Below are 46,895 nucleotides of genomic sequence, written 5' to 3' on the forward strand. Positions count from 1 at the left end.
CCCGCCCGGCTCCCCCCCCCGCGGCGGGGCCGCGGGGGCGCGGGCCCCCCCGCCCCCGCGCCCCTGCGCCGTTCACGCCCCGGCCGTCGGCCGGCCGGCCGTCGACCGTCGGCAGTCAGCCGGTCAGCCGCCGGTCGGGGCGAGGATCAGCTGGCCGGCGCCCGCGTCGTACTCGTACAGCTCGCCGTAGCGGCCCCAGTCGACGGCGACGTCCAGCTGCCGCTGCGCGTCCTCGGCCGAGAAGCCGCGCCGCAGCAGGTCCAGGAAGAAGCCGTCGCGCAGCCGGTGCCCGTCGGTGGCGGCCAGCGCCTGGGCGATGGCCCGCACCAGCGGCGCGTTGGCCAGGGCCAGCCGGGCGAAGAGCTGCTTGCTGGTGAGGATGTCGGCGGCGGCGAACTCCCGTCCGGCGTCGGTGACCACCATCCGGGCGTTGCCGGTACGGGCCAGCCCCAGCAGCACCGCCGCGTCGACCAGCGGCAGCAGGTCGTCGATCTCGAAGTTCAGCTCGTCGGAGATCTCCGCGAGACCGTCCTCACCGCCCCTGGCCACCAGGATCTCCAGCAGCCCCGCCATCCCGCCGACGCTGACGGCGGGCAGCGGCACGGTGATCGGCGTCGGCGCCGCGGGCTGCCTGGCCTCCGGGGCGCCGGGCGCCGCCTCCGTCGTGGCCACCGCCGCGTCCTCACGTCCGGTCAGGATGCCGTAGACGGTGTCCACCAGCGCCTCGAACTCGGGGGTGCGCCGGTCCCGCGGCCGGGGCAGGTCCACCGCCAGTTCGGCGCGGATCCGGCCGGGGTTGGAGGCCAGCACCAGGATCCGGTCCGCGAGCAGCACCGCCTCCTCGATGTTGTGGGTGACGATCAGGATCGCCTTCACCGGCGCGTCCCGGCCCTCCCACAGGCCGACCAGCTCGCCGCGCAGGTTCTCCGCCGTCAGCACGTCCAGCGCCGAGAAGGGTTCGTCCATCAGCAGCGCGTCCGGCTCGACCACCAGCGCGCGGGCGAAGCCGACGCGCTGGCGCATTCCGCCGGACAACTCCTTGGGATAGGCGCCCTCGAAGCCGTCCAGGCCGATCAGGTCGATCGCGCGCAGCGCCCGCTCCCGGCGCTCCTCGGCCGGCACCCCGCGGGCCTCCAGGCTCAGCTCCACGTTCTGCTGCACCGTCAGCCAGGGCAGCAGCGCGAAGGACTGGAACACCATGGCCACCCCCGGGCTGGCCCCGGACAGCGGGGTGCCCCGGTAGCTGACGGTGCCCTGGGACGGCGAGATCAGCCCGGCGACGCAGCGCAGCAGCGTCGACTTGCCCGAACCCGACTTGCCCAGCAGGGCGACGATCTCCCCCTCGTCCAGCTGGAAGCTGACTCCCTCCAGCACCGGCAGCGCGCGCCCGTCGGGAGTGGTGAAGGTCTTGGTGACGTCCTCGGCCGCGACGATCGTGGCCGGGGCGGAGGGGCCCGGAGTGAGGGTCATGCTGCGCCTGCCTGGGGGTCGGGACGGTCGTCGTCGGGGCGGGGATCGCATCGGGGCGGTCAGATGGAGGCGGTCACCTCGGGAAGCGGGTCACCTCGAGGCGGATCACATGGACGCGGGTCACATGGAAAACCTGGTCTCGGCCAGCCGGTAGAGCCGGCGCCACAGCAGCCGGTTGAGCCCGACCACGTAGAAGCTCATCACGATGACGCCGACCAGGATCTTGGGGAAGTTACCGGTGCCGGTCGCCTCGGCGATGTAGGCGCCGAGGCCGGTCGCGGTCAGGTGGTGGCTGCCGTAGTCGACCACCTCCGCCACGATCGAGGCGTTCCAGGCGCCGCCCGCCGCGGTGATCCCGCCGGTCACGTAGTAGGGGAAGATCGCGGGCAGGATGAAGGCCCGCCAGCGCAGCCGGCCGCCGACCCGGAAGCCGGTCATCGCCTCGCGCAGGTCGCTGGGGATCGCCGAGGCCCCGGCGATCACGTTGAACAGGATGTACCACTGCGCGCCGAGGGCCATCAGCAGGATGGCACCGATGTTCAGCGAGATGCCCAGGTCCAGGAAGACCACGATGGCCAGCGGGAACAGCAGGTTCGCCGGGAAGCTGGCCAGCACCTGGACCACCGGCTGGGCGAACCGGGTGACCTTCGGGTTCATCCCGATCCAGACGCCGACCGGCACCCACACCAGCGTCGCCGCCACCAGCAGCACCACCACCCGGCCGAAGGTCGCCGCGCCCAGCGCCAGTGCGTGGCCGAACTCGGCGAGGCCGACGCTCGACTGGATGTACTTCAGGGCCTGCCAGGCGCCGAAGACCACCACGGTGGCGACCACGCCCGCGAAGAACACGTCCCCGGTGCGCTCGCGCAGCTGCGGGCGCGAGAGCGGGTGCTCGGCCAGGCCGAAGGGGCGGGTGATCCGGTCCAGGCCGCGCCCCACCGGCCGCAGCGGACGGCCGATCAGCTGCGGGACGGAGGAGCGCCGGAGCAGGTCGAGCACCAGTGAGCGGGGCCGTTCGGCGGCCTCCGACTCCTCCACCCGGAACCGCTCCGACCAGGCCGTCATCGGCCGCCAGAACAGCACGTTCACGCCGATCACCATCAGCACCATGACCAGGATGGCGATGCCCACCTCGCCCAGGTCGCCCTTGCCGATCGCCGCGGCGGCGTAGGAGCCGATGCCGGGCAGCGCGTAGTGCTGGTTGAGCACGCTGATGGACTCGGACGCGGCGAGGAAGAACCAGGCGCCGCCGAAGCTCATCATGCCGTTCCAGACCAGCGGGATCATGCCGCTGGGCACGTCCAGCCGCCAGAAGCGCTGCCACTTGGTCAGCCGCATGATCCGGGCGGCCTCGTCCAGCTCGCGGGGCTGGGAGATCAGCGAGTAGTAGAAGGCGAAGGTCATGTTCCAGGCCATCGCGGTGAAGATGGCGAAGATCGAGGCGCACTCCAGGCCGAGGGTCGACCCGGGGAACAGGTTGATGAACGCGGTCACCGTGACCGACAGGAAGCCCAGGACCGGGACCGACTGCAGGATGTCCAGCACCGGCAGCAGCACCGACGCCGCCCGCTTCAGCCGTGCCGCCGCCGTGGCGTAGACGAAGGTGAAGAGCACCGAGGCGACCAGCGCCGCGAACATCCGCAGCAGCGAGCGGACCGCGTAGTAGGGGAGGTTCGACGGGTCCGTGGAGACCGTGGCGGGTGCCGTGCTGGGCAGGAACGGCGCGTTCAGCGAGGGGCCGAGGCGCAGCAGTCCGTAGAGCAGTGCGATCAGTGCGGCCGCCACCAGCACGTCCACCCAGCGCAGCCCCGGCCGTCGCCACACCCCGCGCGAGGGGAACCCGCCCTCACTGGCCACCGCATGCCCACCTTCCGCGCGTGCCGCGCCGGCTCACCGCCGTACTGTCACGGCACAGCCAACCAAAGTCGCCAGCTCAGCCTGCCGCGACACCCCGCCACGGTGCGAGTGGTACTGAATGGCCTACTCCCCAACACCGGGCGAATCCCTGTGGTCAGGTCAGGTCAGCTGCGGGATCACCTGGTCGCGGAACAGCTGCAGGCTCTCCCAGCCCGCGTCGATCGGCATCCCGCCACAGAGCGGGTGCAGCAGCAGCGTGCCGCCGCTGAGGTCGGACTCCTCGCGGGCGATGGTGAGGCACTCGGCCGGAGTGAGGCAGGCGTAGATGCCCTCGGCCCGGAGCTGTTCCGGTGTGGTCGCGGCCGAGGCGACGGCCGACGAGATGTCGGCGGTCTGCCAGGAGGCGTAGGTCCTCGCCTCGTGCAGGAAGTGCTGTCCGTACCGGGCCCAGGCGCGGTCCGGGTCCTCGGTGCAGTGGATCATCCGGGTGCGCTGCGGCGGGAGCATGGCGAAGCCGCCCTCGAAGCCCGCCTCCGCCGCCAGCTCGTCGTAGTAGGTGACCAGTTCCGGCAGCCAGGCGGCGGTGAAGAAGGGCAGCCGCAGCCGCACCGCGCGGCGTACCGCGACCCGGGACGAGCCGCCGACCATCAGGCTGGGGTGCGGCTGGGACAACGGCGGCGGGGTGACCCGCGCCGTCGTGCCCCGGTAGCTGAACGGCTCGCCGGTCCAGGCCTTGAGCAGTGTCTCCAGCACCTCGTCCTGCAGCCTGCCGCGCTGCTTCCAGTCCTTGCCGAGCCCGGTGTACTCCTCGGGACGGTAGCCCAGCCCGGCGACCAGGGTCAGCCGGCCGCCGCTGAGGTGGTCCAGCACCGACACGTCCTCGGCCAGCCGCAGCGGGTCGTAGAGCGGGGTGAGGATGGCGCAGACGATCACCGCGATCCGCTCGGTGGCGCCGAACACGGCCGCCGCGGTGCTCAGCGGGGACGGGCTCCAGCCGTCGTCCGCGCCGTGGTGCTCCTCCAGTGTGATCAGGTCGAAGCCGTTCCGGTCGGCGTAGGCGGCCATCTCCACGCTCGCCCGGTACCGGGCGGATATCCCGGCCGGCTCCAGTCCGGGTGTCACCTGGTTGAACCGCAGTGTCGTCACCGCCATGGTCCCGCACCTCCGCAGACGTATATATGACGCATCGTCAGATAGTCGCTCCAGGGTACGGCGGAACCGCTGCGGTCACCCCGCCTCGGAGGCCCGTAGTTTGTCGCCGCCGCCGAGGAGGAGCCGGTCGGCGTTGTCGTGGCAGACGCCGCGCAGCCAGTCGTCGCCGAGGTCGAGCCGGGCCAGGGCGTCCAGGGCATGGGCGTAGCTGTAGGGGATGTTGGGGAAGTCGCTGCCGAACAGGATCCGGTCGCCGCGGTCGAGCAGACGCCGGCGCTGGGCGCGCGGGAACGGCGCGTCCCGCTCGCTGAAGTCGGTGAAGGCCATGGTGGTGTCCAGGTGCACCCCTGGGTAGCGGTCCGCGAGGTCGAGGAAGTCGGAGTACTCCGGCATTCCCATGTGCGCGACCACCAGCCGCAGTCGCGGGTGCCGGGCCAACAGCGCGGCGATCGGCTCCGGTCCGGTGTGCTTGCCGGGAACCGGTCCCGACCCGCAGTGGGTGACCACCGGGACGCCTGCGTCCGCCAGTTGGCCCCAGACCTGGTCCAGCAGCGGATCGTTGGGATCGTAACCGCCGACCTGCACATGGGACTTGAACACCCGGGCGCCGCCCTCGACCGCCGCCCGCACATAACCGGCGGCCTCCGGCTCGGGGAAGAAGGTGGCGGTGTGCAGGCAGTCCGGGGTGCGGGCGGCGAAGTCGGCGGCCCAGGCGTTCAGCCAGGCGGCCATGCCGGGCTTGTGCGGATACAGCATCGAGGTGAAGGCGCGGACCCCCAGCGACCGCAGGACCGCGACCCGGACGTCCTCGTCGTGCCGGTAGGCGATCGGCCAGGGCCGTCCGACCAGCGGCCCGGCGGAGTCGAAGTACGCCCAGACCTTCGCCAGCACCTGGTCCGGCATGAAGTGCGTATGCACGTCGATCAGCCCGGGCAGCCCCAGCCCCTGCCAGAACCCGCGCACCGCCGAGTCCTCCCCAACCCGCCCGGCCCCGCCCTGCTCAGCCGAGCCCTGCCCGGCCCCGCGCTGCTCGGCCCCGCCGTGCTCAGCGCCGCTCTGCCCGGCCCCGCCCTGCTCAGCCGAGCCCTGCTCGGCCCCGCGCTCCACCACGCCCACCACTCCCGATCTCCGCGCCGCACTCTCGCCCCGCCGATCGTGCCACAGCACCCCCGCCCCGCAGGGGGAGCCGGCCGCAGGCCGCACCCGCGCTGGTTGCCGCTAGGCTCTCGTCGGGACCAGCGCGGCGGGAGGGGCACGATGGGTACGGACCACGTCGGGACCGAGTGGGAGCGCCTCGGCGTGGACACCAGCAAGCCGAGCATCGCGCGGGTGTACGACGCGATCCTCGGCGGCAAGGACAACTTCGCCGTCGACCGTGCCGTCGCCGCCAAGCGGTTGGAGCTGATCCCGGACGGTGGCCAGGGCGCGCGCCTCACCCGTGCCTTCCTCGCGCGTGGGGTACGGGAGTTGGCGCGGCAGGGGATCACCCAGTTCCTCGACATCGGCTCCGGCCTGCCGACCGTCCAGAACACCCACCAGGTGGCCCGGGAGGTGTTCCCCGAGGCCCGCACGGTCTACGTCGACAACGACCCGATCGTGCTGGCGCACGGCCGGGCGCTGCTGGCGGACAAGCCGCACACCAAGGTCGTCCTCGGCGACATCCGCGATCCCGAGGCGCTGCTCGGCGACCCCGTGGTCAAGGGCTTCCTCGACTGGACCCGACCGATCGGGCTGCTGCTGCTCGGCATCGTGCACCATCTCGCCGACGCCGAGGACCCGGTCGGCGTGGTCCGAGCGTACGTGGACCGGCTGCCGGTCGGCAGCGGCCTGCTGCTCAGCCACTTCTGCAACGCCAGCCCGGAGGCCCGCGCGCTGGAGCAGGCCTTCCAACTCACCCTCGGCAGCGGCCGGATGCGCAGCCGGAAGGAGATCGAGCAGTACTTCGCCGGTACCGAACTGCTCGACCCCGGCGTCGTCCCGGTGATCAGCTGGCGCCCGGACGACGCGGACGGCGGCGCCGACGGCGCCCCCGCCCGGCCGGAACCGAACACCCCCAGCACCCTCCTCGTCTTCGGCGGCCTCGGCCAGGTTCGCTAGGCCGTTCGGGCGGGCTGGGCGTGCAGGGTGCCGTCGACGACGGTGACGGCGGTACCGGTGAGGTGCACCCGGTCGCCGTGTACGGAGGTGCGGACCAGGCCGCTGCGTGCGGACGCCTGGAGGCCGGTGAGGCCGTCGCGGCCCAGCCGCGCGGACCAGTACGGGGCGAGGGCGGTGTGGGCGCTGCCGGTGACCGGGTCCTCGGGGATGCCGCTGGCCGGTGCGAAGAAGCGGGAGACGAAGTCGTACCCCGGGCCGCTCCCGGTCGCGGGCGCCGTGACGATGATCCCGCGCAGGCCCTCGCGGCGGGTCAGGGCGGCCACCGCGTCCATGTCGGGGGTCACCGCCCGCACGGCTGCCTCGTCGGGCAGGACGGCCAGCAGGTCGCCGAGCGCGCCGGTGCCGAAGGTGGCCTCGGGCTTGACGGACAGCGCCTCGGACAGCCCTTCCGGCGCCGGGATCTCGGCGAGGGGCGCGGCCGGAAAGTCCAGGGTGATGCCGCCGTCCTCGTCGGCGTGCGTCACCAGGACACCGTGACGGTTACTCAGGAACCGTACGGCGCCCAGGAGTCCGTGCTCGGTACGCAGCACGTGCGCGGTGGCCAGGGTGGCGTGGCCGCAGAGGCTGGCCTCGACGGCCGGGGTGAACCAGCGGATGGCCCAGTCAGCCTCCGCTCCGTCCTCCGGTCCGTCCTCCGGTCCGTCCTCCGGTCCGTTCTGGCCTCCGGCGGGCAGCGGGAGGGCGAACGCGGTCTCCGGGTGGTTCATCTCGGCTGCGACCTGGAGCATCCAGGCGTCCTGCGGCCACTCCCCGGCGGGCAGGAGACACACGGCGGCGGGGTTCCCGGCGAACGGACGGTCGGTGAAGGCGTCGACGATCTGAATGCGCATGCCACGACGGTAGCGATGCCGATCACGGTCCCGCCAAGGCCAATCCGGAACGGGTGGACCGACTTCGGTTCCGGACGGCCGAGCCGGCCCCGGCCGCCCGGTGCGATACGGACGAGGCCCTTCACTTCTGTGCCGCGGATGCCCACACTGGCGGCCGACGCCGGACGGTGGGAAGGGGCAGTCATGCTGTCGCTGCAGGAGATGTCGGACCGCCTGGAGATCCAGGACCTGCTGGTCCGCTACGCCCACGCGGTGGACACCCGCGACTGGAAACTGTTCCGTGAGCTGTTCACCGAGGACGCGATGGTCGACTACTCGGCGTTCGGTGGTCCGCGCGGCACCGTGGACGAGGTCTGCGCGTTCCTGGACTCGGTGCTGCCGATGTTCGCCGCGACCCAGCACCTGGTCGCCAACTGCGCGATCGACCTGGACGGGGACCGCGCCACCGCCCGCACCATGTGCCACAACCCGATGGCCCTGGCCGCCCCGGAGAGCCAGGACCAGAGCCAGGAGACGGCCGGCCTGCTGGTCTGCGGTCTCTGGTACGTGGACTCGCTGGTGCGCACCGCCGACGGCTGGAAGCTGCGCGAGCGCTCCGAGGACAAGGCCTTCGGCGTGCTGCTCCGCCCCGCCGCCGAGTAGCACCCGACCGGCCGTCACCGCGGTCACTGCGGTCACCGCGGTCACCACAGTTGTCACCCGCCACAGCCCAGCCGCCGGATGCCGGCGGCTGGGCCGGACGTGTTGGCCGACCGCCCTTGACGCCCCTGCGGGTGATCGCTACGGTTCCACGCAAGCCAAATAAAGAAGCTTAACTAAGTAACTATCGCATTACGCCGACCCCGCCCCGGGCCCGCGTAGTGGAGCATCTGGTCCCAGTTCCATCACTTCTGGCACACCCCCTTGACGAGACCACTCCTTCCCGGGAGTCTGCACTTCACCAATAGTTAGGAAGCTTTCCTATCTACTGGACCAAGCTCCGGGATGCGCGGCCTCAGGGAATGCACGGCCTGCCCGACGGATAGCCCCGCGCTCGGCAGGTGGCGAGACAACGATCGACTCCCAGCGAAGGGCAGAAGCGGCATGAAGACAGGCCTGTTCCCACGGAGAGCCAGAGCTCTCGCCGTGACCGCGGTCGCCACGGCGGTGCTGATGGTCACCGCCGCCTGCAGCAGTTCGGGCGCCCCTGGCGGCGGCAGCACCGGCTCCGGCAAGCGCGGCGGCGTGCTGACCATCTCCAACGAGAGCGGCGGGTTGTGGACCTGCTCGTTCAACCCCTTCAACAACTCCGTCAACTACCTGTCCACCGGCAACGTCTACGAGCCCCTGGTGTTCGTCAACGCGCTGCAGAACGACAAGACCACGCCCTGGCTGGCCACCAAGTGGGACTGGAGCAACAACAACAAGACCATGACCTTCACCATCAGGGACGGGGTGAAGTGGAGCGACGGGACCCCGATGACCGCCGCTGACGTGCTGTTCACCTTCAACCTGGTGAAGAAGTTCCCCGCGCTGGACATCAACTCGATCTGGCAGGTCCTCGACTCGGTCCAACAGGTCGGCAGCAACCAGATCGTGGTGAACTTCAAGTCGGCCGCCGTGCCGTACTTCTACTACATCGCCGACCAGCTCCCGATCGTGCCCGAGCACATCTGGGCCGGCATCAAGGACCCGGTCACCTTCAAGGACGACACGCCGATCGGCACCGGCGCGTACGTCGTCAACCCCTGTACCGCGCAGAACATCACGTACACCGCGAACCCGAACTACTGGCAGCCCGGTCTGCCCAAGGTCACCACGGTCAGGTACCCCGCGTTCACCGACAACGCCCCGGCGAACAACTACCTGGCGACCGGCCAGGCGCAGTGGGGAAGCCAGTTCATCCCCAACATCGACAAGTTCTACACGCAGAAGAGCAAGGACAACCACACCTGGTCGCCGCCGATCACCCAGGTGTCGCTCTTCCTCAACGAGAAGGTCGCGCCGCTGGACAATCCGGTGGTCCGCCAGGCCCTCGCCTACGCGACGGACCGTCAGCAGGCCGCCACCATCGGCGAAGGCGGCCAGGAGCCGGCCGGCCACCAGCTCGGCGTGGTCGAGGAGACCTACCCGGACTGGGTCGACCCGTCGGCCAAGGCCACCGACGACTACAGCTACAACCCGGCCAAGGCCGACCAGCTGCTGGAGAGCGTCGGCGCCACCAAGGGCTCGGACGGGATCTACGTGCTCAACGGCAAGAAGCTCAGCTTCACCGTGATCAACCAGGGCGGATACAGCGACTGGGTGGCCGCGCTGCAGGTCGTCGCCCAGGGCATGAAGGCCGCCGGCATCCAGCTGACCGTCGACAACCTGTCGAACGACGACTGGACCAACAAGCTGTTCAACGGCAAGTTCGACATCGGCTACTACGGCGAGACCGGCGGCCCGTCGCCGTACTACGAGCTGCGGCAGTGGATGTACTCCGCCAACAGCGCGCCGATCGGCCAGCCCGCGTCCACCAACTACGAGCGCTACAACAACCCGGCCGCGGACGACCTGTTCAACGAGTACGCGACCACGGCGGACCCGACCCAGCAGAAGGCCATCGTCGCCAAGCTGGAGCAGCTGATGCTCAAGGACGTCCCGGTGATCCCGGTCACCGAGTCTGTCGCCTGGTACCAGTACAACACCAAGAACTTCACCGGCTGGGTCGACCAGCAGAACCCCTACGCCGTGCCCGCCGCGTTCTCGTACCCGGACATGGGCCAGGTCCTGCTGCACCTGCAGAACAAGTAGCCAGCCAGCTGCATCTGACGCCGACGAGAACAGAGAGGTCCGCAGGGTGAGATTCCTCCTCCGCCGCCTGGGGTTCTTCGTGCTCACCCTGTGGGCCGCCCTCACCATCAACTTCGCCATCCCGCACCTGCTGCCGGGCAGCCCGGTCACCGCGATGATGGCCCGCTACCACGGCCGGCTGAACGGTGCCGCGCTGCAGGCCGTCGAGTCCGCGCTGGGCATCGACACCCACCAGAGCCTGTTCGGCCAGTACCTCAGCTACCTGAAGAACTGCGCCACCTTCAACTTCGGTACCTCGGTGGCGAACTTCCCGACCCCGGTCACCACCATCGTGGGCACCGCCATCCCCTGGACCCTGGGCCTGGTCGGGGTCACCACGGTACTGGCCTTCCTGATCGGCACCGCGATCGGCTCGATCGCCGCATGGAAGCGCGGCGGCAAGCTGGACAGCGTGCTGCCGCCGCTGTTCGTGGTCGGCACCGGGCTGCCCTACTTCTGGGTGGCGATCATGCTGATCATGGTGTTCGGCGAGGTCAACCCCTGGCTGCCGACCGCCTTCGGCAGCGACAACACCGTCACCACCGGCTGGAACTCGGACTTCATCGGCTCCGTGCTGCAGCACGCGATCCTGCCGGCCGCCGCCATCCTGGTGACCTCCATCGGCACCTGGGTGCTGACCATGCGCAACACCATGGTCACCACCCTGGCCGAGGACTACGTCCGGATGGCCCGGGCCAAGGGCCTGCCGGGCCGCCGGATCATGGTCGACTACGCGGCCCGCAACAGCATCCTGCCGAACTTGACCGGGTTCGCCATGTCGCTGGGTTTCGTGGTCAGCGGCGCGGTGCTGGTCGAGTACGTCTTCTCCTACCCGGGCGTCGGCTACCAGCTGGTCCAGGCCGTGGACAACGAGGACTTCCCGGTCATGCAGTGCCTGTTCCTGGTCATCACGGTGGCCGTGCTGCTGTCGGTGCTGCTCGCCGACATCATCACCGCGCTGCTCGACCCCCGTACCCGGTCCGCCCGGTGAGGAAGACCCCGAGGAATCGACCCAGGAAGCCACTCCCATGACCAATCTGCTCAGGGCGATCCGGCACAACGGCAAGGCCGCCGCCGGACTGTTCATCCTGCTTCTCTTCCTGCTCATGGCCCTGGTGCCGGGCCTGATCGCCCCCGGCGACCCGGCCCGGATCACCCCCGACACCTCGCTGGGCATCTCCGGGCAGCACATCCTCGGCACCACCGCCTTCGGCCAGGACATCTGGGTCCAGGTGGTGCACGGCGCCCGGCCCGCGCTGCTGATCGCCGTCGTCTCCGGCCTGTTCGCCACCGTGCTGTCGGTGCTGATCGGGGTCAGCGCCGCCTACCTGGGCGGCGTCTGGGACGACGTGCTCAACCTCTTCACCGACGTGGTGCTGGTGATCCCCACCCTGCCGCTGGTGGTGGTCATCGCCGGCTACTTCGCGCACCACAGCATCAGCGTCATGATCATCGCGCTGGTGGTCACCGGCTGGTCCTACGGTGCACGGCAGTTGCGGTCCCAGGCGCTGTCGCTGCGGAACCGGGACTTCCTGGAGGCCGCCAAGGTCCGCGGCGAACGCCGCTCCTACATCATCGTGTTCGAGCTGCTGCCCAACATGACCTCGCTGATCGTCGCCAACTTCCTCGGCGCGGCGCTCTACTCCATCCTCACCGCCTCCGGCCTGGAGTTCCTCGGGCTGGGCGACGTCAACACCTACGACTGGGGCACCATGCTCTACTGGGCGCAGAACCAGTCCGCGCTGCAGACCGGCGGCTACGTCTGGGCCGCCGTCCCGGGCCTGTGCATCGCCCTGCTCGGCACCGCGTTCGCTCTGCTCAACAACGCCTTCGACGAGATCAGCAACCCGGCCCTGCGCCCCGTCAGGAGGCTCCGTGTCGCCGCTTGATGTCACCGACCTCGGCTACGAGCCGGACCGGGACCCGCTGTTGCAGGTCAGCGAGCTGACGGTGGAGTACGCCACCGCGCGCGGCTCGGCGCTGGCCGTCGACAGGGTCAGCTTCACCCTGCGGCGCGGCGAGTTCCTCGGCATCGTCGGGGAGTCCGGCTGCGGCAAGTCCACGCTGCTGTTCGGCATCGCGCAACTGCTCAGCGCGCCGGCCGGGATCACCGGCGGCAGCGCGGTCTTCAAGGGCCGCAACCTGGTCGGCCTGACGGAACGTCAACTCCAGTCGGTGCGCTGGTCGCAGATCTCGGTGGTGATGCAGAGCGCGATGAACGCGCTGAACCCGGTGAAGACCATCGGGGCCCAGTTTCGTGACGTGCTCAGGGCCCACCACTACGCCGCCGACCACGCCGCGCGTTCACGCGAGGTGATGGAGCTGGTCGGTGTCGACCCGGTGCACCTGAACAGCTACCCGCACCAGCTCTCCGGCGGGATGCGGCAGCGCTCGATGATCGCCATGGCGCTGCTGTTCTCCCCGGACCTGATCATCATGGACGAGCCGACCAGCGCCCTGGACGTGGTCGCGCAGCGGTCGCTGATGGTGCAGATCAAGGAGCTGCAGCGGGAGCTGGGCTTCGCGATCATCTTCGTCACCCACGACATGTCCCTGGTCAGCCACTTCTCGGACCGCCTGATCGTGATGTACGGCGGGCAGATCGCCGAACTCGGCGCCACCCGTACGGTGTTCGACACCCCAAGGCACCCCTACAGCGCCGGTCTGCTGGACGCCTTCCCGTCCATCCGCGGGCCCCGGCTGCCGCTGCTCGGCATCCCCGGCACCCCGCCGGACCTGTCCGACCCGCCGCCGGGCTGCCGCTTCGCCGCGCGCTGCCCGCAGGTGATGCCGGCCTGCACCGAGAGCGGGCCGGAGCTCTACTCCGTCGACCAGGTGCTGGTCCGCTGCCTGCTGCACGCGCCCGGCCAGGTCAGCCACCAGGAGGTCCCGGCATGAACGCGCAGCCCACCACCGCCCCGGGTGCCGAGGAACCGCTGCTGCGGACCGCTGCGCTGACCCGGCACTTCCAGATCGGCGGGATCTTCTCCAAGCGCACCCTGCACGCCGTCGACGACGCCGACCTGACGATCGGTCGCGGCGAGATCGTCGCCCTCGCGGGGGAGAGCGGCAGCGGCAAGTCGACCATCGCCCGGCTGCTGGCCATGGTCTACACGCCGACCTCCGGGGAGATCTTCTTCGAGGGCCGCCCGCTGTCCCGGCTGCGGTCCCGCAAGGACCAGCTCGCGTACCGCAGCCAGGCGCCGATGGTGTTCCAGGACCCGTTCAGCTCCATCAACCCGGTCTACCGGATCTCGCACGGCATCCTGCGCAGCCTGGTGCTGCACCGCCCGGAGCTGGACGCGGCGCAGCGCACCGCCGAGGCCGAACGGCTGCTGACCGTGGTCGGCCTGACCCCGGCCGCCGCCTACATGAACAAGTACCCCTACGAGATGAGCGGCGGTCAGCGCCAGCGCGTGGGCTTCGCCCAGGCGCTGGCCTCCAACCCGAAGCTGATCATCGCCGACGAGCCGGTGTCCATGCTGGACGTCTCGATCCGGATCGGCCTGCTCAACCTGATGACGGAACTGCGCGACCAGGCCGGGGTCTCCTTCCTCTACATCACCCACGACCTGGCCAGCGCCCGCTACGCCGCCGACCGGCTGGTGGTGATGTACGCCGGGACCATCGTCGAGCACGGGCCGATCGAGGACATCCTGGCCCGCCCCAAGCACCCGTACACCCAGCTGCTGCTGGCCACCGTGCCGGATCCGCGCGCCCCGCTGGCCGACCTGGCCGGCGCGGACCGGGGGGAGCCGCCGAAAGTCGTCGACCCGCGCCCCGGCTGCCGGTTCCGGGCCCGCTGCCCGGTCGCCGTGGACGAGTGCGCCACGGTCACCCCGCTGCTGCGCGACCTGGGCCCCCGGCACCTGGCGGCCTGCCACGTCACCCAGCCGGACACCGCCCCGGGCACCACCGCCCCACCCCAGCGGGAGCACGCGTGAGCCGCCCCCCGACGCCTGAGCTACCCGCCGTACTCGCCATCGACGGCGGCAACAGCAAGACCGACCTGGTGCTGGTCGGTTCGGACGGCAGCGTCCTCGCCAGCGTCCGGGGCCCGGGGTCGACCGCCCCCGACAGCGCGTCGCTGGCCCCGCTGGTCGCCGAGGTCGCCCGGAAGGCCGGCCTGCCGGGCAGCGAGGGCGCGGCTGACGCGCCCGCCGGTGCCGTCGGTACCGCCGGCACTCCCGGCCGGGGCGGGTTCGGTCCGGTGGCCCGGCACATCTCCGCCTGCCTGGCGAACGTGGACCTGCCGGAGGAGGAGGCCGCCCTCTCGGCGGAACTCGCCGAACGCGGCTGGTCGCACAGCTCGCAGGTGCTCAACGACACCTTCGCGCTGCTGCGCTCGGGGACCCAGCGCCCCTGGGGCGTGGCCATGGTCTGCGGGGCCGGGATGAACTGCGCCGGAGTCGCCCCGGACGGGCGCACCGCCCGCTTCCTGGCGCTGGGCCACTACACCGGCGACTGGGGCGGCGGGCGCTGGCTCGGCGACGAGATCCTCTACGCGGCGATCCGGGCCGAGGACGGCCGAGGCCCGGAGACCGCGCTGCGCCGCGAGGTTCCGGCCTACTTCGGCGAGGCCAGCATGCACGACGTCTGCGTGGCCGTGCACAAGGGCGTGCTGGCCGAGCAGGACGTGATCACGCTCAGCCGGGTGCTGTTCCAGCAGGCCGAGGCGGGCGACCCGGTCTCGCTGGCGCTGGTCGACCGGCAGGCCGAGGAGGTGTTCCTGATGGCCCGTTCGATCCTGGACCGGCTCGACCTCACCGGCACCGACGTGGAGGTGGTCCTCGGCGGCGGCATCCTGGCCAGCCGGCACCCACTGCTCACCCAGTCGGTGGAGGCCCGCCTGAAGGAGCACGCCCCCTCGGCTCTGCCCTGCTACGCCGACGTCCCCCCGGTCGCCGGCGCAGCCCTCCTCGGCCTCGACCACCTCGCCGCCCCACCCGAAGCCCTGACCCGCCTACGCGCCTCCTTCTGACCGAGCCGCCACCCTGAGCCGGTGCCGCCCTCGGGGCGCGGGACCCGATCGCCGCGCCCCGGGGCGCCTGCCCAGGGCGTTGGCTCAGACGTGCGCCGGCTGAACATGCGGTGGATGGAACGTCAAGAGATCGTCAGGTTTGCCCCATAGTTCACCGTTTTTCAGTTTCGCGGAGCCGGCGCCGGTTCGGGCGGCGCGAGGCTGGCGGGTATGGCCACCACCGCGATCACCGCACCGCTCGGCGCCGCCGTGCGCATGGACTCTCCGCGCCCCCGCTACGCACGTCCCGCGCTGATACTGATCGTCTCGGTGGCCGGTCTGCTCTATGCCTGGGACATTCAGCACAGCCAGTACCACCCCTTCTACGCGGACGCCGTGCGCAGCATGTCCGGGAGCTGGAAGGCATTCCTGTACGGGTCGTTCGACCCGGGCAGCACCATCACCCTGGACAAGCTCCCCGGCTTCCTCTGGCCGCAGGCGCTGTCCGCGCGGCTCTTCGGCTTCCACGCCTGGGCGCTGACGCTGCCCCAGGTGGTCGAGGGGGTCCTCAGCGTGCTGGTGCTGCACCGGGCGGTGCGGCGCTGGGCCGGGGTGGAGGCCGGGCTGATCGCCGCGGCGCTGTTCACGCTGACGCCGGTGGTCGCCGGGCTGTTCCGTACCTCGGTGGAGGACCCCGCCTTCACGCTGTTGCTGCTGCTCGCCGCCGATGCCACCACCCGGGCCGCCCGCACCGCCGCCTGCCGCCCGCTGCTGCTGGCCGGGTTCTGGGTCGGCCTGGCCTTCCAGGCCAAGATGCTGGAGGCCTTCGCGGTGCTGCCCGCACTGGCGCTGGCCTACCTGGTCGCCGCCCCCGCGCCGCTGCGCCGCAGGCTGCTGCGGCTGGGCTGCGCCGGGGCGCTCACCCTGGTGGTGTCCGCGTCCTGGATGCTGCTGATCACGCTGACCCCCGCGCAGGACCGTCCGTACGTCGACGGGACCACCGACAACTCGGCGGTGAGCATGGTCGTGGGCTACAACTTCCTGAACCGCTTCGCCGCGGTCGGGGTGAACGCGGCCGACACCGGCAGCGTCTCCGCCGTGCGCGGTGGCCCGCAGTCGGGGCGGCCCGAGTCCCCGGCGCGGCTGGTGAGTGCGGCGCAGCCCGGCTCGACGACCACGCCGGTTGACGGGTCGCCGCGTCCGGCGGGGCCGGCGGGTGGGGGTGAGGACGGCTGGGGCAAGCTGCTGGCCGGGCCGCTCGCCTCGCAGACCGGCTGGTTCTACCCGCTCGGCCTGCTCTCCCTCGGTTTCGGCCTGTACGCCCGCCGCAAGGCACCCCGCACCGACCCGCTGCGGGCCGGGCTGCTGCTCTGGGGCGCCTGGCTCGGCGTCTTCTTCCTGGTGCTCAGCGCCGGCAGCGTCGGCGGCCACAGCTACTACATGGGCGTGATCGCCGCCCCCCTCGCCGCGCTCGGCGGCTTCGGGCTGGTCCAGCTCTGGCGCGCGTACCGCGACGGGGCGCGCGGGGCCTGGCCACTGCCGGTCACCGTGGCGGTCGGCGCGGGGTGGGCTGCGCTGCTGGCCCGGAACTACCCCCACTTCCTGTCGCCGCTGGCCCCGGCCGTACTGCTGCTGGCGCTGGTCGCGCTGCTGCTGCTCACGGTGCCGCTGCTGCTTCCGCTGCGGTCGCCGAACATCTCGGCGGCGGGCCGGGCCGGGCTGTTGCTCGGGGTGGCGGCGCTGCTGCTCGGGCCCGCGCTGTGGACCGCGACCGTGCTCGACCCGGCGTACGGGCACTCGGGCATGGGTACGGTCGGTCCCGCCGCCCGGCCCCAGCACCGACCGCAGAGCGGGTCACCCTACGGCCAGTACCTGGCGGCGGGGGAGTCGCCCGGCCGCGCGGCGGGGCTGTCCTGGCCGCAGGCCACCGGCACGCTGACGCCGGCCCAGCAGGCACTGGTCGCCTACACCAGGGCGCACCAGGGCAGGGCCCGCTATGTCTTCGCCACCACCAGCTGGAGCCTGGCCTCCCCGTACATCCTGGCCACCGACGCCGCCGTGCTGCCGATCGGCGGCTTCACCGGCCAGGCCCCCGCGCCCGCGCTGGGCACCCTGCGACGCGAGATCGCCGACGGCACCCTGCGCTACGTCCTGCTGGCTGACCGGACGTCAGCAGGCGGGCCGGGCCGTCCGTCCGGCCGTCCCGGCGCCGGAGCCGGCACGACGCCGAACGGTGCGCCGAAGAGTGGCACAGACACCGGGACGGACACCGTGATGTCCGACCCCGTCGATCCCGCCGGGGGAGGTACGGTGGCTGCGCGGACCGTGTTGTGGATCTCCCGCAGCTGCTCCGCCGTGCCGCCGGGCGACTACGGGGGCGGGGTGACCGGGGCGCAGCTCTACCGCTGCGGAGCGCGGACCGGCTGACTGCGTACGGGCGCGGCTGTCGAAAGGGGCGGGACGGATGCCGGAGGCACGATCGAGGCAGGCCGGACAGGTGCGGCTGGCCGATCCGACCGGTAAGTGGGTGCTCGGCACCGCCGTCCTGGGTTCCGCCATGGCCCTGCTCGACGGGACGGCGGTGAACGTCGCGCTGCCGCACATCGGCAAGGACCTCAACGCCTCGCTGGCCGCGCTGCAGTGGGTCGTCAACGCCTATCTGCTGACCCTCGCCGGGCTGATCCTGCTCGGCGGGGCGCTGGGCGACCGCTACGGTCGCCGCCGGGTCTTCGTGATCGGTGTCACCTGGTTCGCGCTGGCCTCCGCGGTCTGCGGGCTGGCCCCCAACATCGAGGTGCTGATCGCCGCCAGGGCGTTGCAGGGCGTCGGCGGGGCGCTGCTCACCCCCGGGTCGCTGTCGCTGCTGCAGGCGGTGTTCCGGCCGGAGGACCGGGCCAGGGCGGTCGGCCTCTGGTCCGGCCTGGGCGGGGTGTCCGGGGCGCTGGGTCCGCTGCTCGGCGGCTGGCTGGTGGGCGGACCCGGCTGGCGCTGGGTGTTCCTGATCAACCTTCCGCTGGCGGTGATCGCGGTGGCGGTCGCGCTGCGGCACGTGCCGGAGAACCGGGACGAGACCGCGACCGGCCGCTTCGACATGCTCGGCGCCGGGCTGGCGGCGCTGACCCTGGGCGCCCTGACCGCCGCGCTCACCAGCGGCCACGGGCTGGCGCCGTGGGCCGGGGCGCTCGCCCTGGTGGGCGGCGTGGCCTTCTACCTGACGGAGCGTCGCGCCCACACGCCGATACTGCCGCTGGATCTGTTCTCGGCCCGGGTCTTCGGCATGGTGAACCTGGCCACCGTGTTGATCTACGGCGGGCTCAGCGGGATCCTCTTCTTCCTGGTGCTGCAGCTGCAGATCACCGCCGGGTTCAGTCCGCTGATGGCGGGCCTCGGGACGATGCCGCTCACCGTGCTGATGTTGCTGCTGTCCAGCAGGGCGGCCCAGCTGGGGGAGCGGATCGGCCCCAGGATCCCGCTCACCGTCGGCCCGCTGCTGGCGGCGGCCGGGCTGCTGCTGATGCTGCGGATCGGACCGGGCGCCTCCTACCTGGTGGACGTGCTGCCGGCCTCGGTGCTGCTCGGTCTGGGGATGACGCTGCTGGTGGCGCCGCTGACCGCGACCGCGCTGAACGCGGTGGAGACCCGCAGGGCCGGTCTGGCCAGCGGGGTGAACAACGCCGCCGCGCGAACCGGCAGCCTGCTGGTGGTGGCGGCGCTGCCGGCGCTGGTGGGCCTGTCGGGCGAGGAGTACCGGTCCGGCGCGGCGGTGAACTCGGCCTTCCACCGCGCGGTGTGGGTCTGCGCCGGGCTGATGACCGCGGCGGGGGTGCTGTCCTGGTTCACCATGCCGGGCGCGGCGGCTCCGGTGGCGGGCGCCCCGCGCCGCGGCGCGCTGCCGTCCATCGACCAGCCCTGCCGCGGCACTGACTGCGCGGAGTCCGTGGACACCGAGGGCTCCGAGGCGGCCTGAGGACCGCTGTCACCAGCCTGGATACGCTGTCACCAGCCTGGGTACCAGGCCAGGGCATGCGCCTCGGCCAGCGTGTCCCGCACCTGGGTGCGGTAGCGCAGGGCCTGTGCCGGATCGTTCTCGCTGAGCGCCGCCGCGGCGAGCGCGGCCGCCGAGGTGGCCCAGGCGAGCAGCCGGATCGCGTCCTGCCGGGTGGCATCGCTCAGTGTGGTGTCGGGAAGGTCGGCCGCGTGTCGGGCCAGCAGCGTGGAGAGGACCCGTAGATGGGTGCGGGTGGTCTCGGGGCTGGGAAGCGGATCTGGCGCATGACGGCCCACGGTGGTTCCCCCGATAGTGGAGAGATACGTCACATCCATCGTCCCGCACATGCCAAGAGCATGTGCAGGGATTTAGGGAGAAAGTGTGTCCGGGAACCATCCTCTCCTGACAAGGGTCCACCCCTCGGATCACATCCGGTAGACCGCGATCGCGTTCCCGCCGAAGACGGCCTCGCGTTCGCTCGGCGCGAGGCACTCGGTCAACTCCCGGGCCGTGCGCACGATCCGCGCGTAGTCGGCGGCCAGGGTGACGACCGGCCAGTCCGAACCGAACAGCAGCCGCTGCGGGCCGAAGGTCTCCAGCGCGGTGTCCGCGTAGGGGCGCAGGTCGGCGCTGGTCCAGGTGTGCCAGTCCGCCTCGGTCGGCAGGCCGGAGAGCTTGGCGACGGTGTTGGGCAGCGCGGCCAGGGCACGCAGCCGGTCCGCCCACGGCCGGATCGGGCCCGACGCGATCGGCGGCTTGCCCAGGTGGTCCAGCACGAAGCGGACGTCGGGCAGGGCCTCGGCGGCGCGGGTGGCCGCCGGGAGCTGCTCCGGTGTGATCACCAGGTCGTAGGCCAGTCCGGCCGCCGCGACCGCGAGCAGACCGCGCCGGACGTCCGGGCGCAGCAGCCACTCCGGGTCGGCCTCGCCCTGCACCTGGTGCCGGATGCCGACCAGGTGCTCGCCGCCCGGCCCCTCGCGCAGCGCCGCGAGTGCGTCGGCCACGTCGGGTGCGGTCAGGTCGGTCCAGCCGACCACGCCGGCCACCAGCGGATCCGTCGCGGCGAGGAGCAGCAGTTCGGGGGTCTCCTCCGGCACGCAGACCGTCTGCACCAGTACGGTGGCGTCCACCCCCGCCGCCCGGGCCTGCGGACGCAACTCGTCCAGGGCGAAGCTGCGGGCGATCGGCGCGAGCGCCGGGCCGGTGATCCAGTCCTGGTCGCGCACCGACAGGTCCCAGACATGGTGGTGGGCGTCGACGACCCTGGCGCTGCCGGTCACAGCTCCCAGACCACGGGGAGCGGGGCGTCGCCGCCCTCGGCCGAGTAGTCGTGGGCGACCTCCAGCAGGTCGGCCATCCGGGCCTGCCAGGCGGCGTTGACGGGCAGCCGCTCCAACTGGGCGATCAGCGCCGGGTAGTCGTCCACCTCCAGCAGGTGGAACAGCTCCGTGCCGCTGCGCCAGATGGTCCACGAGGTCGCCCCCGCAGCGCGGATGGCGGCGGTCAGCTCCTCCGGGACCTCGCGGTGGGCCTGCTCGTACTCCGCTGTCCGGTCCGCGCGGACGCGGGTGTGCAGGGCGACTCTCACTTCTCCTCCTGAACCGGCGCGGTGCCGCTCGGGGTGGTCACGGGGGTGGTCACGACCAGGACGTGCAGGGTGCGCGGGCCGTGCACGCCCTCGACCCGGTCCAGCTCGATGTCGCTGCTCGCGGACGGACCGGAGACGAAGGTGAGCGGACGGGCGGGGTCGAGCCGGGCCAGCGCCTCGGGGACGTCGCCGACGATCTGTTCGGCGCGGACCACGCACAGGTGGTAGTCCGGCAGCAGGGTGAGCACCCGGCGGCCCTGTCCGGGGCCCGCGTCCAGGACGACGGTGCCGGTGACGGCGATCGCCGCCGCCGCGGTGCTGAGCACGCCGTCGGCGGCCTCCAGCTCGGCGGTCCCGAGCGGCGGATCGTCGCCGAGCCGGAGCCACGGACCCTGCGGCAGCAGCTCGTCGGGGAAGCCCGGCGGCACCACCAGCCTGCCGACCCCGCGCGCGGCCAGCAGCCCGGCGATGCGCTCCGGCGCTTCGGCGGCGGACGCCGTCACCACCGTGGCGCGGTAGTCGGCGACGCGTTCGGCGAACAGGGCGGTCAGGTCGGGCCCGGCGTGGCTGCGCCGGTAGTCGCGCGGGACCGGCACCTGCTCCGGCGTCTCGTCCGGCGGGACATCGGCCAGGGCCGCCCTGATCGCGTTCAGCACGGTCTCCCGCGTCTCCCGCGCCGAAGATTGACTGGTCGTCATCTCAGTGCTCTCCAACCCCGTTGGTGGGCCCGTGGGTGCGCTGCCACCAGGAGCGGAACGACTCCGGCGGCGGGGCCTGGGTGTCGCGGGCGTCGCTCCAGCCGTGCAGCGGTCCGGGCAGCGGGCCGATGGTTCCCCCGCGCGCCAGCAGCCGCCCGCCCAGCGTGGCGGCCCGCTGCGCCATGGCCAGCCGTCCCGGCGTGGCGAGCACGGCGGTCGCGGCCCGCATCACCAGCGACTCGGCGCCCGGGATACGCCGACGGCGCCGGCCGGCCTCGACCACCTCGGCCCGCAGATGGGTCAGCAGCTCCGGAATGTTGATCTTCACGGGGCAGGCGTCGTAGCAGGCCCCGCAGAGCGTGGACGCGAACGGCAAGGTGCTCGCGTGCTCGACCCCGGCCAGCTGCGGGGTGAGCACCGCGCCGATCGGACCCGGGTAGACCGAGCCGTAGGCGTGGCCTCCGGTGCGCTCGTAGACGGGGCAGACGTTGAGGCAGGCGGAGCAGCGGATACAGGCCAGCGCCTGTCGGCCGACCCGGTCGGCCAGCGTCGCGCTGCGGCCGTTGTCGAGCAGCACCAGGTGGAACGCCTGCGGTCCGTCGCCGGGAGTGACGCCGGTCCAGGTGCTGGTGTAGGGGTTCATCCGCTCGCCGGTGGAGGATCGCGGCAGCAACTGCAGGAACACCTCCAGGTCGGACCAGAGCGGCAGCACCTTCTCGATACCCATCACGGTGATCAGCGTCTGCGGGAGGGTCAGGCACATCCGCCCGTTGCCCTCCGACTCGACCACGCCGACCGTGCCGGTCTCGGCGATGGCGAAGTTGGCGCCGGAGACGGCGACCCTGGCGCGCAGGAACTTCTCGCGCAGGTGCAGCCTGGCCGCCTCGGCCAGCGCCCGAGGCTCGTCGGACAGGCCCTCGGGCGCGGGGCGCCCCCAGTGCGCCATCTCCCGGACGAAGATCTCGCGGATCTCGGCGCGGTTCCGATGGATCGCCGGGACCAGGATGTGCGAGGGCCGGTCATCGCCCAACTGCACGATCAGCTCCGCCAGATCGGTCTCGTAGGCGTGGATGCCCGCGGTGGCCAGCGCCTCGTTCAGCCCGATCTCCTGAGTGGCCATCGACTTGACCTTGACCACCTCGGTCTGCCCGGTGGCCCGTACCAGCTCGGTGACGATCCGGTTGGCCTCGGCCGCGTCGGCGGCCCAGTGGACGACGCCGCCGGCCTTGACGACGGACTCCTCCAACTCCAGCAGATAGCGGTCGAGATGACGGAGCGTCCGGCGCTTGAGCGCGGCCCCGGCGTCGCGCAGCTGCTCCCAGTCGTCCAGCTCGGCGGTGACGGCGAGGCGCTTGTCGCGGATCGTCCCGGTGGCCTTGCGCAGATTGCGGCGCAGCTGCGGGTCGGCCAGCGCGGTGCGGGCGGCCTCGGGGAAGCCGGGACTGCCCAGCCAGACCACCGGGTTGGGCGTCCGGGGCGGGCTGCCGTTGGTGCCGTCGCTCATCCGGCTGCTCCGTCCGTGGTGGCGAGGATCTCGGCGAGGTGGCGGGTGCCGATCCCGGTCCGCAGCCGGGACAGGCCGCCGCCGATGTGCATCAGGCAGGAGTTGTCGGCGGCGCAGAGCACGTCGGCGCCGGTGCCGACGACCGCGCGCATCTTGTCGGCCAGCATCGCGGTGGAGGTGTCCGCGTTCTTCAGCGCGAAGGTGCCGCCGAAGCCGCAGCAGGAGTCGGATCCCGGGAGCTCGACCAGGTCGATGCCGCGTACGGCACGCAGCAGCCGCAGCGGCTTGTCGCCCAGCCGCAGCCCCCGCAGCGAGTGGCAGGTGGGGTGGTAGGTCACCCGGTGCGGGAAGAAGGCGCCGACGTCGGTCACGCCGAGGACGTCGACCAGCAGCTCGGTGAACTCGTACACCGTCGGCGTCACCCGGGCGACGGCTCCGCGCAGCGCCGGGTCGCCGTACTGCTCGGCCACCACGGCGTGGCTGTCCCGGACCATCCCGGCGCAGGAGGCGGACGGGGTGACCACGGCGTCGTAGCCGGCGAAGGCCTCGGCGAAGCCGCGTACCAGCGGCAGCGCCTCGGGCCGGTAGCCGGTGTTGAAGTGCATCTGCCCGCAGCAGGTCTGCGACAGCGGGAACTCCACGGTGTGGCCCAGCCGCTCCAGCACGGCCACCACGGCCTTGCCGGTGTCCGGATACAGGGTGTCGTTGAAACAGGTGATGAAGAGCGCGATGCGCATCAGCCGACCTCCTCGCACTCGCCGCGTGCGGACGTCGCCGTCCGGGGGATCCGTGCGCCAGGCAGCGGCCCGCCTGTGCGTGGTGGTCCGTCCAGGGGCGCAGGCCCATCCGGCGGCGCCAGCCCGTCCTGGGGCGCGGGCCCGTCCACGGGTGCCGGTCCGTCAGGCGGCAGCGGTACGTCGCCGGGCAGCAGCCCGGCCGAGCGCAGCGCGGTCCACAGCTCCGCGGGCACCGGTAGCCCCAGCATCCGTGCCGCGTCCGTCGCCTCCGCCGCGCTGCGCATGCCCACCAGCACGCTGGCGACGGCCGGGTGCCCGAGTGGGAACCGCAGCGCGGCCGCGCGCAGCGGCACGCCGTACTCCGCGCACAGGGCCTTGATCCGCAGCGCGCGCTCCAGCAGTTCGGCCGGGGCCGGGGCGTAGTCGAAGGTCGCCCCGGGCCTGGGGTCCGCCAGCAGGCCGGAGTTGAAGGCGCCGCCGACGACGACCGAGACCCCGCGCCGGGCCGCCTCCGGCAGCAGGGAGTCGAGCCCGGACTGGTCGAGCAGCGAGTAACGGCCCGCGAGCAGCACCACGTCCACGTCCGTCTCGCGGACGAAGCGGTCCAGCATCCGGGTCTGGTTCATGCCCGCCCCGATCGCGCCGACGATGCCCTCGGCGCGCATCCGTTCCAGTTCCGGGTAGCCGGAGCCGAAGGCCGCCGCCTCGTGGTGGTCCGGGTCGTGCAGGTAGACCACGTCGATGCGGTCCAGGCCGAGCCGGACCAGGCTGTCCTCGACGGCGGTGCGGACGCCGGAGGCGCTGAAGTCCCAGACCCGGTCGTGGGTGGCGGGCACGGCGAAGCCGTCGTCCAGTTCGCCGGCGCGCGGGCGGCTCCGGGGCCGCAGCAGGCGGCCGACCTTGGTGGACACGGTGTACGCGGCGCGCGGACGGTCGCGCAGGGCGGCGCCGAGGCGGCGCTCGGACAGCCCGAGACCGTAGTGCGGGGCGGTGTCGAAGTAGCGCACGCCGGCGTCCCAGGCGGCGTCGACGGCGGCGCGCGCCTGGTCGTCACCGACCTCGGTGAAGAGGTTGCCGATGGCGGCGGCGCCGAAGGAGAGCGGGGTGACCGGCACGCCGCTGCGCCCGAGCGGATGCTGCTGCATGGTGCTCACGATGCCACCTGTTCTGCCGGTACCGGCCGTCCGGCGCCGATCAGTCCGATCAGTCCGACGCGTAGCAGGGGCATACAGGGCGCCCTTCCCAGTAGACATCCGATGAATATGTGGCGATTGGACTCTAGGGACTACTGAGAGCCCTGGCAAGGAGTCAGTGACCCGATGACTGACGCGCGGGCAGTTCGGCAACCCGTCGTGTGCCCACCCATCGCGTAGGGTGACGCTGCCGTGGTCGGTGGCGCCCGGCCGACGGAGGAAAGGGGACAGGGAGGACCATGCGGTTCCTGCTCGGGGTGCTCGGTGTCGCGGTGGTGCTCGGTACCTACTCGTCGGTGGTGCGCACCGTGGTGATGCCGCGTCCGTCCCGGTCCAGCCTCGCCCGGATGGTGCAGGGCGTCCTGCACGGGGCGTTCCAGCTGGTCGCGGACCGCTGCCGCACGGTCGAGGGCAAGGACAAGGTGCTGGCCCCGGTCGCGCCGCTGTCGCTGCTGCTGACCCTGGTGGTCTGGCTCGGGTCGTTCATGGTCGGCTATGCGCTGCTGGAGGCGTCGGTCAGTGGGCTCGGCCCCAAGGCCGCGCTGATCGAGGCCGGTTCGTCACTGTTCACGCTGGGCTTCGCCAGCAGTCAGCGCAGCGTGCTGACGGCTGTGGACTTCCTGGCGGCGGCCACCGGGCCCATCGTCATCGCGCTGCAGATCAGCTACCTGCCCTCGCTCTACAGCGCCTACGCCCGGCGGGAGGCCGAGGTGACGCTGCTGCAGTCGCGGGCCGGCAGCCCGCCCTGGGGCCCGGAGATCCTGGCCCGCTACGCCCAGACCGAGCTGCTGGACTCGCTGGACTCGCTGTTCGGCAACTGGGAGCGCTGGGCCGCCGAGGTGAACGAGAGCCACACCACCTACCCGGTGCTGATCCACTTCCGCTCGGCCCGGCCCACCCGCAACTGGCTGGTCTGCCTGCTCGCGGTGCTGGACGCGGGGGCGCTGCAGCTGGCGTTCAACCCGTCCCGTCGGCAGACCCCGGTCCGGCTGGCGCTGCGGGCCGGCTTCGTCTGCCTGCGCGACCTGGCCGACGTGCGCGGCATCCCCTACGACGCGGACCCGCTGCCGGACAGTCAGATCGACCTGTCCTACCGGCAGTTCCTGGAGGGCGTGGCCCGGATGGAACAGCAGGGCTTCCCGATGGAGCGCACCCCGGAGCAGGCCTGGCCGCACTTCCACGGCTGGCGGGTCAACTACGAGTCCCTGGCCTACCGGCTCGCCTACGACATAGAGGCCGTTCCGGCCCCCTGGTCCGGGCCGCGCCGCCGTCCCTCGGTGGTGGTCACCCCGACCACGCCGCGGGACCGCCGTCCTGGCGGGGTCACGGTCGAGCACCAGTACCTGCCCGGGCTCGGGAAGATCGGCGGAGAGAACTGACCGTCCGTCACCGTCGATTGTGTCAGGCGGCATTGCGCGACCTCCGGGGCGGAACTAGCGTGCGCAGCATCGCCTGACCGTCCAACGGCGGACGGCAGTGCAAGCCGACGGAGGTCACGCCCCATGACCCGGTACGCAGCGCCCGGCGAGCCCGGCGCGAAGATGAGCTACCTGCCTCGCTACGACCACTGGATCGGCGGCGAGTTCGTCGCCCCGGCACTCGGCCGCTACTTCGAGAACCCGACCCCGGTGACCGGCCAGACCTTCTGCGAGGTGGCCCGGGGCACCGCCGAGGACATCGAACGCGCCCTGGACGCCGCCCACGCCGCCGCCCCGGCCTGGGGCCGCACCTCCGCCGCCGAGCGTGCCGGGATCCTGAACCGGATCGCGGACCGGATGGAGGCCAACGTCGAGGCCCTCGCGCTCGCCGAGAGCTGGGAGAACGGGAAGCCGATCCGGGAGTCGCTGGCCGCGGACATCCCGCTGGCGATCGACCACTTCCGCTACTTCGCCGGTGCGATCAGGGCCCAGGAGGGCTCGCTCTCCGAGATCGACGACGACACCGTGGCGTACCACTTCCACGAGCCGCTGGGCGTGGTCGCGCAGATCATCCCGTGGAACTTTCCGATCCTGATGGCGGTCTGGAAACTCGCCCCGGCCCTGGCCGCCGGCAACGCCGTGGTGCTCAAGCCCGCCGAGCAGACCCCGGCCTCGGTGCACTTCTGGATGAGCCTGGTCGAGGACCTGATCCCGCCGGGCGTGGTGAACATCGTCAACGGCTTCGGCGTCGAGGCCGGCAAGCCGCTGGCGTCCAGCGCGCGGGTCGCCAAGGTCGCGTTCACCGGGGAGACCACCACCGGGCGGCTGATCATGCAGTACGCCAGCGAGAACATCAAGCCGGTCACCCTGGAACTGGGCGGCAAGAGCCCCAACATCTTCTTCGACGACGTCAGCGCGGCCGACGACGACTTCCTGGACAAGGCGCTCGAAGGCTTCACCATGTTCGCCCTCAACCAGGGCGAGGTCTGCACCTGCCCGTCCCGTGCACTGATCCAGGAGGGTCACTACAGCGACTTCCTGGACGCGGCCGTGGAGCGCACCCGCACGATCGTCCAGGGCCACCCGCTGGACCTGACCACGATGATCGGCGCCCAGGCCTCCAACGACCAGCTGGAGAAGATCCTCTCCTACCTGGACATCGGCCAGCAGGAGGGCGCCAAGATCCTCACCGGCGGTGTCCGTGCCGACATGCCGGGCGAGCTGGCCGGCGGCTACTACGTCGAGCCGACGATCTTCGAGGGCAACAACGCGATGCGGATCTTCCAGGAGGAGATCTTCGGCCCGGTCGTCTCGGTGGCCCCGTTCGCGAGCTACGACGACGCGATCCGGATCGCCAACGACACCCTCTACGGCCTCGGCGCGGGCGTGTGGACCCGCGACGCCACCACCGCCTACCGGGCGGGGCGCGCCATCCAGGCCGGCCGGGTCTGGACCAACTGCTACCACGCCTACCCGGCGCACGCCGCCTTCGGTGGCTACAAGGGCTCCGGCATCGGCCGCGAGAACCACAAGATGATGCTCGACCACTACCAGCAGACCAAGAACCTGCTGGTCAGCTACTCCGCCAAGAAACTCGGCTTCTTCTAGCCGAACCGGTCGCCGGTCAGGAGACGCCCATGCAGGACCAGCCGGAACAGCAGGAGCGCCCGGAGCAGCCGGACCAGCCGGAAGTGTCACGGGTCGCGGTCACCCCCGCCGCGGCGGACGTGCTGCGCACGCTGCACGCGGCCAACGGCCCGCTGATGTTCCACCAGTCCGGCGGCTGCTGCGACGGCAGCTCGCCGATGTGCTACCTGGAGGGAGAGTTCCGCACCGGCGGCTCGGACGTCCAGCTCGCCGCGCTGCGGATCGACGGGATGGCCGAGCCGGTGACCTTCTGGATGTCCAGGGACCAGTTCGAACGCTGGGGCCACACCCACCTCACGGTGGATGTGGTCCCCGGCCGGGGCAGCGGCTTCTCGCTGGAGGCCCCGGAAGGAGTGCGCTTCCTGATCCGCTCCCGGCTGCTCACCGCAGCCGAGAGCGAGGCGCTCGGATGGCATACTCGTCAGTCATGAGCACCGGGGCGACTGTCAGAGCGATACGCGCGGCGGTGTTCGCCGTGCTCGCTCTGTCGGTCTCCGCGGGCGGCCACATCCTGATCACCGGGGCGCCGCTGCCGGTGGTCACCACCTGCTGGGCCGGGCTCGCCGTCTTCCTGGTGGCCCTGCTGCTGTGCGGCGACGAACGCAGCTACCTGCAGATAGCCACTGCACTGGTGCCGCTCGAACTCATGCTCAACGGCGCGTTCAACCTCGGGCAGCAGGCCTGCGGACAGGGCACGCACCAGCTCTACGCCGTGGGCGGGCTTCCCGACCTGCTGCTCTGCGGCAACGGCCCGGCCCGCGGCATGACCGTGGGCTCGGCACCGCTGGAGGCGCTGCACCTATCGGTGCCGGTCCATCCGACGGCCGGTCAGTTCCTGCTGCTGCTCGCCGCCCATGTGCTCGCCGCCCTGCTCGCCGCCGTCTGGCTGCGACGCGGCGAGTCCGCCGTGTTCCGCACCCTGCGCGCCGTCGGCGCCTACGCGGCAGCGCCGCTGCGGGTTCTCCTCGCCCTGCTGGTGCTGCCGGTTGCCGTACCCGGCACCGTCGTACCACCGGCACCACGGCGCAGCCACCCCGGGCCGCAGGACGTCCTGCTGCGCACCGCGCTGCGGCGCGGACCTCCGCTGCTCTCTCACGTCGGCTGACGTTCGCCGGCTTTCGCTGTCCTCACTGCCCGCAGTTCCTGTAGCCGCCGCGCGCTCTCGCGCCCGGCGCGCCCCGCCGTACCGGCGCGCGCCCTGGGCCGCGCCCGAGTAGCGGCACGGCTCGTGCAGTCCCACAGTCCTGAGAGAGAAGCAGACCCATGAGCAACCAGCCGTACTTCACCGACGCCCAGAACTCCGCCCGCGACCGGCTCGCCGCCGAGCGCGCGGCCCAGCAGAAGCGAGGCGCCCGGGGCCGCGTTGCCCTGATCGCACTGTCCTTCGTGCTGGTCATAGGCGGCGGCGTGGGCGTCAGCATCGCCCTCGCCGGCAACGGCACCACCAGCAGCGGTAGCGCCGGTAGCTCCGGTTCGGGCGGCGGTACCGGCGGCCGCCCGGGCGTGAACACCGGGCTCACCGTCCCGGCGCACGCCTCCGGCACCGACGGCACCGTCATCGTCTACGGCAAGGCCGACGCCCCCAACACCCTGGACGTCTACGAGGACTTCCGCTGTCCGGTCTGCTCCGCCATGGAGAAGGCCGACGGGGCGGCGGTGCGGGCGCTCGCCGACAACGGCACGTACAAGATCCAGTACCACATGGCCACCTTCCTGGACACCAACCTGAACGGCTCCGGCTCCCACGCCGCCCTCGCCGCGGCCGGGGCCGCGCTCAACGAGAGCCCGGCGATGTTCGAGGCCTTCCACACCGTCCTCTACGCCAACCAGCCCGAGGAGACCGTCGACGGCTTCGCCGACGTCAACACCCTGCTCGCGCTGGCCGGCAAGGTGCCGGGGCTGCGCACCCCCGCCTTCGACCAGGCGGTCACCAACGGCACCTACAAGGCCTGGGCCGGCAAGGTCACCGACGCGTTCAACTCCAGCGGGGTCACCGCCACGCCCACCTTGCTCCTCAACGGCAAGCCGCTGCAGGTGTTCGGCGACAACGGACCGATCACCCCGGACCAGTACACGGCCCTGGTCCAGCAGACCATCGCCGGCACCGCGAAATGACCGGCCCCACCCCGGCCGCGTCGAGCGCACCCGCGCCCGGTACGGCGTCCGGCCCGGTCCCGGTCCCGGTCCCGGTCCCGGTCCCGGTCCCGGTCCCAGGCACGGCCCCGGTCCCGGCCCCGGTCCCAGGCACGGCCCCGGCTGCAGCCAGGGTCCAGCGGCCGGTGACGGCGGGCCGTGGGTACGGCCTGCTGCTGCTCCTCACCGGAGCGGTCGGCTTCGCCGCGTCCTTCACCCTGACGCTGGACAAGCTCCGGCTGCTGCAGAACCCCGGCTACGTCCCCAGCTGCAACCTCAACCCGGTGATCAGCTGCGGCTCGGTGATGCGCACCAGCCAGGCCTCGGTCTTCGGCTTCGCCAACTCGCTGTTGGGGGTGGCCGGTTTCGCCGTCGTGCTGACCGTCGGCGCGGCGGTCCTGGCCGGCGCCGGCTTCCGCCGCTGGTTCTGGCTCGGCCTCCAGGCCGGGGCGACGCTCGGCATCGTGTTCGTGCACTGGCTGATGTTCCAGTGCCTGTACCGGATCGGCGCGGTCTGCCCGTACTGCGTCGCGGTCTGGCTGTCGGTGATCGCGCTGTTCTGGTACACCACCCTGCACAACCTGCCGAAATGGCGGCGGTCCGCACTCGCCCCGTACCACTGGGTGGTCCCGGCCCTCTGGTACCTGCTGATCGCCCTGCTGATCCTGAACCGCTTCTGGTACTACTGGCAGACCCTGCTCTGAGCCCGGTGGCCCCGGCCGGGATCTGCCTGTGGCTACCCGGCCGGTGCCGTCCTGGCGAGGTAGACGGTGTTGGCCGCCTCGCGGTGCTGGAGCGGGTTGTCGAAGGTGACGACCTCGGCCCGTACCTCGGCGAAGATCCCTGCCAGGGTGTCCGTGAACTCCTGGTCCGGCGAGTCGTTGGACCAGAGTGCGAACACCCCGCCGGGGTGCAGCTGTTCGCTGAGCCGCCGCAGCCCCGCGGGCTCGTAGAAGGAGGCGTTGCCGGGGTGCAGCAGATGGCGCGGCGAATGGTCGATGTCCACGACGATCGCGTGGAAGCGCCGGTCGGCGACCTCGGGGTCAAGCCCCTCGGGCGACTGCGCCATCGCGAAGAAGTCACCCTCGACCAGCCGGCAGCGCGGATCGGCGGCCACCCCGGACGGAATCAGATCGCGCCGGTGCCATTCGATCACCGCGCCGAGCGCGTCGATGACCACGAGCGACCGGACGTCCGCGCTCTCCAGCACCGCCTGTGCGGTGCAGCCCAGCCCCAGCCCGCCGACGACGACGTCGAGGTCCGTAGTCCCGGCCAACTCCTTGAGCGCCAGGCGACCGAGCTCCACCTCGGCGACGGTGAAGAGACTGGACATCAGGTACTCGTCGTTGAGCTTGATCTCGTAGACGTCCTTGCCCACGTCGGCATACCACCGCCGTCGCAGCGCGATCTCCCCCAACGGCGTCCGACGCCAGTCGAGCTCCTGAAAACGTGCGCTCACTGTTCTCCCTCGTTCGTTACGCGGCCCAGCATGGCACCGACTGCCCCGCACCCTCGAACGAGGGGAGTCCGACCCCCGGGAGCGCGGGCAGGCGCGCCGGGGCGGTGCAGGGCCGGACGGGTACAGTGGTCGGGTTGGCGGCAGGGGGTCGCTGCGGGGAGGAGACGCAGGTGAGCGGCGCGGTGTCGGCGGTCAGCCTCAGTCCGGTGCATGAGTTCAGCAAGCCGAACGCGGAGTCCATCCGGCTGCTCGCGGGGCTGGGGGTGGAGGGGGACTCGCACTTCGGGGAGACCGTGCAGCACCTGTTCCGGGTGGCGCAGGATCCCACCCAGCCGAACCTCCGGCAGGTGCATCTGATCCACAGCGAGCTCCACGAGGAGCTGCGCGAGGCGGGGTTCACCGTCGCGGCGGGCGAGCTGGGGGAGAACGTCACCACTGTCGGCGTCGACCTGCTGGGCCTGCCGTGCGGGGCCAGGCTGCATCTGGGTGCGGAGGCCGTGGTCGAGGTGACCGGGCTGCGCAACCCCTGCGGCCAGATCAACGATTTCCAGCCCGGCCTGATGAAGGCCGTCCTCGGTCGCGACGAGGAGGGCACCGTGGTCCGCAAGAGCGGGGTCATGGGCGTGGTGCTGCAGGGCGGCGAGGTCCGTCCGGGCGACCCGATCCGCGTCGAGCTGCCCGCTGAGCCGCACCAGCCGCTGCAGCCGGTCTGACCGACCGGGCCCGCTGTCCCGAGCGGCCGCCGATCGGGGCCGGTGTCGCGCGGCTGCCGATCGGTGCCGGGGTCCCGCAGCCGGGCGCGACACGACGGATTGGGACGCGCGGTGTCCCGGCGGGGCTGACGGGTCGACATATCTCCTTGTCAATACCGGGGGTGGGCAGCCATCGCCGGCTTCCGCATGCCTCCGGCAGGGTCAGGCCTTGGCCTCTCCGCGCCAGTCGAGCTTCAGCCGCTCCGCGCGCGGCAGCTTGGCGACGATCAGGTCGTAGGAGTCCTCGATCATTTCGAGCACCTGCCTGTCGGGCAGTGAGCCGCTCAGGGCGACCGTGTTCCAGTGGCGCTTGTTGAGGTGCCAGCCGCCGGTGATCTCCGGGTGCGCCTCGCGCAGCTGAAGTGCCAGCTCCGGTTCGCACTTGAGGCTGACGCTCAGCGGGGCGCCGTCCAGGGCGCTGATCGCGAACATCTTCCCGCCGACCTTGAAGACCGAGGTCTCGGAGTCGAAGGGGAAGGTCTCGACGGCCCCGTTCAGGGCGAGGCAGGCGGCTTTGAGAATCTCCGGCGTCATGGTGGCAGTCTGCCGTAGCCTCGCCGTCGGTGTGGTCCGCGCACCCGTCCGATCAGGTCTTCCGAGGGAGGGTTTCCGCTCCAGTGACGATTGCCGTGTGGATCCTGACGGTCCTGCTGGTGGCCGAGTTCGTGATGGCGCCGATCAATCTGTGGACCGGCCGCACCATGCCGATGTTCACCACCTTCACGGGCTATCCGCCGTCGCTGGCGACCCGGGTGTTCGCTCCGGTGAAGCTGCTCGGCGCGGTGCTCGCGACGGTGGGGCTGTTCGCGCCGGCGGCCGGGGTGGTCGGGGCGGCGATCCTCACCCCCGTGTGCGCGCTCTACCTGGTGAGGCCGGCGGCGCCGGGCCGGCGCAGCGGCGCGGGCGTCGGCGCCTTCCTGCTCTTCGGCTCCTGGGCGGTGGCGGTGCTGGTGCTGGACGTGCTGCGGATGTCCTCGGCCGGGTAGGCGAGTTCGGCGCGCACCCGCTGTGTGTCGCGGTCGGGGATGTCGCTGCTTCCGGCGAGGGGCGACCGGGGGCCGGGCGGCTGGCGGCGGTGGTTGCGCTCAAGGGCGAGGGCGAGGAGGCCGATCAGGACCAGGGCGATCAGTGTCGTTGTCATGGCAGTAATTCTTCTCCACACAACTTCCTGCCATAAGTGGCAGCTGTGCCCTGGTGCGACAAAATCCTGCCAGCTACTCTGGCGGCATGCTGAGAACCGTCGCCACCGTCCTGATCGACGGGGTCGCCCCCTTCGAGTTCGGCGTGGTCTGCGAAGTCTTCGGGATCGACCGCACCGAGGACGGTGTGCCGCCGTTCGACTTCCTGGTCTGCGCCGAACGGCCCGGCGAGCGCCTGCGGCTGACCGTGGGCGCCGACATCGTCCCCGACCACGGGCTGGACGTACTCGCGGAGGCCGATCTGGTCGCCATCCCCGCCTACGCCATCCGGGACGAGTACCCGCCGGCCGTGCTGGACGCGGTACGGACGGCCTCGGCCCGGGGCGCGACCCTGCTCACCGTCTGCAGCGGGGCTTTCCTGCTCGGCGCGACCGGACTGCTGGACGGCCGCCGCTGCACCACCCACTGGCGCCATGTCGACGAGTTCGCCCAGCGGTTCCCGGCCGCGGTGCTGGACCCCGACGTGCTGTTCGTCGACGACGGTGACATCATCACCAGCGCCGGAACGGCGTCGGGCATCGACGCCTGCCTGCACCTGGTCCGTCGCGAGCTGGGCTCGGGGCCCGCCACAGCCATCGCCCGCCGGATGGTCGTCCCCCCGCAACGCGACGGCGGGCAGCGCCAGTTCGTCGCCGCGCCGATGCCCGACTGCGAGGCCGAGAGCTTGGAACCGCTGCTGACCTGGATGGTGGACCACCTCGACAGCGAGCACTCGGTGGCCTCGCTGGCCCGCCGGGCCCAGCTGTCGACCCGCACCCTGGCCCGCCGCTTCGCGGCCGAGACCGGGACCACCCCGCAGCGGTGGATCTCCACCCAGCGGGTGCTGCACGCGCGGCGGCTGCTGGAGGAGTCCGCGATGGGCATCGACGAGATCGCGCGCGTCTGCGGCTTCGGCACGGCCCCGCTGCTGCGGCACCACTTCCGCCGCGCGGTCGGGGTGACGCCGATGGACTACCGGCGGACCTTCGCGTTGTCAGACCCCGGGTGTTGACTGGCGTCATGACCGTCGAACGTGCGCGTGCCAACATCGACCCCACATCGTCCAAGGCTCCGATCCCCGATCCGCAGCGGGTGGTCCGGGGTGAGGACTGGTACGCCCGGGACCTCGCGGGGCAGACCTTCACCCGCCACTCCTTCGTCGACACCGACTGGACGGAGGTGACCACCAAGGGCGCGCTCTTCGACGAGTGCACCTTCAGCGGGGTGCAGTTCAACGCGTCCCGGCACCAGGGCTCGGCCTTCACCAACTGCACCTTTCGGCGGTGCGTCTTCTTCGACACCCGGTTCACCGACTGCAAGCTGGTCGGCAGCCTGTTCCAGGAGTCGAGCTTCACACTGTTCCAGGTCACCGGTGGGGACTGGTCCTTCGTCGGCCTGCCCGGGGCCGACCTGCGTCAGGCCGGGTTCGAGGGCGTCCGGATGCGGGAGGCCGACCTGACCGGGGCCCGGCTGGAGCGGGCCACGGTGATACGGACCGATCTGTCCGGCTCGATGCTGCACAGGTCCAAGCTCAGCGGGGCCGACCTGCGCGGCAGCGACCTGTCCTCGCTGGACCCGCTGACGGTCGAGCTGCGCGGGGCCGTCATCGACCTCGGCCAGGCCGCCGTCATCGCCACCGCGCTGGGGCTGAAGGTCGCCTGACGGCGTGCCGAACGCTCGCGCCGCTCGGCCACGCATGACACGATCGGCAGTATGCGCATTGTCATCGCAGGCGGACACGGTCAGATCGCCCTCCACCTCGAACGGCTGCTCGCGGCCCGCGGCGACACGCCGGTCGGGCTGATCCGCCGCGCCGAGCAACAGCAGGACCTGCGTGCGGCGGGCGCGGAGCCCGTCGTGCTGGACCTGGAGTCGGCCTCGGTGGACCAGGTCGCCGACGTACTGCAGGGCGCGGACGCGGCGGTCTTCGCCGCCGGGGCCGGACCCGGCAGCGGCGCGGACCGGAAGGACACGGTGGACCGCGCGGCCGCCGTGCTGCTCGCGGACGCCGCGGAGCAGGCCGGCGTCCGGCGCTTCGTGGTGGTCTCCTCCATGGGCGCGGGCAGCGAGCCGGGTCCCGGTACCGACCCGGTGTTCGCGGCCTACCTGCGTGCCAAGGGTGCGGCGGACGCGGACGTCTCGGCCCGCAAGGAACTGGACTGGACGATCCTGCGCCCCGGCGCTCTCACCGACGAGCCCGGCACCGGCATGGTCTTCCTCGCCGAGCACACCGGCACCGGCAGCGTCCCGCGCGCGGACGTAGCGGCGGTGCTGGCGGAGCTGCTGCACGCCCCGCACACGATCGGGCTGACCCTCGAACTCGTCAGCGGGGACGCGCACGTCACCCAGATCCGCTGAACCGCCGCCGAAAACGGACTACGGGGGCGCGAGGCTGGGCCTCGCGCCCCCGCAGCGGGCGGTGTCGTGCGTGCGCCTATCCGCGCCCCTCCGGGGCGGGCGTGGCCGGGATCAGTGCGGCAGCGCGCTGCCGGCGGTCCACTGGGCCCAGCTCAGGTTGAACGCCGCGTAGCCGTTGTCCGGGTCGGCGTTGCCGCGCGGGGAGCCGGTGATGGTGACCGGGTCACCCTGCTCCACGTAGTTGTAGAACCACTGCGAGTTCGACAGGGACAGGTGCACGCAGCCATGCGTGCCCTCGCTGTGGCCCGGCTGCGGGTCGCCCGTCGAGAAGTGCACGTAGGTGCCCGAGTCGGTGAGGTGCACGTCCCACGGCAGGGTCAGGTCGTAGAAGTTCGGGCTGTTCTTGTCACAGCTGATGCCGACGCTGCAGGAGGTCATGTGCACCTCCGCGGACTTGTCGATCACCGCCATGGTGCCGTCCCAGGACGGGAAGGTGGCGCTGCCGGCGTCGATCGCCATGGTCCGCACCACCGCGCCGTTGCGGGTCACCGTCATGGTGTGGCCGGGGACGCTGACCTTGGTCTCCACGTCCGCGCCGATGGTGAAGCTGTGGGTGTAGTCATGGGTGCCGTAGCGGCCGTTGCCGTCGCCGACGTTGTTCAGCGCGGCGTCCACGGTCACCTTGGTGCCGGAGGCCCAGAAGTTCTGCGGGCGCCAGTCGACCCGCTGGCCGCCGGTATACCAGTGCCAGCTGCCGGTGGTGGCGGGTGCGGTGGTGACCTTCAGCGCCGTCTCCACCGCGGCCCGGGCCGAGGTGGCCACCGGGTGCGAGAAGACGATGGATATGGGCATCGCCACGCCGACGGTCGAGCCGTCCGCGGGGGTGATGGAGTCGAGCTGCAGTGGCGGCCCCGCCGGATGCGTCGGTGTGGGCGACGGAGTCGGGCTCGCGCTGGTGCTCGCCCCGTCCGAAGCGCTCGCACTGCTGCTGGCACTCGCCACGGAGCCGCTGCCGCTGTTGGCTGCCTTCGCCGAGGCGCTGCCGCCACAGCCAGTGGCCCCCGCCAGCACCGCGCCCGCCAGCAGTGCGATACCTATGCCGTTCTTGATCCGACCCACGCCTTAGCTCCGCCCACGTCACTTCATCTGATTTCCAACATCTTTCGAGACTCGTAACCCTACGCATCCGGTTCCAGCTGACACTCACCGCCTTGGTCAAGATTCGGACTCGATCCCCTGACCAGCATTGATAGGTGTCCTACGAGCTGTTTCGGCTGCTTCGGCCGCGGCTGACAGCCCCGGTCAGCCGCGTCTGACGGCGACCCCGGCGTAGCCGGCGATCTCCTCGCGGGTCATCGTCCGGTCGTCCTCGTGCCCGTCCGGGCGCCACTCGTGCACCGGGACGACGCCCGGCTCGACCAGCTCCATCCCGTCGAAGAAGCGCAGCACCTCGGCCTTTCCGCGCGAGGTGATGTTCAGCCCGGAGGCGGTGTAGACGGCCTCGATGGAGCGGGCGACCTCCGGCGACATCAGCTCACCGGTGCCGTGCGTGAGAATCAGCACACTGCCCGGCGCGAGCACCGACTTGTACTGGTCGAGCAGTGCGAAGGGGTCCGTGCTGTCCGGGAAGAAGTGCAGCAGCGCGACCGAGAGCAGGGCCACCGGCTGGGAGAAGTCCAGCAGTTCCTTGGTCTGCGGGGCGTCCAGGATCGACCCCGGGGAGCGGAAGTCCGCGTCCACGTAGGCGGTGCGGCCCTGCGGGGTGCCCTGCAGCAGGGCCCGCGCGTGCGCCAGCACGATGGGGTCGTTGTCCACGTAGACCACGCGGGAGTCCGGCGCGGAGGCCTGGGCCACCTCGTGGGTGTTGTTGGACGCCGGGATTCCGGTGCCGATGTCGAGGAACTGGCGGATACCCAGCTCGGCCGCGAAGCGTACGGCCCGGCCGAGGAAGCGCCGGTTGGCCCGGGAACCGGCCGGGGCGCTGGGGAGCAGCTCCACCACCTTGGCGGCGGCGGCCCGGTCGGCGGCGAAGTTGTCCTTGCCGCCGAGGTAGTAGTCGTACATCCGGGCCGGGTGCGGGATGTCGGTGCGCAGGTCGGTGCTCGGCGCGCGGTCCCCGTCCGAGCTGGTGCCCCAGTCCCAGGTGTCACTCATCGGCGCCGTCCTCCCCTTCGCTGAATGCCGCATCACCTGAACGGCGGGCACCATGCTACTGATGCCAATCACTTCTCCGTCCAGTGGCCCATCGCGGTCCGGAAGTCTCAGAGTTCGCTGAGCAGAGCGGGGTTGACGATCCGTAGGATCACCGCGACATCGTCCCGGGCCGCCGCCGGCCACAGCACCCGGCGCGCGGCCGCGTACTTGGCGGCAAACCGGCCGCGCTGCTCGGCGGTCAGGACGGCGGCGCGGGACGCCAGGCTGTTGTGGGCGTTGTCGGAGATCTTGAGCAGGGTGGCGGCGTGGTCGGTCGCGATGCCGGTGATCATGTCCTGGTAGGGGACACCCGGCCGGTTGCTGACCCGCAGTACGGTGGCGACGACCGTGGCGGGGACGCCCGCGTCCAGCAGTCGGCGCTCCGTCAGCGCGGTGTCCTCCAGCGCGTCGTGCAGCAGTCCCGCCATCTGCAGGCCGACGCCGAACGGGGCGAGCCCACGGGAGACGGCACGCACATGCGTGACGTACGGCACTCCGGCCTTGTCGGTCTGCCCGGCATGGGCCTCGGCGGCCAGCAGGTCCACCTCGGCGAGAGTCAGTTCGGCCACGGGCCGACCCTAGCGTGCGGGGCTGCCGATGACAGGGGGCCCGACGTCACCGGGTTCGATTCGGTGGGCGTGGCCGGCGGGGCCCGATCGCTGCCCGGCGGCCACGACCGACACGATGATCCGCACGCTCTGCTAGAGTTGAGGAACCGACGCGGGGTGGAGCAGCTCGGTAGCTCGCTGGGCTCATAACCCAGAGGTCGCAGGTTCAAATCCTGTCCCCGCTACTTGAACTCTGTAGGCCCGGCGTTCACACGCTGGGCCTGCAGAGTTTTGCCTGCGAGCAGTCTGCTGGCATGGCCACCCGCTCACTGCGGAGAAGTCTCTCCGCCCCCCTGGCTCGTTTGTGCGAACCTCCGCGCCCTGCGCTGCGGAGCTCTCCTCGAAGCGTGCCGCTATGAGGAAGGTTCTGTATGAACCATCGCACCAGCCGTTCCAATGATCCCCGCCCCACCACGCGCTTCGGTCGTCCCACCGGGACGAGCGGCCGGAGCGCCGGTGGCGCGGGCCAGTCGCAGTTCCGCGGTCGTGGGGGACAGGGCGGCGCGCCGCGCCGTCGCCCCACCACCGCCCCCCAGGGCGAGTTCGAGATGCCCGTGAGCACCACCCCGGCGCTGCCCGCCGTCGCCCGGTTCGACGAGCTGGACATGCCCAAGGGCCTGCTGGCGACGCTGGCCCGCGAGGGTGTCGTTGAGCCGTTCCCGATCCAGGCGGCCACCCTCCCCAACACTCTGGCCGGGCGCGACGTGCTCGGCCGCGGCCGTACCGGCTCCGGCAAGACCCTCGCCTTCGGCCTGGCGCTGCTGGCCCGTACCGCCGGCCGCCGCGCCGAGCCCAAGTGCCCGCTGGCCCTGGTGCTGGTGCCGACCCGCGAGCTGGCGCAGCAGGTCACCGACGCGCTCACCCCCTACGCCACCGCGGTGAACCTTCGGCTGACCACGGTGGTCGGCGGGATGTCGATCGGCCGTCAGGCCGGTGCGCTGCGCCGTGGCGCCGAGGTGCTGATCGCCACACCCGGTCGCCTCAAGGACCTGATCGACCGCGGCGACGCCCGGCTGGACCGGGTCGCGATCACCGTGCTGGACGAGGCCGACCAGATGGCCGACATGGGCTTCCTGCCCCAGGTCACCGCGCTGCTGGAGCAGGTCCGCCCGGACGGCCAGACGATGCTGTTCTCGGCCACCCTGGACCGCAACGTCGACCGCCTGGTCCGCCGCTTCCTGACCGACCCGGTGACCCACTCGGTCGACCCCTCGGCCGGTGCGGTGACCACCATGGAGCACCACGTGCTCTATGTCGCGGACACCGACAAGCGGGCCGTGGCCGTGGAGATCGCCGCCCGTGAGGGCCGCGTGATCATGTTCATGGACACCAAGCACGCCACCGACAAGCTGGCCAAGGAGCTGCTCGCCAACGGCGTGCGGGCGGCCTCGCTGCACGGCGGGAAGTCGCAGCCGCAGCGGAACCGGGTGCTGGAGCAGTTCAAGGAAGGCCACATCACCGCGCTGGTGGCGACCAACGTCGCCGCGCGTGGCATCCACGTGGACAACCTCGACCTGGTCGTGAACGTGGACCCGCCCACCGACCACAAGGACTACCTGCACCGCGGCGGCCGTACCGCGCGGGCCGGCGAGTCCGGCACCGTGGTCACCCTGGTGCTGGCCAACCAGCGCCGGGAGATGGCCCGGCTGATGGCCGACGCCGGCATCACCCCCAACAACGACCGGGTCCGGGCCGGCGGCGACGCCGAGCTCTCGCGGATCACCGGCGCCCGCAAGCCCAGCGGCGTCCCCGTGGTCATCGCCCCGCCCGCGCCCGCGGTGCCCGCGCAGTCCTCCCGGGGTCCGCGCGGCGGCGGCAACAGCGCCGGTGGCGGCAACGCCGGCGGGCGCGGACGTCGTCCCCGTCGGCCCGCGGGTGACCGTCCCGGCCGCCCGCCCCGCGCCGCCTGACACCTCCAGGTAGCAACGAAGTCCCCCCGGCTCTGCCGGGGGGACTTCGTGCTGTGGCGGGCGGTGTACGCGCTTGTAGCCGGTGGTGAGGGAATTCGCCTGCCCCCCGGGCCACTCGCCCGCGCGGCCTGGGCGCTCGTCCGGCGCCTCGGCCCCTCGTCCGCGTGCCTCGGGCTCCTGCCGGTGCGAGGGGTGCGGCGGGCGGGCACCCCCCCGTAGTGCCCGCCGCCGCGCGCGCAGAGCACGCCAGTGGCTCATCATGGTCGTACTCGAACGGCCGTTGCACCCCCGACCAGGGGTGATCCACCCACCGAACGGGGGTCTGCGTGATGCTCGGCGGTGTACGTCCGGAATTCGCCCGTCGTTCCGCTCTGGGGTACGGTCGCGCTCTGGGGTTCACCCCGATCTCCCTGGTCAGAGTCTGGAACTAGCCCCCGTGGTGCCTACCGAAGCCTCCGCCCCCGCCGATCCGTTCGACCACGGTGTCGAGCGGGTCGACGCTGTGCTGCGCGTGGTCGTGGTCGACGACGAGGCGCTGATCCGGTCGGGCCTCGCGATGATCCTCGGCACCGCCCCGGACATCGACGTGGTCGCCACCTGCTCCGGCGTGGAGACCCTGGCGGTGGTCCGCAAGCACCGCCCGCACGTGGTGCTGCTGGACGTGCGGATGCCGGACATCGACGGGCTGACCGTCCTGCGCCGGCTGCGGGAGCTGCCCGACGCCCCCGAGGTCGCCATGCTGACCACCTTCGACACCGACGAGTACCTGGACCAGGCGCTGCGCCTCGGCGCCGGCGGTTTCCTGCTCAAGGACACCGAGCCGGACACCCTGGCCCGCTCGGTCCGCGCGGTGGCGACCGGGGCCGGATGCCTGTCCGCGCCGGTGCTGCGGCGGCTGCGCAGCAGCGGACGGGGCCGTGACCAGCGGGCCGGAGCGGCCCTGGACAGCCTCAGCGAGCGCGAGCGGCAGGTGCTGGCGCATCTCGGCCAGGGACTGTCGAACATCGAGATCGGCGCCCGGATGCACCTCGGCGCCGCCACCGTGAAGGACTACGTCAGCGCCGTGCTCACCAAACTCGGGGTGGCCAACCGGATCCAGGCGGCGGTGCTCGCCGAGCGCGCGGGGCTGGTCGAATGACCGCCCTCGCCAGGCTGCGCAGCATCGGCGTCACCCTGGTCCTGGTGGCCGCCGCCACCGTGGACGCGCTGCTGAACTTCCCCGGGCCCCGGGACTGGACCTTCACCGCCTCGCTGATCGCCGGCGCGGCGCTGCTGCTGCGCCGCAGGTTCCCCCGGCTGGTGCTGCTGGCGGTCCTGCCCGGCCTCTACGCCGGGACCGCCATGGTGGCCGCGATGGCGGCGCTGTACGCGGTCGCGTCCACCCGCCGGCCGCCGTGGCAGGCCTGGGTCGCCGCCGGCATGGTCGGCATAGGGGCCTTCGTGCCCTGGCCGATCACCGACTTCGCCAAGGAGTCGGCCAGCGACATCGCCCAGCACCTGGTCTACGCGGTGCTGATCGCCAGCGGTCCGGCGGCGCTGGGGCTGCTGGTGCAGACCCGGGAGGCGCTGTCCGCCCGGATCGCCGAGCTGGCCGTGCTGCGGGACCAGGAACGCGAGCTGCACGCCGAGACGGTGCTGGCCCGCGAGCGGGCCCGGATCGCGCGGGAGATGCACGACGTGGTCTCGCACCAGGCCGGGCTGATCGCGGTGCAGGCCGGGGCGCTGCAGGTGACCGCCGCCGACCCGGCGGTGCGGGAGACCGCGGCCACCCTGCGCGGGCTGGCGGTGGCCACGCTGGAGGAACTGCGCAGCATGATCCTGGTGCTGCGGGCCGCCGGGGCCGGGCCGACCGAGCTGGTACCGCAGCCGCGGCTGTCCGACCTGCAGCGCCTGGTCGCCGAGTCGGAGGTGGACGCCAGCCTGGCGATGGCCGAGTGGATGGCCGAGCCGATCGCCGGGTTCCTGCCCGAGCCGGTGGAGCGGGCCGCCTACCGCACCGTCCAGGAGGCGCTGACCAACGTCCGCAAGCACGCGCCGGGTGCGACGACGCGGGTGAGCGTGCGGGCCGAGGAGGAGCGGTTGCGGGTGTCCGTGGTGAACGGGCCGCCCGCCGAGGTCCGGTCCTGGTCGGACCTGTCCGACCTGCCCGGTGGCGGTCACGGCATCGTGGGCCTGCGCGAGCGGGCCACCCTGCTCGGCGGGACGCTGACGGCGGGGCCCACCCCCGAGGGCGGCTTCGCGGTCCGGCTGGACGTCCCGGTCGCACCCGTGCCCGCCGACGCCCCCTGAGCCGACGAGGCCTCAGGTGTGGCGACCTGACGTTGCCTTACGGCAGGGCTGCGCTTGGCCCTCGCCCGGCGGCGAGCGAGGATAGGCTCGGATGCGTACCGATCATCTTCAGGATGGAGTGGACGCGATGTCCGAGGGAACCCGGGCCGACAGGCTTCCGCTGGACCGTTCGCCCGAGTGGGCGGAGCTGGGCAAGCACCGGGCGCAGCTGGGGGAGGTGCATCTGCGGGAGCTGTTCGCCGACGACCCCACCCGCGGCTCGCGCTACACCCTGCAGGTGGGCGATCTCTACCTGGACTACTCCAAGCACCTGGTGACCGACGAGACCCTGGGCCTGCTGCGGGAACTCGCCGCCGCCCGGGGTGTGGCGGAGCTGCGGGAGGCGATGTTCCGCGGCGAGAAGATCAACATCACCGAGAACCGGGCCGTGCTGCACACCGCACTGCGCGCCCCGCGTGACGCGGTGATCGAGGTCGACGGCGAGAACGTGGTCCCCGCCGTGCACCGGGTGCTCGACAAGATGGCCGGCTTCGCGGACCGGATCCGCTCGGGGGAGTGGACCGGCCACACCGGCAAGCGGATCCGCAACGTCGTCAACATCGGCATCGGCGGCTCGGACCTGGGCCCGGCGATGGCCTACGAGGCGCTGCGCTCCTTCTCCGACCGCGGTCTGACCGTGCGTTTCGTCTCCAACGTGGACGGCGCCGACCTGCACGAGGCGGTGCGGGACCTGGACCCGGCCGAGACGCTGTTCATCGTCGCCTCCAAGACCTTCACCACCATCGAGACCATCACCAACGCCACCTCGGCCCGCGACTGGCTGATGACCGGGCTGCGCAGCGGCCAGGAGGCGGTGGCCAGGCACTTCGTCGCGCTGTCCACCAACGGTGTCGCGGTCTCGGACTTCGGTATCGACGTGGCCAACATGTTCGAGTTCTGGGACTGGGTGGGCGGCCGTTACTCCTACGACTCGGCAATCGGCCTGTCGCTGATGATCGCCATCGGCCCGGACCGCTTCCGCGAGATGCTGGACGGCTTCCACCTGGTGGACGAGCACTTCCGCACCGCCCCGCCGGAGCAGAACGTGCCGCTGCTGATGGGCCTGCTCGGGGTCTGGTACGGGGCGTTCTTCGACGCCCAGACGCACGCGGTGCTGCCATACTCGCACTACCTGTCCAAGTTCACCGCCTACCTGCAGCAGCTGGACATGGAGTCCAACGGCAAGTCGGTGGACCGCGACGGGCAGCCGGTGCGCTGGCAGACCGGCCCGGTGGTCTGGGGCACGCCGGGCACCAACGGGCAGCACGCCTACTACCAGCTGATCCACCAGGGCACCAAGGTGATCCCGGCCGACCTGCTGGGCTTCGCCAAGCCGGTGGCCGACCTGGTCGAGCTGCACCCGGGCCTGGTCGCGCAGCACGACCTGCTGATGGCGAACCTGTTCGCGCAGGGCCAGGCGCTGGCCTTCGGGAAGACCCCGGAGGAGGTCAGGGCGGAGGGCGTCCCGGCCGAGCTGGTGCCGCACAAGACCTTCAAGGGCAACCACCCGACCACGACCGTCCTGGCCGAGGAGCTCACGCCGTCGGTGCTGGGCCAGCTGATCGCCCTCTACGAGCACAAGGTGTTCGTCCAGGGCGCGATCTGGAACATCGACTCCTTCGACCAGTGGGGCGTGGAGCTGGGCAAGGTGCTGGCGAGGAAGATCGAGCCGGTGCTGGTGCAGGGCACCGGACGGGAGGCGCTGGACTCGTCCACCGCCGCCCTCGCCGACCGCTACCGCAGCCTGCGCGGCCGCTGAACCGACCCGGCCGCAGTCACTCGGCAGGGTGCTGTCACCAGGGCATCGCCGCGCCGCCGTTGGGCCGCAGGATCTGCCCGGTCACGAACCGGGCGGCGTCGCTGACCAGGTAGCGGACGGCGTAGGCGATGTCCTCGGGCTCGCCGATCAGCCCCAGCGGGGAGATCCGCCGCAGCGGCTTCTCGGCGGCGGCGCGGGCGGCCTCGTCGATGCTGCCGTCCGGCAGCAGGTAGTGCCGTGCGGTCATCGCGGTGCGCACCAGACCCGGTGCCACCGCGTTGACCCGCACCCCGAACGGGCCGACCTCGGTGGCCAGGTTCTTGGTCAGCTGGACCACGGCGGCCTTGGACACCGAGTAGCTCATGATCTCCGGCGTGGCGGTGTCCACCGCGCTCGACGCGGTGTTCACGATGCTGCCCCCGCCCTGTTCGCACATGATCCGCGCGGCGGCCTGGCAGCCGTGGAAGGTCCCCTTGAAGTTGACGTCCCAGACGGCGTCCAGGTCCGCCTCGGGCACGTCGACCACCCGTCCGGTGCGGATGATCCCGGCCACGTTGCAGAGGATGTCCAGCCGCCCGTGCTCGGCCGCGGTGCCCTCGATCAGGGCGAACACCGGGGCTCGGTCGCTGACGTCCAGGCCGGTGGCCGTCGCGGCCTTGCCGATGCCCTCGGCGGTCGCCCGCGCGGCGGCGCCGTTGATGTCGGCGCAGACCACGAACGCCCCGGCTGCCGCCAGCACCTGCGCCGTGGCGCGGCCGATGCCGCTGCCTGCTCCGGTGACGACGGCGACGCGGTCGCCGAGTCCGTACGGATCGTGAACGCTCATGGAAGGAACAGATACCAGGGTGACCATGAAGGGGGAAGCGGGAGTACAGTTAGCTACTGATAAGTAACTTGTTGAGGGGTGGTTCCGTCATGACCGCAGCGGTGGAGCAGGCGTCCGAGTTCGACCGGGGGACGGCCGTCACGCCGAGCGCCGGGCACCCGTCGGTCTACGACGCGGTGCTGGACGGCGGCTGGCGGATCGGCGGCGGCATCAACGGCGGCCTGCTGCTCGCGGTGGCCGCCAACGCGCTGCGGCAGGAACTGGCACCGGCCAACGGCCACACCGACCCGCTGTCGATCAGCGCGTACTACGTCTCGCCGGCCCGCCAGGGCGCCGCCGAGATCCGTACCGAGGCCATCCGCAGCGGACGCACCGTCACCACCGGCGCGGCCACGATGCTGCAGCGGGACGAGGACGGGAAGCCGGTGGAGCGGCTGCGGGTGCTCGCCAGTTACGGCGACCTGGACAAGGCCGTCGGCGAGGTGCGCACCAGCGCCACTCCGCCGCAGCTGCCGCCGCCGGACCAGTGCGTCAGCAGCAGACTCGCGCCGCCGGACTTCCTGGACCAGGCCGCACTGCTGGAGCGGCTGGACCTGCGGCTCGACCCGCGGAGCGTGGGCTGGGCCCTGGGCGAGCCCTCGGGGGAGGGCCGGATCCAGGGCTGGCTGCGGCTCGCGGACGGCCGCGAGCCCGACCCGCTGATGCTGCTGCTCGCCGTGGACGCGCTGCCGCCGGTCACCTTCGACCTGGGCCTGTTCGGCTGGACGCCCACCCTGGAACTCACCGTCCACCTCCGCAGCCGCCCGGCCCCCGGCTGGCTGCGTGTGGTCCACTCCACCCGCAACCTGGCCGGAGGCTTCCTGGAGGAGGACGCCGAGGTCTGGGACTCGGCCGGCCGCCTGGTCGCCCAGTCCCGCCAGCTCGCCGTCGTACCCCGTCCCGCCTAGCGCGCTCCGGGGTGGGCGGGCCAATCCTCCAGGGCTCAGCTCAGTTCATCGGCCTGGGCTCGGGCGAGCGCGTCTGCGGGGTCGAGCTGGACGATCGGGGGGACCGGTGTGGGATCGTCGTCGATGGCGAAGCCGCCGAAGCCGCTCGCCCTGACGTCCTGGCAGATCGCCCGGTAGAGCGGTGCGCCGCCCAGGAAGATGAACGCCGCGCGGGGTTTGCCGGGGATGTTGGCGCCCATGTAGTAGGAGTTCTTGGCCTTGGGCAGCAGGGTCAGGTTCAGCAGGCCGTCGGTCATGGTGCCCCAGGCGCCTTCCGCCTCCGCGGTGGCCTCGAAGGTCCGCGCGCCGCTGTCGGCCACGGCCTTGATCGCGGCGGCGGTGAAGTCGACGTGGTCCTCGATCGCGAGCGGGTTGTTGTAGAACGCGCTCGC

The 46,895-nt window shown here is 71.9% G+C and carries 44 protein-coding genes, 1 tRNA gene and 1 pseudogene; 27 read left to right on the forward strand and 19 right to left on the reverse strand.

Features of this window, described 5'->3' with window-relative positions; translation table 11 throughout:
* Positions 1-123: 123 nt before the first annotated feature.
* The 4 genes from ABH925_RS33085 to ABH925_RS33100 form a co-directional block, all read right to left on the reverse strand.
* Entirely contained in the window at positions 124-1,470 is a 1,347-nt protein-coding gene (locus ABH925_RS33085) for a nitrate/sulfonate/bicarbonate ABC transporter ATP-binding protein (RefSeq protein WP_370154126.1), read from the reverse strand.
* A gap of 120 nt (positions 1,471-1,590) precedes the next feature.
* Positions 1,591-3,327 (reverse strand): ABC transporter permease, encoded by a 1,737-nt coding sequence (locus ABH925_RS33090; RefSeq protein ID WP_370154129.1) that lies wholly within the window; start codon positions 3,325-3,327, stop codon positions 1,591-1,593.
* Between the two features lie 159 nt (positions 3,328-3,486).
* Entirely contained in the window at positions 3,487-4,479 is a 993-nt protein-coding gene (locus tag ABH925_RS33095) for an LLM class flavin-dependent oxidoreductase (RefSeq protein ID WP_370154131.1), read from the reverse strand.
* Between the two features lie 75 nt (positions 4,480-4,554).
* Positions 4,555-5,442: an amidohydrolase family protein gene (locus ABH925_RS33100; protein ID WP_370154239.1), complete on the reverse strand. Its 888-nt coding sequence runs from the start codon at positions 5,440-5,442 to the stop codon at positions 4,555-4,557.
* A 294-nt stretch (positions 5,443-5,736) separates the two neighbouring features.
* Here ABH925_RS33100 and ABH925_RS33105 point away from each other — a divergent pair, with 294 nt between their 5' ends.
* Complete coding sequence (locus ABH925_RS33105; protein ID WP_370154134.1) at positions 5,737-6,576, forward strand: SAM-dependent methyltransferase; 840 nt, start codon at positions 5,737-5,739, stop codon at positions 6,574-6,576.
* On the opposite strand, the gene ABH925_RS33110 is transcribed toward ABH925_RS33105, so the two are convergent.
* A complete protein-coding gene (locus ABH925_RS33110; protein ID WP_370154137.1) occupies positions 6,573-7,466 on the reverse strand; it encodes a PhzF family phenazine biosynthesis protein in 894 nt (297 codons plus the stop codon). The genes ABH925_RS33105 and ABH925_RS33110 overlap by 4 nt on opposite strands.
* A gap of 183 nt (positions 7,467-7,649) precedes the next feature.
* Between ABH925_RS33110 and ABH925_RS33115 the strand changes: the two genes are divergently transcribed.
* From ABH925_RS33115 to ABH925_RS33155, 9 genes are all read left to right on the forward strand, one after another.
* A complete protein-coding gene (locus tag ABH925_RS33115) occupies positions 7,650-8,108 on the forward strand; it encodes a nuclear transport factor 2 family protein (protein ID WP_370154140.1) in 459 nt (152 codons plus the stop codon).
* Between the two features lie 483 nt (positions 8,109-8,591).
* A complete protein-coding gene (locus ABH925_RS33120) occupies positions 8,592-10,241 on the forward strand; it encodes an ABC transporter substrate-binding protein (protein ID WP_370154143.1) in 1,650 nt (549 codons plus the stop codon).
* Between the two features lie 46 nt (positions 10,242-10,287).
* The gene (locus ABH925_RS33125) at positions 10,288-11,271 is read left to right on the forward strand and encodes an ABC transporter permease (RefSeq protein WP_370154146.1); all 984 of its coding nucleotides are present in this window, start codon (positions 10,288-10,290) and stop codon (positions 11,269-11,271) included.
* Between the two features lie 37 nt (positions 11,272-11,308).
* On the forward strand, positions 11,309-12,169 hold the full coding sequence (locus tag ABH925_RS33130) for an ABC transporter permease (protein ID WP_370154149.1): 861 nt from the start codon (positions 11,309-11,311) through the stop codon (positions 12,167-12,169).
* Positions 12,156-13,178: an ABC transporter ATP-binding protein gene (locus ABH925_RS33135; RefSeq protein ID WP_370154152.1), complete on the forward strand. Its 1,023-nt coding sequence runs from the start codon at positions 12,156-12,158 to the stop codon at positions 13,176-13,178. The genes ABH925_RS33130 and ABH925_RS33135 overlap by 14 nt, the downstream gene beginning before the upstream one ends.
* On the forward strand, positions 13,175-14,224 hold the full coding sequence (locus ABH925_RS33140; protein WP_370154155.1) for an ABC transporter ATP-binding protein: 1,050 nt from the start codon (positions 13,175-13,177) through the stop codon (positions 14,222-14,224). Before ABH925_RS33135 ends, ABH925_RS33140 begins: the two co-directional genes overlap by 4 nt.
* A complete protein-coding gene (locus tag ABH925_RS33145; RefSeq protein WP_370154158.1) occupies positions 14,221-15,261 on the forward strand; it encodes an N-acetylglucosamine kinase in 1,041 nt (346 codons plus the stop codon). Before ABH925_RS33140 ends, ABH925_RS33145 begins: the two co-directional genes overlap by 4 nt.
* A 210-nt stretch (positions 15,262-15,471) precedes the next feature.
* Positions 15,472-17,667, forward strand: coding sequence for an ArnT family glycosyltransferase (locus tag ABH925_RS33150; protein ID WP_370154160.1), 2,196 nt, complete (start codon positions 15,472-15,474; stop codon positions 17,665-17,667).
* Positions 17,668-17,704: 37 nt separating this feature from the next.
* Entirely contained in the window at positions 17,705-19,207 is a 1,503-nt protein-coding gene (locus tag ABH925_RS33155; RefSeq protein WP_370154162.1) for an MFS transporter, read from the forward strand.
* Positions 19,208-19,236: 29 nt separating this feature from the next.
* Here the strand turns inward: ABH925_RS33155 and ABH925_RS33160 are convergent, their stop codons facing one another.
* The 7 genes from ABH925_RS33160 to ABH925_RS33190 all read right to left on the reverse strand — a co-directional run bounded on the left by ABH925_RS33160 (position 19,237) and on the right by ABH925_RS33190 (position 24,900).
* Complete coding sequence (locus ABH925_RS33160; protein ID WP_370154164.1) at positions 19,237-19,524, reverse strand: hypothetical protein; 288 nt, start codon at positions 19,522-19,524, stop codon at positions 19,237-19,239.
* A 129-nt stretch (positions 19,525-19,653) separates the two neighbouring features.
* Positions 19,654-20,508, reverse strand: coding sequence for an amidohydrolase (locus tag ABH925_RS33165; protein WP_370154167.1), 855 nt, complete (start codon positions 20,506-20,508; stop codon positions 19,654-19,656).
* Positions 20,505-20,816, reverse strand: a complete 312-nt coding sequence (locus tag ABH925_RS33170; RefSeq protein ID WP_370154170.1) for an L-rhamnose mutarotase — start codon at positions 20,814-20,816, stop codon at positions 20,505-20,507. The genes ABH925_RS33165 and ABH925_RS33170 overlap by 4 nt, the downstream gene beginning before the upstream one ends.
* Positions 20,813-21,514 (reverse strand): lactate utilization protein C, encoded by a 702-nt coding sequence (locus ABH925_RS33175; protein WP_370154173.1) that lies wholly within the window; start codon positions 21,512-21,514, stop codon positions 20,813-20,815. The genes ABH925_RS33170 and ABH925_RS33175 overlap by 4 nt, the downstream gene beginning before the upstream one ends.
* Position 21,515: 1 nt before the next feature.
* Positions 21,516-23,018 (reverse strand): lactate utilization protein B, encoded by a 1,503-nt coding sequence (locus ABH925_RS33180; protein ID WP_370154176.1) that lies wholly within the window; start codon positions 23,016-23,018, stop codon positions 21,516-21,518.
* The gene (locus tag ABH925_RS33185; protein ID WP_370154179.1) at positions 23,015-23,755 is read right to left on the reverse strand and encodes a (Fe-S)-binding protein; all 741 of its coding nucleotides are present in this window, start codon (positions 23,753-23,755) and stop codon (positions 23,015-23,017) included. The genes ABH925_RS33180 and ABH925_RS33185 overlap by 4 nt, the downstream gene beginning before the upstream one ends.
* Positions 23,755-24,900 carry an aldo/keto reductase gene (locus ABH925_RS33190; protein ID WP_370154242.1) on the reverse strand — a complete coding sequence of 382 codons (1,146 nt, stop codon included), beginning with the start codon at positions 24,898-24,900 and terminating at the stop codon, positions 23,755-23,757. Before ABH925_RS33190 ends, ABH925_RS33185 begins: the two co-directional genes overlap by 1 nt.
* A gap of 287 nt (positions 24,901-25,187) precedes the next feature.
* Here ABH925_RS33190 and ABH925_RS33195 point away from each other — a divergent pair, with 287 nt between their 5' ends.
* The 6 genes from ABH925_RS33195 to ABH925_RS33220 all read left to right on the forward strand — a co-directional run bounded on the left by ABH925_RS33195 (position 25,188) and on the right by ABH925_RS33220 (position 30,850).
* Positions 25,188-26,327: a hypothetical protein gene (locus ABH925_RS33195; RefSeq protein ID WP_370154181.1), complete on the forward strand. Its 1,140-nt coding sequence runs from the start codon at positions 25,188-25,190 to the stop codon at positions 26,325-26,327.
* A gap of 123 nt (positions 26,328-26,450) precedes the next feature.
* Entirely contained in the window at positions 26,451-27,974 is a 1,524-nt protein-coding gene (gene adh, locus ABH925_RS33200; RefSeq protein WP_370154184.1) for an aldehyde dehydrogenase, read from the forward strand.
* A gap of 29 nt (positions 27,975-28,003) precedes the next feature.
* Positions 28,004-28,444 carry a DUF779 domain-containing protein gene (locus tag ABH925_RS33205; RefSeq protein ID WP_370154187.1) on the forward strand — a complete coding sequence of 147 codons (441 nt, stop codon included), beginning with the start codon at positions 28,004-28,006 and terminating at the stop codon, positions 28,442-28,444.
* Positions 28,441-29,118 (forward strand): hypothetical protein, encoded by a 678-nt coding sequence (locus tag ABH925_RS33210; protein WP_370154189.1) that lies wholly within the window; start codon positions 28,441-28,443, stop codon positions 29,116-29,118. Before ABH925_RS33205 ends, ABH925_RS33210 begins: the two co-directional genes overlap by 4 nt.
* Positions 29,119-29,276: 158 nt before the next feature.
* Positions 29,277-30,128, forward strand: coding sequence for a thioredoxin domain-containing protein (locus ABH925_RS33215; protein ID WP_370154192.1), 852 nt, complete (start codon positions 29,277-29,279; stop codon positions 30,126-30,128).
* Positions 30,129-30,292: 164 nt separating this feature from the next.
* Positions 30,293-30,850, forward strand: coding sequence for a vitamin K epoxide reductase family protein (locus tag ABH925_RS33220; RefSeq protein WP_370154195.1), 558 nt, complete (start codon positions 30,293-30,295; stop codon positions 30,848-30,850).
* A 32-nt stretch (positions 30,851-30,882) separates the two neighbouring features.
* Here ABH925_RS33220 and ABH925_RS33225 read toward each other — a convergent pair whose 3' ends face one another.
* Positions 30,883-31,605 carry a spermidine synthase gene (locus tag ABH925_RS33225; protein WP_370154198.1) on the reverse strand — a complete coding sequence of 241 codons (723 nt, stop codon included), beginning with the start codon at positions 31,603-31,605 and terminating at the stop codon, positions 30,883-30,885.
* 170 nt (positions 31,606-31,775) lie between these two features.
* On the opposite strand from ABH925_RS33225, the gene ABH925_RS33230 reads away from it, so the two are divergent.
* Positions 31,776-32,318, forward strand: coding sequence for an MOSC domain-containing protein (locus ABH925_RS33230; RefSeq protein ID WP_370154201.1), 543 nt, complete (start codon positions 31,776-31,778; stop codon positions 32,316-32,318).
* Positions 32,319-32,519: 201 nt separating this feature from the next.
* On the opposite strand, the gene ABH925_RS33235 is transcribed toward ABH925_RS33230, so the two are convergent.
* A complete protein-coding gene (locus ABH925_RS33235) occupies positions 32,520-32,891 on the reverse strand; it encodes an MmcQ/YjbR family DNA-binding protein (protein WP_370154203.1) in 372 nt (123 codons plus the stop codon).
* An 83-nt stretch (positions 32,892-32,974) separates the two neighbouring features.
* Here ABH925_RS33235 and ABH925_RS33240 point away from each other — a divergent pair, with 83 nt between their 5' ends.
* From ABH925_RS33240 to ABH925_RS33255, 4 genes are all read left to right on the forward strand, one after another.
* Positions 32,975-33,343 (forward strand): hypothetical protein, encoded by a 369-nt coding sequence (locus ABH925_RS33240; protein ID WP_370154206.1) that lies wholly within the window; start codon positions 32,975-32,977, stop codon positions 33,341-33,343.
* Positions 33,344-33,584: 241 nt separating this feature from the next.
* Positions 33,585-34,547 (forward strand): helix-turn-helix domain-containing protein, encoded by a 963-nt coding sequence (locus tag ABH925_RS33245; protein ID WP_370154209.1) that lies wholly within the window; start codon positions 33,585-33,587, stop codon positions 34,545-34,547.
* Between the two features lie 8 nt (positions 34,548-34,555).
* Positions 34,556-35,197: a pentapeptide repeat-containing protein gene (locus ABH925_RS33250; RefSeq protein WP_370154211.1), complete on the forward strand. Its 642-nt coding sequence runs from the start codon at positions 34,556-34,558 to the stop codon at positions 35,195-35,197.
* A gap of 51 nt (positions 35,198-35,248) precedes the next feature.
* Positions 35,249-35,893, forward strand: a complete 645-nt coding sequence (locus ABH925_RS33255) for an NAD(P)H-binding protein (protein WP_370154213.1) — start codon at positions 35,249-35,251, stop codon at positions 35,891-35,893.
* A 111-nt stretch (positions 35,894-36,004) separates the two neighbouring features.
* Here ABH925_RS33255 and ABH925_RS33260 read toward each other — a convergent pair whose 3' ends face one another.
* The 3 genes from ABH925_RS33260 to ABH925_RS33270 form a co-directional block, all read right to left on the reverse strand.
* Positions 36,005-37,012: an Ig-like domain-containing protein gene (locus tag ABH925_RS33260; protein ID WP_370154216.1), complete on the reverse strand. Its 1,008-nt coding sequence runs from the start codon at positions 37,010-37,012 to the stop codon at positions 36,005-36,007.
* A 183-nt stretch (positions 37,013-37,195) separates the two neighbouring features.
* Positions 37,196-38,047, reverse strand: coding sequence for an SAM-dependent methyltransferase (locus ABH925_RS33265; protein WP_370154219.1), 852 nt, complete (start codon positions 38,045-38,047; stop codon positions 37,196-37,198).
* A gap of 107 nt (positions 38,048-38,154) precedes the next feature.
* A complete protein-coding gene (locus tag ABH925_RS33270; protein WP_370154222.1) occupies positions 38,155-38,655 on the reverse strand; it encodes a phosphohydrolase in 501 nt (166 codons plus the stop codon).
* Positions 38,656-38,805: 150 nt separating this feature from the next.
* Between ABH925_RS33270 and ABH925_RS33275 the strand changes: the two genes are divergently transcribed.
* The 5 genes from ABH925_RS33275 (at position 38,806) to pgi (ending at position 44,691) form a co-directional block, all read left to right on the forward strand.
* A tRNA-Met gene (locus ABH925_RS33275) sits at positions 38,806-38,879 on the forward strand.
* Between the two features lie 186 nt (positions 38,880-39,065).
* Entirely contained in the window at positions 39,066-40,604 is a 1,539-nt protein-coding gene (locus tag ABH925_RS33280) for a DEAD/DEAH box helicase (RefSeq protein WP_370154224.1), read from the forward strand.
* A gap of 556 nt (positions 40,605-41,160) precedes the next feature.
* Positions 41,161-41,742 carry a response regulator gene (locus ABH925_RS33285; RefSeq protein ID WP_370154245.1) on the forward strand — a complete coding sequence of 194 codons (582 nt, stop codon included), beginning with the start codon at positions 41,161-41,163 and terminating at the stop codon, positions 41,740-41,742.
* Entirely contained in the window at positions 41,739-42,893 is a 1,155-nt protein-coding gene (locus ABH925_RS33290) for a sensor histidine kinase (protein ID WP_370154227.1), read from the forward strand. The genes ABH925_RS33285 and ABH925_RS33290 overlap by 4 nt, the downstream gene beginning before the upstream one ends.
* 127 nt (positions 42,894-43,020) lie before the next feature.
* Positions 43,021-44,691, forward strand: a complete 1,671-nt coding sequence (gene pgi / locus ABH925_RS33295; protein ID WP_370154230.1) for a glucose-6-phosphate isomerase — start codon at positions 43,021-43,023, stop codon at positions 44,689-44,691.
* Between the two features lie 34 nt (positions 44,692-44,725).
* On the opposite strand, the gene ABH925_RS33300 is transcribed toward pgi, so the two are convergent.
* The gene (locus ABH925_RS33300; RefSeq protein ID WP_370154233.1) at positions 44,726-45,517 is read right to left on the reverse strand and encodes an SDR family NAD(P)-dependent oxidoreductase; all 792 of its coding nucleotides are present in this window, start codon (positions 45,515-45,517) and stop codon (positions 44,726-44,728) included.
* An 89-nt stretch (positions 45,518-45,606) separates the two neighbouring features.
* On the opposite strand from ABH925_RS33300, the gene ABH925_RS33305 reads away from it, so the two are divergent.
* On the forward strand, positions 45,607-46,464 hold the full coding sequence (locus tag ABH925_RS33305; RefSeq protein ID WP_370154236.1) for a thioesterase family protein: 858 nt from the start codon (positions 45,607-45,609) through the stop codon (positions 46,462-46,464).
* Positions 46,465-46,499: 35 nt separating this feature from the next.
* On the opposite strand, the pseudogene ABH925_RS33310 reads toward ABH925_RS33305, so the two are convergent.
* Positions 46,500-46,895 (reverse strand): annotated as a pseudogene (locus tag ABH925_RS33310) (hypothetical protein); the annotation flags it as partial.

Origin of the sequence: Streptacidiphilus sp. EB129, from assembly GCF_041262645.1 — a bacterium.
Taxonomy (GTDB): domain Bacteria; phylum Actinomycetota; class Actinomycetes; order Streptomycetales; family Streptomycetaceae; genus Streptacidiphilus.

What these genes read in the sequence shown, in the direction of transcription:
- ABH925_RS33265 (WP_370154219.1), bottom strand. Translation starts at nt 38,047, where the DNA reads ATGAGTGACACCTGGGACTGGGGCACCAGCTCGGACGGGGACCGCGCG.
- ABH925_RS33130 (WP_370154149.1), top strand. Translation starts at nt 11,309, where the DNA reads ATGACCAATCTGCTCAGGGCGATCCGGCACAACGGCAAGGCCGCCGCC.
- ABH925_RS33115 (WP_370154140.1), top strand. Translation starts at nt 7,650, where the DNA reads ATGCTGTCGCTGCAGGAGATGTCGGACCGCCTGGAGATCCAGGACCTG.
- ABH925_RS33140 (WP_370154155.1), top strand. Translation starts at nt 13,175, where the DNA reads ATGAACGCGCAGCCCACCACCGCCCCGGGTGCCGAGGAACCGCTGCTG.
- ABH925_RS33215 (WP_370154192.1), top strand. Translation starts at nt 29,277, where the DNA reads ATGAGCAACCAGCCGTACTTCACCGACGCCCAGAACTCCGCCCGCGAC.
- ABH925_RS33245 (WP_370154209.1), top strand. Translation starts at nt 33,585, where the DNA reads ATGCTGAGAACCGTCGCCACCGTCCTGATCGACGGGGTCGCCCCCTTC.
- ABH925_RS33210 (WP_370154189.1), top strand. Translation starts at nt 28,441, where the DNA reads ATGAGCACCGGGGCGACTGTCAGAGCGATACGCGCGGCGGTGTTCGCC.
- ABH925_RS33110 (WP_370154137.1), bottom strand. Translation starts at nt 7,466, where the DNA reads ATGCGCATTCAGATCGTCGACGCCTTCACCGACCGTCCGTTCGCCGGG.
- ABH925_RS33255 (WP_370154213.1), top strand. Translation starts at nt 35,249, where the DNA reads ATGCGCATTGTCATCGCAGGCGGACACGGTCAGATCGCCCTCCACCTC.
- ABH925_RS33175 (WP_370154173.1), bottom strand. Translation starts at nt 21,514, where the DNA reads ATGACGACCAGTCAATCTTCGGCGCGGGAGACGCGGGAGACCGTGCTG.
- adh (WP_370154184.1), top strand. Translation starts at nt 26,451, where the DNA reads ATGACCCGGTACGCAGCGCCCGGCGAGCCCGGCGCGAAGATGAGCTAC.
- ABH925_RS33280 (WP_370154224.1), top strand. Translation starts at nt 39,066, where the DNA reads ATGAACCATCGCACCAGCCGTTCCAATGATCCCCGCCCCACCACGCGC.
- ABH925_RS33095 (WP_370154131.1), bottom strand. Translation starts at nt 4,479, where the DNA reads ATGGCGGTGACGACACTGCGGTTCAACCAGGTGACACCCGGACTGGAG.
- ABH925_RS33085 (WP_370154126.1), bottom strand. Translation starts at nt 1,470, where the DNA reads ATGACCCTCACTCCGGGCCCCTCCGCCCCGGCCACGATCGTCGCGGCC.
- ABH925_RS33305 (WP_370154236.1), top strand. Translation starts at nt 45,607, where the DNA reads ATGACCGCAGCGGTGGAGCAGGCGTCCGAGTTCGACCGGGGGACGGCC.
- ABH925_RS33250 (WP_370154211.1), top strand. Translation starts at nt 34,556, where the DNA reads ATGACCGTCGAACGTGCGCGTGCCAACATCGACCCCACATCGTCCAAG.
- ABH925_RS33205 (WP_370154187.1), top strand. Translation starts at nt 28,004, where the DNA reads ATGCAGGACCAGCCGGAACAGCAGGAGCGCCCGGAGCAGCCGGACCAG.
- ABH925_RS33185 (WP_370154179.1), bottom strand. Translation starts at nt 23,755, where the DNA reads ATGCGCATCGCGCTCTTCATCACCTGTTTCAACGACACCCTGTATCCG.
- pgi (WP_370154230.1), top strand. Translation starts at nt 43,021, where the DNA reads ATGTCCGAGGGAACCCGGGCCGACAGGCTTCCGCTGGACCGTTCGCCC.
- ABH925_RS33180 (WP_370154176.1), bottom strand. Translation starts at nt 23,018, where the DNA reads ATGAGCGACGGCACCAACGGCAGCCCGCCCCGGACGCCCAACCCGGTG.
- ABH925_RS33290 (WP_370154227.1), top strand. Translation starts at nt 41,739, where the DNA reads ATGACCGCCCTCGCCAGGCTGCGCAGCATCGGCGTCACCCTGGTCCTG.
- ABH925_RS33195 (WP_370154181.1), top strand. Translation starts at nt 25,188, where the DNA reads ATGCGGTTCCTGCTCGGGGTGCTCGGTGTCGCGGTGGTGCTCGGTACC.
- ABH925_RS33105 (WP_370154134.1), top strand. Translation starts at nt 5,737, where the DNA reads ATGGGTACGGACCACGTCGGGACCGAGTGGGAGCGCCTCGGCGTGGAC.
- ABH925_RS33300 (WP_370154233.1), bottom strand. Translation starts at nt 45,517, where the DNA reads ATGAGCGTTCACGATCCGTACGGACTCGGCGACCGCGTCGCCGTCGTC.
- ABH925_RS33190 (WP_370154242.1), bottom strand. Translation starts at nt 24,900, where the DNA reads ATGCAGCAGCATCCGCTCGGGCGCAGCGGCGTGCCGGTCACCCCGCTC.
- ABH925_RS33235 (WP_370154203.1), bottom strand. Translation starts at nt 32,891, where the DNA reads ATGACGCCGGAGATTCTCAAAGCCGCCTGCCTCGCCCTGAACGGGGCC.
- ABH925_RS33155 (WP_370154162.1), top strand. Translation starts at nt 17,705, where the DNA reads ATGCCGGAGGCACGATCGAGGCAGGCCGGACAGGTGCGGCTGGCCGAT.
- ABH925_RS33285 (WP_370154245.1), top strand. Translation starts at nt 41,161, where the DNA reads ATGATCCTCGGCACCGCCCCGGACATCGACGTGGTCGCCACCTGCTCC.
- ABH925_RS33150 (WP_370154160.1), top strand. Translation starts at nt 15,472, where the DNA reads ATGGCCACCACCGCGATCACCGCACCGCTCGGCGCCGCCGTGCGCATG.